Origin of the sequence: Phyllobacterium sp. 21LDTY02-6 (genome assembly GCF_023554255.2) — a bacterium.
Classification (GTDB): domain Bacteria; phylum Pseudomonadota; class Alphaproteobacteria; order Rhizobiales; family Rhizobiaceae; genus Phyllobacterium.
The window spans coordinates 1190632-1248302 of the sequence record NZ_JAMJWD020000001.1; the positions used below are offsets into that span (position 1 = coordinate 1190632).

The 57671-nt window shown below is 61.1% G+C and carries 56 protein-coding genes (1 of these 56 running past the window's edge); 17 read left to right on the plus strand and 39 right to left on the minus strand.

Translation table 11 applies throughout. The features are described 5' to 3' along the window. Nucleotides 1–414: 414 nt before the first annotated feature. The 8 genes from M8997_RS05765 to M8997_RS05800 all read right to left on the minus strand — a co-directional run bounded on the left by M8997_RS05765 (nt 415) and on the right by M8997_RS05800 (nt 6271). Entirely contained in the window at nt 415–594 is a 180-nt protein-coding gene (locus M8997_RS05765; RefSeq protein WP_250018677.1) for a flagellar FlbD family protein, read from the minus strand. 143 nt (nt 595–737) lie between these two features. Then, the gene (locus M8997_RS05770) at nt 738–1919 is read right to left on the minus strand and encodes an NAD(P)/FAD-dependent oxidoreductase (RefSeq protein WP_250018676.1); all 1182 of its coding nucleotides are present in this window, start codon (nt 1917–1919) and stop codon (nt 738–740) included. Beyond that, nucleotides 1916–2710: a YdcF family protein gene (locus M8997_RS05775; RefSeq protein WP_250018675.1), complete on the minus strand. Its 795-nt coding sequence runs from the start codon at nt 2708–2710 to the stop codon at nt 1916–1918. Before M8997_RS05775 ends, M8997_RS05770 begins: the two co-directional genes overlap by 4 nt. Nucleotide 2711: 1 nt before the next feature. Further along, nucleotides 2712–3185, minus strand: a complete 474-nt coding sequence (locus tag M8997_RS05780) for a GNAT family N-acetyltransferase (RefSeq protein WP_250018674.1) — start codon at nt 3183–3185, stop codon at nt 2712–2714. Then, nucleotides 3182–4663, minus strand: a complete 1482-nt coding sequence (gene gatA, locus M8997_RS05785; protein WP_250018673.1) for an Asp-tRNA(Asn)/Glu-tRNA(Gln) amidotransferase subunit GatA — start codon at nt 4661–4663, stop codon at nt 3182–3184. The genes M8997_RS05780 and gatA overlap by 4 nt, the downstream gene beginning before the upstream one ends. Nucleotides 4664–4672: 9 nt before the next feature. After that, nucleotides 4673–5155, minus strand: coding sequence for a GNAT family N-acetyltransferase (locus M8997_RS05790; protein WP_250018672.1), 483 nt, complete (start codon nt 5153–5155; stop codon nt 4673–4675). Nucleotides 5156–5158: 3 nt separating this feature from the next. Then, the gene (gene gatC / locus M8997_RS05795; RefSeq protein ID WP_250018671.1) at nt 5159–5446 is read right to left on the minus strand and encodes an Asp-tRNA(Asn)/Glu-tRNA(Gln) amidotransferase subunit GatC; all 288 of its coding nucleotides are present in this window, start codon (nt 5444–5446) and stop codon (nt 5159–5161) included. A gap of 120 nt (nt 5447–5566) precedes the next feature. Then, a complete protein-coding gene (locus M8997_RS05800; protein WP_250018670.1) occupies nt 5567–6271 on the minus strand; it encodes a metal-dependent hydrolase in 705 nt (234 codons plus the stop codon). Between the two features lie 112 nt (nt 6272–6383). Here M8997_RS05800 and ruvX point away from each other — a divergent pair, with 112 nt between their 5' ends. Then, entirely contained in the window at nt 6384–6881 is a 498-nt protein-coding gene (ruvX, locus tag M8997_RS05805; protein ID WP_250018669.1) for a Holliday junction resolvase RuvX, read from the plus strand. Here ruvX and M8997_RS05810 read toward each other — a convergent pair. Both M8997_RS05810 and M8997_RS05815 read right to left on the minus strand, forming a co-directional pair. Beyond that, complete coding sequence (locus M8997_RS05810; RefSeq protein WP_250018668.1) at nt 6848–7168, minus strand: DUF6105 family protein; 321 nt, start codon at nt 7166–7168, stop codon at nt 6848–6850. The genes ruvX and M8997_RS05810 overlap by 34 nt on opposite strands. A gap of 268 nt (nt 7169–7436) precedes the next feature. Then, nucleotides 7437–9065: an acyl-CoA dehydrogenase family protein gene (locus M8997_RS05815; protein WP_250018667.1), complete on the minus strand. Its 1629-nt coding sequence runs from the start codon at nt 9063–9065 to the stop codon at nt 7437–7439. Between the two features lie 245 nt (nt 9066–9310). Here M8997_RS05815 and M8997_RS05820 point away from each other — a divergent pair, with 245 nt between their 5' ends. The 7 genes from M8997_RS05820 (at nt 9311) to dprA (ending at nt 15978) form a co-directional block, all read left to right on the plus strand. Next, nucleotides 9311–10258, plus strand: coding sequence for an ABC transporter substrate-binding protein (locus tag M8997_RS05820; protein ID WP_250018666.1), 948 nt, complete (start codon nt 9311–9313; stop codon nt 10256–10258). 53 nt (nt 10259–10311) lie between these two features. Next, the gene (locus M8997_RS05825) at nt 10312–11088 is read left to right on the plus strand and encodes an ABC transporter permease (RefSeq protein WP_250018665.1); all 777 of its coding nucleotides are present in this window, start codon (nt 10312–10314) and stop codon (nt 11086–11088) included. Beyond that, a complete protein-coding gene (locus M8997_RS05830) occupies nt 11085–11870 on the plus strand; it encodes an ABC transporter ATP-binding protein (protein ID WP_250018664.1) in 786 nt (261 codons plus the stop codon). The genes M8997_RS05825 and M8997_RS05830 overlap by 4 nt, the downstream gene beginning before the upstream one ends. A gap of 88 nt (nt 11871–11958) precedes the next feature. Beyond that, nucleotides 11959–12924, plus strand: coding sequence for an aspartate carbamoyltransferase catalytic subunit (locus M8997_RS05835; protein ID WP_250018663.1), 966 nt, complete (start codon nt 11959–11961; stop codon nt 12922–12924). Continuing rightward, the gene (locus M8997_RS05840; protein ID WP_250018662.1) at nt 12921–14207 is read left to right on the plus strand and encodes a dihydroorotase; all 1287 of its coding nucleotides are present in this window, start codon (nt 12921–12923) and stop codon (nt 14205–14207) included. The genes M8997_RS05835 and M8997_RS05840 overlap by 4 nt, the downstream gene beginning before the upstream one ends. A 26-nt stretch (nt 14208–14233) precedes the next feature. Beyond that, nucleotides 14234–14848, plus strand: coding sequence for a glycerol-3-phosphate 1-O-acyltransferase PlsY (plsY, locus tag M8997_RS05845; RefSeq protein WP_250018661.1), 615 nt, complete (start codon nt 14234–14236; stop codon nt 14846–14848). Beyond that, nucleotides 14845–15978: a DNA-processing protein DprA gene (gene dprA, locus M8997_RS05850; RefSeq protein ID WP_250018660.1), complete on the plus strand. Its 1134-nt coding sequence runs from the start codon at nt 14845–14847 to the stop codon at nt 15976–15978. Before plsY ends, dprA begins: the two co-directional genes overlap by 4 nt. On the opposite strand, the gene M8997_RS05855 is transcribed toward dprA, so the two are convergent. Continuing rightward, on the minus strand, nt 15955–16158 hold the full coding sequence (locus M8997_RS05855) for a hypothetical protein (protein ID WP_250018659.1): 204 nt from the start codon (nt 16156–16158) through the stop codon (nt 15955–15957). The two genes, dprA and M8997_RS05855, sit on opposite strands and share 24 nt — an antisense overlap. Nucleotides 16159–16490: 332 nt before the next feature. Here M8997_RS05855 and topA point away from each other — a divergent pair, with 332 nt between their 5' ends. The 6 genes from topA (at nt 16491) to rpmG (ending at nt 24083) form a co-directional block, all read left to right on the plus strand. After that, nucleotides 16491–19103 carry a type I DNA topoisomerase gene (gene topA / locus M8997_RS05860; RefSeq protein WP_250018658.1) on the plus strand — a complete coding sequence of 871 codons (2613 nt, stop codon included), beginning with the start codon at nt 16491–16493 and terminating at the stop codon, nt 19101–19103. Between the two features lie 9 nt (nt 19104–19112). Next, nucleotides 19113–21431, plus strand: coding sequence for a ribonuclease R (gene rnr / locus M8997_RS05865; RefSeq protein ID WP_371929496.1), 2319 nt, complete (start codon nt 19113–19115; stop codon nt 21429–21431). Further along, the gene (locus tag M8997_RS05870; protein WP_250018656.1) at nt 21428–21856 is read left to right on the plus strand and encodes a DUF983 domain-containing protein; all 429 of its coding nucleotides are present in this window, start codon (nt 21428–21430) and stop codon (nt 21854–21856) included. Before rnr ends, M8997_RS05870 begins: the two co-directional genes overlap by 4 nt. A 2-nt stretch (nt 21857–21858) precedes the next feature. After that, entirely contained in the window at nt 21859–22602 is a 744-nt protein-coding gene (locus M8997_RS05875) for an NUDIX hydrolase (protein WP_250018655.1), read from the plus strand. Between the two features lie 3 nt (nt 22603–22605). Then, complete coding sequence (locus tag M8997_RS05880) at nt 22606–23784, plus strand: MFS transporter (RefSeq protein ID WP_250018654.1); 1179 nt, start codon at nt 22606–22608, stop codon at nt 23782–23784. A 131-nt stretch (nt 23785–23915) separates the two neighbouring features. Next, entirely contained in the window at nt 23916–24083 is a 168-nt protein-coding gene (gene rpmG, locus M8997_RS05885) for a 50S ribosomal protein L33 (protein ID WP_250018653.1), read from the plus strand. Nucleotides 24084–24155: 72 nt separating this feature from the next. Here the strand turns inward: rpmG and M8997_RS05890 are convergent, their stop codons facing one another. After that, nucleotides 24156–25529: a PleD family two-component system response regulator gene (locus M8997_RS05890; RefSeq protein WP_250018652.1), complete on the minus strand. Its 1374-nt coding sequence runs from the start codon at nt 25527–25529 to the stop codon at nt 24156–24158. A gap of 21 nt (nt 25530–25550) precedes the next feature. Further along, nucleotides 25551–25922, minus strand: a complete 372-nt coding sequence (locus M8997_RS05895) for a response regulator (RefSeq protein WP_250018651.1) — start codon at nt 25920–25922, stop codon at nt 25551–25553. Nucleotides 25923–26222: 300 nt separating this feature from the next. Between M8997_RS05895 and M8997_RS05900 the strand changes: the two genes are divergently transcribed. Together M8997_RS05900 and M8997_RS05905 are read left to right on the plus strand one after the other, a co-directional pair. Continuing rightward, on the plus strand, nt 26223–26504 hold the full coding sequence (locus M8997_RS05900; RefSeq protein ID WP_250018650.1) for a DUF3572 domain-containing protein: 282 nt from the start codon (nt 26223–26225) through the stop codon (nt 26502–26504). Nucleotides 26505–26591: 87 nt separating this feature from the next. After that, nucleotides 26592–27908, plus strand: coding sequence for a DNA polymerase IV (locus tag M8997_RS05905; protein WP_250018649.1), 1317 nt, complete (start codon nt 26592–26594; stop codon nt 27906–27908). 11 nt (nt 27909–27919) lie between these two features. Here M8997_RS05905 and dnaE read toward each other — a convergent pair whose 3' ends face one another. The 4 genes from dnaE to proS form a co-directional block, all read right to left on the minus strand. Next, complete coding sequence (dnaE, locus tag M8997_RS05910; protein ID WP_250018767.1) at nt 27920–31390, minus strand: DNA polymerase III subunit alpha; 3471 nt, start codon at nt 31388–31390, stop codon at nt 27920–27922. A gap of 384 nt (nt 31391–31774) precedes the next feature. After that, nucleotides 31775–32458: an ABC transporter ATP-binding protein gene (locus M8997_RS05915; RefSeq protein ID WP_250018648.1), complete on the minus strand. Its 684-nt coding sequence runs from the start codon at nt 32456–32458 to the stop codon at nt 31775–31777. Further along, entirely contained in the window at nt 32459–33745 is a 1287-nt protein-coding gene (locus tag M8997_RS05920; RefSeq protein ID WP_250018647.1) for a lipoprotein-releasing ABC transporter permease subunit, read from the minus strand. Then, nucleotides 33742–35091, minus strand: coding sequence for a proline--tRNA ligase (proS, locus tag M8997_RS05925; RefSeq protein ID WP_250018646.1), 1350 nt, complete (start codon nt 35089–35091; stop codon nt 33742–33744). Before proS ends, M8997_RS05920 begins: the two co-directional genes overlap by 4 nt. Before the next feature lie 659 nt (nt 35092–35750). Here proS and M8997_RS05930 point away from each other — a divergent pair. Continuing rightward, nucleotides 35751–36740, plus strand: coding sequence for a glycosyltransferase family 2 protein (locus M8997_RS05930; protein ID WP_250018645.1), 990 nt, complete (start codon nt 35751–35753; stop codon nt 36738–36740). Between the two features lie 36 nt (nt 36741–36776). Here M8997_RS05930 and M8997_RS05935 read toward each other — a convergent pair whose 3' ends face one another. The 22 genes from M8997_RS05935 to M8997_RS06040 all read right to left on the minus strand — a co-directional run. Beyond that, nucleotides 36777–37046: a DUF1467 family protein gene (locus tag M8997_RS05935; RefSeq protein WP_250018644.1), complete on the minus strand. Its 270-nt coding sequence runs from the start codon at nt 37044–37046 to the stop codon at nt 36777–36779. Beyond that, the gene (gene mce, locus M8997_RS05940) at nt 37046–37450 is read right to left on the minus strand and encodes a methylmalonyl-CoA epimerase (RefSeq protein ID WP_250018643.1); all 405 of its coding nucleotides are present in this window, start codon (nt 37448–37450) and stop codon (nt 37046–37048) included. The genes M8997_RS05935 and mce overlap by 1 nt, the downstream gene beginning before the upstream one ends. 8 nt (nt 37451–37458) lie before the next feature. After that, the gene (locus tag M8997_RS05945; protein WP_250018642.1) at nt 37459–39132 is read right to left on the minus strand and encodes a ribonuclease J; all 1674 of its coding nucleotides are present in this window, start codon (nt 39130–39132) and stop codon (nt 37459–37461) included. A gap of 20 nt (nt 39133–39152) precedes the next feature. After that, nucleotides 39153–39950, minus strand: a complete 798-nt coding sequence (locus M8997_RS05950; protein WP_250018641.1) for a biotin--[acetyl-CoA-carboxylase] ligase — start codon at nt 39948–39950, stop codon at nt 39153–39155. Nucleotides 39951–39958: 8 nt separating this feature from the next. Next, entirely contained in the window at nt 39959–41395 is a 1437-nt protein-coding gene (gene nuoN / locus M8997_RS05955; RefSeq protein ID WP_250018640.1) for an NADH-quinone oxidoreductase subunit NuoN, read from the minus strand. Nucleotides 41396–41413: 18 nt separating this feature from the next. Continuing rightward, nucleotides 41414–42919, minus strand: coding sequence for an NADH-quinone oxidoreductase subunit M (locus M8997_RS05960; RefSeq protein WP_250018639.1), 1506 nt, complete (start codon nt 42917–42919; stop codon nt 41414–41416). Further along, nucleotides 42919–44910 carry an NADH-quinone oxidoreductase subunit L gene (gene nuoL / locus M8997_RS05965; protein WP_250018638.1) on the minus strand — a complete coding sequence of 664 codons (1992 nt, stop codon included), beginning with the start codon at nt 44908–44910 and terminating at the stop codon, nt 42919–42921. The genes M8997_RS05960 and nuoL overlap by 1 nt, the downstream gene beginning before the upstream one ends. A gap of 7 nt (nt 44911–44917) precedes the next feature. Next, complete coding sequence (gene nuoK / locus M8997_RS05970) at nt 44918–45226, minus strand: NADH-quinone oxidoreductase subunit NuoK (protein WP_099999304.1); 309 nt, start codon at nt 45224–45226, stop codon at nt 44918–44920. Between the two features lie 2 nt (nt 45227–45228). After that, nucleotides 45229–45849 carry an NADH-quinone oxidoreductase subunit J gene (locus M8997_RS05975; protein WP_250018637.1) on the minus strand — a complete coding sequence of 207 codons (621 nt, stop codon included), beginning with the start codon at nt 45847–45849 and terminating at the stop codon, nt 45229–45231. Between the two features lie 152 nt (nt 45850–46001). Continuing rightward, nucleotides 46002–46493 (minus strand): NADH-quinone oxidoreductase subunit NuoI, encoded by a 492-nt coding sequence (gene nuoI / locus M8997_RS05980; RefSeq protein ID WP_250018636.1) that lies wholly within the window; start codon nt 46491–46493, stop codon nt 46002–46004. Beyond that, nucleotides 46490–47536 (minus strand): NADH-quinone oxidoreductase subunit NuoH, encoded by a 1047-nt coding sequence (gene nuoH / locus M8997_RS05985; protein ID WP_250018635.1) that lies wholly within the window; start codon nt 47534–47536, stop codon nt 46490–46492. Before nuoH ends, nuoI begins: the two co-directional genes overlap by 4 nt. Nucleotides 47537–47552: 16 nt before the next feature. Next, nucleotides 47553–49646: an NADH-quinone oxidoreductase subunit NuoG gene (nuoG, locus tag M8997_RS05990; protein ID WP_250018634.1), complete on the minus strand. Its 2094-nt coding sequence runs from the start codon at nt 49644–49646 to the stop codon at nt 47553–47555. Beyond that, on the minus strand, nt 49646–49810 hold the full coding sequence (locus M8997_RS05995) for a hypothetical protein (RefSeq protein WP_250018633.1): 165 nt from the start codon (nt 49808–49810) through the stop codon (nt 49646–49648). The genes nuoG and M8997_RS05995 overlap by 1 nt, the downstream gene beginning before the upstream one ends. After that, nucleotides 49810–50376, minus strand: coding sequence for a hypothetical protein (locus M8997_RS06000; RefSeq protein ID WP_250018632.1), 567 nt, complete (start codon nt 50374–50376; stop codon nt 49810–49812). Before M8997_RS06000 ends, M8997_RS05995 begins: the two co-directional genes overlap by 1 nt. Before the next feature lie 11 nt (nt 50377–50387). Then, on the minus strand, nt 50388–51689 hold the full coding sequence (nuoF, locus tag M8997_RS06005; RefSeq protein ID WP_250018631.1) for an NADH-quinone oxidoreductase subunit NuoF: 1302 nt from the start codon (nt 51687–51689) through the stop codon (nt 50388–50390). Nucleotides 51690–51746: 57 nt separating this feature from the next. Then, nucleotides 51747–52919: an NADH-quinone oxidoreductase subunit E gene (locus M8997_RS06010; RefSeq protein ID WP_250018630.1), complete on the minus strand. Its 1173-nt coding sequence runs from the start codon at nt 52917–52919 to the stop codon at nt 51747–51749. Continuing rightward, the gene (locus M8997_RS06015) at nt 52919–54109 is read right to left on the minus strand and encodes an NADH-quinone oxidoreductase subunit D (RefSeq protein ID WP_250018629.1); all 1191 of its coding nucleotides are present in this window, start codon (nt 54107–54109) and stop codon (nt 52919–52921) included. Before M8997_RS06015 ends, M8997_RS06010 begins: the two co-directional genes overlap by 1 nt. Nucleotides 54110–54195: 86 nt before the next feature. Beyond that, entirely contained in the window at nt 54196–54801 is a 606-nt protein-coding gene (locus M8997_RS06020) for an NADH-quinone oxidoreductase subunit C (protein WP_250018628.1), read from the minus strand. 10 nt (nt 54802–54811) lie between these two features. Continuing rightward, the gene (locus M8997_RS06025) at nt 54812–55393 is read right to left on the minus strand and encodes an NADH-quinone oxidoreductase subunit B family protein (RefSeq protein WP_250018627.1); all 582 of its coding nucleotides are present in this window, start codon (nt 55391–55393) and stop codon (nt 54812–54814) included. Beyond that, nucleotides 55384–55749: an NADH-quinone oxidoreductase subunit A gene (locus M8997_RS06030; protein ID WP_250018626.1), complete on the minus strand. Its 366-nt coding sequence runs from the start codon at nt 55747–55749 to the stop codon at nt 55384–55386. Before M8997_RS06030 ends, M8997_RS06025 begins: the two co-directional genes overlap by 10 nt. Before the next feature lie 437 nt (nt 55750–56186). Next, entirely contained in the window at nt 56187–57416 is a 1230-nt protein-coding gene (locus tag M8997_RS06035; protein ID WP_250018625.1) for an MFS transporter, read from the minus strand. A 135-nt stretch (nt 57417–57551) separates the two neighbouring features. After that, nucleotides 57552–57671, minus strand: partial view of a hypothetical protein gene (locus M8997_RS06040; protein ID WP_250018624.1) — the final stretch only. Its footprint extends 237 nt past the window's final position; 120 of the gene's 357 nt are visible here — the last part of the coding sequence; the start codon falls outside the window, past its right edge; the stop codon is at nt 57552–57554.

Consider the following 57671-nt stretch of genomic DNA (forward strand, 5'->3'; position numbering starts at 1 on the left):
TGCAACCATTCTTTTTTAGCCTCCAAAAAATCTACTCACCGGTTAGGGAGTATTTTTTGACCAATGGAACTTATACTTGTTTAACCGTTCATTTACAGAAGCTAAACCGATTAAACAAATCACTATTTGTATCCATTTTTGACTTCTATTTGATCCAGCGAAGCCTCAGGGCGGAATTCGCCCTCTGTTCTGAATACGCCCTCAATATAGTGGGACAATGATGAACGCTCGCTGAACGCTTTCAAGCGCGGCCATTTCAAGCCAGGGCGTTATCAGGAACGATCGGAAGACAGCAGGAATCGGAGCGCTGAACGATCGCATCCGGCCGCCTGCAGCAGCGAAGCACCGGCCACCGATGAGCCAAACTGCCACGTGGATTGAATGCCGGTTCGACTGGCTCGACGAGCGCTGGCCTCAGGTGCTTTTGACGCCGACCTTGCTCTGGATCTCTTCCGACGTCTCCTTGACGAAGAAGGTCAGGCCGGCGGTGATGGTAACGATATGGGTGCCGGTGCCGTAGGGATTGAACGACACCACATGGTCGAAGTTCAATGTGATGTGATCGCCATTAACGTCCGTCAGCTTGATCCACATAGCCACACCTCCCAGTTTGACAAAGCGCAATTGCGTCCTGTCAAGGGAAGCAGCATTCGCCCGGGAAAGCAATCGATTACGGGCGGTTGGCGAAACATTCTCATGAACGCCCCGCATGGTAGTCCGAGCCGGATATGCCTGTATCAGGCCGCCTGCCCCGCCGCCCATCCTGACGACCAGGCCCACTGGAAATTATAGCCGCCGAGCCAGCCCGTGACATCGACCACCTCGCCGATGAAATAGAGGCCCTTGCGGCTCCTCACCTCCATCGTCTTCTGGTCCAGCTGGTCGGTGTTCACACCGCCAAGCGTGACCTCTGCGGTGCGGTAGCCTTCCGATCCGGCCGGCTTCACCTGCCAGCGGTGAACGGCGCTGGCTACAAGCATGAGTTGCTTGTCCGGCAGATCGGCCAGCGCCTTGTCCGGGACGCTCGTCTCGGCGATGTGTTGTGCCAATCGTTTCGGGAGATGATCGCCAAGCACTGTCTGGACGGCCTGCTTGCCATTGCGGCCGCGCGCGGTCTTCAGGATCGTGAAAACGTCCCTTCCGGGCAGCAGATCGACCGAAACGACGTCGCCCTCGCGCCAGTAGGACGAGATTTGCAGGATTGCCGGCCCGCTCAATCCGCGATGCGTGAAGAGCATCGCCTCCGAGAAGGTCGTGCTGCCATGTGTCACCGTCGCATCGACCCCGATCCCGGATAGTGGTTTAAGGGCCGCCAAGGTCTGGTCATTGAACGTCAGCGGCACCAGTGCCGGCCGGGTTTCGGTGACCTTCAGCCCGAATTGCCCGGCGATCTCATAGCCGAACCCAGTGGCGCCCATCTTGGGGATCGACTTGCCGCCACAGGCGATCACCAATGAACGGCATCTTACGCTCTGGCTTTCGAGTTCGACGCGGTAGCCTTCGCCGTCCTGGTGGATGGCGCGAACCGCGATCCCGAGCCGCATCTCGACACCAGCGCCGCGCATCTCATCGACCAGCATGTTGATGATCTGCCTGGCCGATCCATCGCAGAAGAGCTGGCCCAAGGTCTTTTCGTGCCAGGCTATGCCGTGACGATCGACGAGCGCGATAAAGTCGCGCTGGGTGTAGCGTCGGAGCGCGGATATGCAGAAATGCGGATTGCTTCCGAGGTAATTTGCGGGAGCCGCGTGCAGATTGGTGAAATTGCAGCGTCCACCGCCGGATATGCGAATTTTCTCGCCGGGCGCCGACGCATGATCGATGATGAAAACCGATCGGCCGCGTCTGCCCGCCTCGATGGCACACATCATGCCAGCGGCCCCGGCGCCGATTATGAGGACGTCGACATTGTTCCTCATGGCGATGGCAGGATGCTGTCGATCCGCCCCGTCAGCCGATAGGCGAGAAGGCCGGCCCACTCCCGCCCCGCGAGGGTAAGATTCTGCAGCGAGTCGTAGACATTGTCCTGCGCCAGCCCCAGTGTTTCGGCGCCGGAGGTTCGATAATCCGCCGGCCAGGCGGTGACCTCGAATCCTGCCTTGCGAAAAAGCCCCATCGAGCGCGGCATGTGAAACGCCGAGGTAACCAGCAGCCATACCTCGCCCGGTTTCACCGCCATCATTTCCTTGGTGAACAGCGCGTTCTCATAGGTATTGCGCGACTTGTTCTCCATGATGAGCCGGTCCGATGCTACGCCGAGTGCATTGAGCAGCCTTGGCGCGGTATCGCCGTCGGCTTCGCCGTCCAGCACCAGATTGCCGCTTCCGCCGGTCACCACCACCTTGGCCGACGGATAGCGCGCGGCAAGTATCGCTGCCTCCACGAAGCGGTCGCCGCTCGCATTCAGTTCATAGCCGCCGCGTACGAGGTTGATGCCGCCCTCGAAGCCGCCGCCGAGAATGATGATCCCATCGACCTTCGCCGGCGCATCGATCGGCCGCGGAAACCGCGCTTCCAGGGGATGCAGCAAGAGAGCGCCGACGGTCGTCCAGCCGCCCGTGCCGAGGACCAGAAAGGCCAAGGCGACGCTGATAAAAGCCAGCCGGCGCCGCGCGAAACCAAGTAACAACAAGCCTGCGGCCATCAGGATAAGGGCGAGATTCAGTGGCTGGGCGAGGAACCAGAAGATCTTTGAGAGAAAAAAGAACATCCTAGACCGGTTCCGCGATCATGCTGACCTTTTCGATCTCGCGCTCGAGGCTTGTCGACCATTCCAGCTTCTGCTCGACGATCACAAAGCCCTCCCGCTGGTAAAGCGCGATGCCTCGCCGGTTCCGGGCATGCGTGCTGATACGGGCCTGACGATGGCCTGCTGCGCGAATTTCCGCCTTGAGCGCGCGCAGGAGCAGCGTTCCCGTACCAAGCCCATGCAGGGCGGGTTCGACCCAAAGGTCGGAAATATACTCATTCCGCGTTTCGCGCGCACCCCAGCCCGCCAGTCCCTGCTCCGTCTCGGCAACGAGCACCGTCTCGTAATATTCTCGGGCGAAACCGGCGAATGCCTTCTCCACATGCGTGCGCATTCCTGGCCGCTCCTCCTCAAACGAGAAAATGCTCGATGCCCAGGCACGCGATCCAATAGCGGCGATCTGCGCTATGTCCGCTTCGGCCGCTTTTCTGATCACCACCATTTCGTCGGAGTGAACCTGCCGGCAGCCTGTTCGATGATGTGGGCCGTCTGGAACAATGTTTCCTCGTCGAAAGGCCGGCCGATCAGCTGGAGGCCAAGCGGCAGGCCCTTGGCATCGAGACCGGCCGGAACGGCTATGCCCGGCAATCCCGCCATGTTCACCGTCACGGTGAAAATATCGTTCAGGTACATCTTCACCGGATCGGAAGCGAGTTCCTGATCGGCGATGCCAAAGGCGGCGGAAGGTGTCGCAGGGGTCAGGATCGCATCGACGCTGGCGTGGAACACGTCCTCGAAATCCTTCTTTATCAGCGTGCGCACCTTCTGGGCCTGAAGGTAATAGGCATCGTAATAACCGGCGGAGAGGACGTAGGTGCCGATCATGATGCGGCGCTTTACCTCGTCGCCGAAGCCTGCGGCACGGGTCTTTTCGTACATGTCGACAATGTCGCGCCCCTGCACGCGCAGGCCGTAGCGCACGCCGTCATAGCGGGCCAGGTTCGACGAAGCTTCCGCCGGAGCAACGATATAATAGGCGGGCAAGGCATATTTGGTGTGCGGCAGCGAGATATCGACGATCGAGGCGCCTGCGTCCCTCAGCCATTCGATGCCCTGCTGCCAGAGTTTTTCGATCTCTTCCGGCATGCCTTCGACGCGGTATTCCCTCGGAATGCCGATCTTAATTCCGGAAAGCGGCCTGCCGATGGCGGCTTCATAGTCCGGTACGGCGATATCGACCGACGTCGTGTCCTTGCCATCGACCGACGCCATCGATTTCAGCAGAATAGCGGCGTCGCGCACATCGCGGGCGATGGGACCAGCCTGATCGAGCGACGATGCGAAGGCAACGATGCCCCAGCGCGAGCAGCGGCCATAGGTAGGCTTGATGCCGACAGTGCCGGTAAAGGCGGCTGGCTGGCGAATGGAGCCCCCCGTATCCGTCGCGGTGGCGCCGGCGCAAAGGCGGGCGGCGACGGCCGCGGCCGATCCGCCGGACGATCCGCCCGGCACGAGATCGGCATTGGAGCCGCGGGCACGCCAGGGGTTCTTCACTGGACCGTAGTACGAGGACTCGTTGGAGGAGCCCATTGCGAACTCGTCCATGTTGAGCTTGCCGAGCATGACTGCGCCATCGGCCCAGAGATTGGCAGTCACCGTCGACTCGTAATGTGGTTCGAAGCCGTCGAGAATATGCGAACAGGCCTGGGTATGCACGCCTTCGGTACCGAAAAGGTCCTTGATGCCGAGGGGAATGCCTTCCAGCGCGCCGCCCTTGCCCTCTGTCAACCGGGCATCGGATGCCTTGGCCATTTCCAGAGCCTTCTCCGGCGTCGTCACGACATAGGCATTCAGCGCCGCGTTCGCTTCATCGATCACCTTGATATAGGCTTCGGTCAGCTCAACGGCGGTGATCGCCTTGGCTTTCAGCTGCTCGCGCGCCTCGGCTATGGTGAGAGCGGTCAGATCGGTCATATCAAGTCCTTACTGTGCCGGCGCCAGGGCCAGCCATCTTTCAAAAAATGCACTATGTTCAGAATCCGGGTAATCCAGCACGACGCCGCAGCGGGTGAAACCCGAATTCTCATAAAGGCGATGCGCCGGAGCGAAGCCCGGTCCGGTTCCCGTCTCGAGCAACAGGCGGTCTATCTTCTGCTTCTTCGCTGCTTCGACGATGGCGAGCAGCAGGGCGGAACCCACCCGTTGACCGCGGACCTGCGGGAGGGTGAACATCCGTTTTACTTCGCCGATGCCGCCGCCATGCGTCTTCAAAGCGCCGCAGCCGACGGCCGCGCCCGTGTCGTCACGGGCGACGAAAACGGTCGTTTCGGCGTTCGCCATCTCCTCGACGGTCATCTTGAACTGAAACTCGACGGGCGAAAGCGGCAGAAGGTGATCGTTCAGCGCATCGACCAGGGCGCGCACGTCTGCCTGTAGCGGAGTTTCGACAGCGATCGTTATTGCCATCGCCTATTCCACCACCTTTGGGACGATGAAGAAGTTTTCCTCCGACATGGGCGCATTGGCGATGATGTCGTCGACCTTGCCGCCGTCATTCACGACGTCGCTGCGCTTCTTCATGACGATCGGCGTGACCGACGTCATGGGCTCAACCCCGTCGACATCGACTTCGCGCAACTGCTCCACAAAACCAAGGATGGCATTGAGCTGGCCGGTCATGCGCTCGGCCTCGTCTTCCTTGACTTCGATACGCGCAAGCCGCGCCACGCGTTTGACGGTTGAAATATCGACTGACATGCGAGTTCCTGAATTCCTGATGGATTACCAGTGCTATAGTGTCCGCCGAGCGCGAGCGCAACGGACAAGAGGCGATGCACTTCAATATCGAGCCGATGCGGCAGCTTCAAGCGGCCATGTCTAGGCCGTGAACGCCTCGCCGGTCTTCGCTACGACGACTTCGCTCGTTCCGCCCTCCATTCCCGCGACGAACTTCTCCGCGGTCTGGTCGATGATCGGAAAGGAGCCGTAATGGCAGGGCACGACTTTCGAGAACTTGAAATAGCGCCGCGACGCCAGTGCTGCGACAGCGCCTCCCATGGTGAACCGGTCGCCGATCGGCACGATGCCGATGTCGGGCTGATGCAATTCCTGGATCAGCGCCATGTCCGAGAAAATGTCGGTATCGCCCATGTGGTAGAGCGTGGGTTCGTCATCGAAGTGCAGCACGATGCCATTTGCCGAACCGAGCGAATGGGAAACGCCGTCTTCCGTCAGCTGGGCCGAAGAATGAAGCGCGTTGACATAGGTGACGCTGAAACCATCATAGGAAACGGTGCCGCCGGTGTTCGTCGAATCGGTCCGCTGCACTCCCTTGGAACCCAGCCAGGCGGCAAGATCGGCATTTGCCGTTACCAGGGCGCCCGTATCCTTCGACAATTGCACCGTATCGCCGACATGATCCCCATGTCCGTGCGTGAGAACGATATGGTTCACGCCCTTCGCGGCTTCCTGCAGATCGACGCCCTTGGCGCCCGGATTGCCGGTGAAGAACGGGTCGATGAGGATGATGTTTCGGGCGGTTTCGATGCGGAATCCGGAATGACCGAGCCAGGTGATCTTCATGGTTTGGCTTGCCTCCATTCATGAGTTGGCGCTCGCATTTGGCGTGCAATAGGGGTATCAGCCAATTAGAAACATCTATCAAGACCGATGCAATGGCAGGACTGGCCTTACCTTGACTATTTTGACGATCGAGCAATTGGAAAGCACTCTCGCGCCGGGCAGGACGCTGGCGGGACTGGACCTCGGCACGAAGACCATCGGCATCGCGATTTCCGACCGCGGCCTCTCCTTCGCCAATCCGCGCCCGGTGCTGCGGCGGCGAAAATTCACGCTCGATGCCCAGGATCTGCTGAAGCTGCTGGCGGCCGAGAATGCCGGCGCGATCATCATAGGCCTGCCTGTCAACATGGATGGCAGCGCGGGTCCGCGCGTGCAGGCGACGCGGGCATTCGTGCGCAATATGGAACCGCTGACCGACCTCCCATTCGTCTATTGGGACGAGCGCCTGTCGACTGTCGCTGCGGAACGCGCCCTCATCGGCATGGACGTATCAAGACAGAAGCGTGCGGAGCGAATAGATTCGGCTGCCGCGGCCTTCATTCTTCAAGGCGCGCTCGACCGCCTGAACATGCTGCGTCAAGCGGCGGAAGCGGATGACAATTTCTTGTAGGCAGCGCGTTCGGCACGCCATGCCTTGTAGCGATTGAAGATCTGGCGCCTGCGCCGGATGGCGATCAGACCCAACACCAGAGCGGTATCGACAACGCAGGCGCGCGCCACCAAGGGCGGGATCGTCTCCGGCTGGATGCCCAGTATTCCCCCATAGATAGCGAACACCTTTTCGTGCATCTCGCGGCTGAAGAAATACGTGCCCATGCTGAGATCGTAATAGGAAAGGAAGTACCATCCCCAGAGGAATCCGATGGGTCCGGCCCAGAAGATCAGAAAACCGCGCATTCCCCACTCCTCGATACTGCAACTTCCGCCGCCCGTAACCCACGGATTTTTATGGTGTCTTTCGAGCCACAGTGATATCGCTTAAGATGCTAACCGCAACGTAAACCATTTATTAAGGTTAATTTAAGAAAATTTAATTCAAATTGAACGGATTAGCGAGTGGCTGTCTGGCCCCGGCGCGGAATAATTTGTGCCGATCCACGCCTTTCCTGACAAAGATGGCTTCCAGGCGCGCAAAAATGGCGACTGAACCCGATACGCGGCGGCGTCAGTTGCCGGGATAGAGGGAGTTCACGATGCTCTGGGCGTTGTGGCGGGCATCCAGCATGCCGTAGGTGGTGCGCCACTGCCCTCCGAGCCGGGTTTCTATGAATGCGTCGGCAATATCTTCGGAGTGAAGATAGCGCAATTCGGCGCCCGCGGCGGCGAGTGCCAATTGCTCCGTCAGTATACGGGCCGCACCCTCGTCATTGTCGGCAACACGCATGGCAGCGCGCAGGACCTCGACGGTGCCCTGCCCGCCTCGTCCAAGATTGGTGCCGATCCAGTTGAGCACATCATCGAACAATTGCGGCCCGCGCTTGAGAACGCGCAATACGTCAAGCGCCATGACATTGCCGGACCCTTCCCAGATCGCATTCACCGGCGCCTCACGATAATAGCGGGCGAGATTGCCCTCTTCGATGTAGCCATTGCCGCCGAGACACTCCATCGCCTCGTACAGCATGGCCGGAGCAATCTTCGCCACCCAATATTTGACGACGGGGGTCATGACCCGCGCGAAGGCCGCTTCGCCGCGATCGCGGGCGGCATTGTCGAAAGCCCGGGCGAGGCGCAGCGACAGCGCGGTCGCAGCCGCCACATCAAGCGCCATGTCCGCGAGAACGCGCAGCATCAGCGGCTTGTCGATCAGCGGCCCGCCAAAGGCCGAACGGTGGCGGGCATGGTGAACCGCCTCGGCCAGCCCGGCTCGCATCAATCCAGCGGAAGCGACCGAGCAATCGAGCCGCGTCAATGTGACCATGTCGATGATCGTCTTGACGCCTTCGCCGGGATTGCCGACCAATTGCGCCAGCGCATTGTCGAATTCCACCTCGGAGGACGCGTTGGAGCGGTTGCCGAGCTTGTCCTTGAGCCGCTGGAAGCGAAAGCCGTTGGAGCTGCCATCGGGCAGAATGCGCGGCATCAGGAAACAGGACAGCCCTTCCCGAGCCTGCGCCAATACAAGGAACGCATCGGACATGGGTGCCGACATGAACCATTTATGGCCGGTCAAGCGATGGAAACCGCTTCCCGCCGGCTCCGCCCGCGTCGTATTGGCGTGGACGTCGGTGCCGCCCTGCTTTTCCGTCATCCCCATTCCGAGCGTCAGGCCCTGCTTCTTCGCCGGCGGCTTGTTGCTGGAATCATATTTCCTCGGCAGAATCAGCGGCGACCATTCCCGGTAAAGATTGGGAGCAGCCATCAGCGGGGCAAGCGAGGCGCTCGTCATCGTCAATGGGCACAAATGGCCGCATTCGAGCTGCGCCGTCAGGTAGAAGCGCGCCGCCCGGGCCTGGTGCCGGAGCCCTGCTTCGTCCTTTGTCTCCTCCCATGCCGACGAGTGGAGGCCGAGCGAAACCGAACGGCGCATCAGCGCGTGATAGGCGGGGTGATAATCCACCACGTCCAGCCGGTTTCCCTGCCGATCATGGGTTCTGAGCTTCGGTGTTTCCGTATTGGCGAGCCGGGCAAGATCGGCGGCATCGCCGGAAAGCACAAACCTGCCGCACTGCTCCAGCTCTTTGCGCGTCGCCTGCGGAAAGCGCTTAGTGATCTCCATCAAGAGCGGATCGATCAGATAGGCATTGAGCCCGGCCATCGAAGGCGTCTGGTTGAGTACGTCGTGCGTTTTCAAATGTGCATCCTGACTGATTTACCGGATCTCAGTGCCGATAATTGCCCGGCGGCGTCCGACGCCGGAACGTTCTCTCAAGGTTATAAAGGAAACTTCTGACAAGGGGTTAATCCATTCCTCCTAACATAGGCTTTATGCCCGGTTCGATGCAATTGCGCGGTCAGCGCCTGAATTGTCTAGACAAAACAAAGTGCCACTGCCTATCATGCCAGCAATCAAATCCACCAAAATAAACGGGGTTCAGCATGATCAGAAAATGGCACATTGCTTCGGCATTCGCGGCGCTCGTCGCCTTTACCACACCATCCGCGGCTGAGACGAAAGTCGCCGTCGGATTGTCCGGCTGGACCGGCTTCGGGCCGCTGACGCTCGCCAAGCAGGCCGGCATCTTCGAGAAGAATGGCCTCGACGTCACGCTCAACAAGATACCGCAGGCCAGCCGGCATCTGGCGCTGGCATCCGGCGACGTGCAATGCGCGGCGACAACGGTGGAGACCTGGATCGCCTGGAATGCCAATGGCGTTGCCACCAAGCAGATATTCCAGATGGACAAATCCTTCGGCGCCGATGGCATGGTGGTAAGGCCCGACATCGAGAAAGTCGCCGATCTGAAGGGCAAGACCGTCGCAGCATCGGCGCCGGGCACCTCGCCCTATTTCGCCCTCGCCTGGATCCTGAAGAAGAACGGCCTGACGTTGAAGGATGTCAAAGTCGTCAATCTTGAGCCTGGCCCGGCTGCGCAGGCTTTTGTCGCAGGGCAGAACGATGCCGCCATGACCTATGAGCCCTATCTCTCGACGGTGCGTTCCGCGCCCGACAAGGGCAAGATCATCGCCACGACCATCGACTACCCCATGGTAATGGACACGTTCGGCTGCACCAATGAATTCCTGGAGAAGAACCCGGAAGCCGCCAAGGCGCTTGCCGCGAGCTATTTCGAGGCGCTTGAATTGATCGCCGCCGATGAGAAGAAGGCCTATGAGACCATGGGCGCGGATGTGAAACAATCAGCCGAGAAGTTCGGCGAATCGGCCAAGCATCTGAAGTGGCAGGACAAGGCCGCCAACCAGAAATTCTTCGAAGGCGAGTTTACCAGCTTCTCCAATGAAGCTGCCGATCTGCTTCTCGAAATCGGCATCATCAAGCAGAAGCCCGACATTTCCGCGATCGTCGATACGAGCTTCATCAAGTAAGACCTCACGGGGGGCCGCCTTGCGGTGGTCTCCCGTTCAAATCCGGACATAATATGCCCCATCCTCTCCAACCGATCGGTTCGCGCGCCCGCACCCTGCTCGGTATATTGTTCTTCGTCCTGTTCGTCGGCGCCTGGTCGCTTGCAACTTTTGGCGGTTTCGTGTCGAGCACATTTCTCGCCGATCCGCTGACCATGCTGCGCGACGGCTGGTTTCTCCTGTTCGAGCAGAACTTCCTCTACGATATCGGCATGACGATCTGGCGTGTCGTCGGCGGCTTTCTCATCGCCGCAATCGTTGCGGTGCCGCTTGGAATAGCCATGGGCGCCTACAAGCCCATCGAAGCGCTGCTCGAACCATTCGTGTCATTTGCCCGCTACCTGCCCGCATCGGCCTTCGTGCCGCTGCTCATACTCTGGGCCGGCATCGGCGAAATGCAGAAGCTGCTGGTGATCTTCATCGGCGCGGTCTTCCAGATCGTCCTGATGGTCGCCGTCGCCGTCGGCAATACACGCCGCGATCTGGTCGAGGCCGCCTATACGCTCGGGGCCAATGATCGCGGCATCGTCAACCGCGTGCTGATACCCGCCAATGCACCTGACATAGCCGAGACGCTGCGGCTGGTTCTCGGCTGGGCCTGGACCTATGTGATCGTCGCCGAAATGATCGGCGCGTCCTCCGGCATCGGCTATATGATCATCAACAGCCAGGCACTGCTCGCCACCGGCCAGATCATTTTCGGCATCATCATCATCGGCATCATCGGGCTGATCTCCGACTTCCTGTTCAAATCGGTCAATCGCTGGCTCTTTGCCTGGAGGCTCGCATGAGCAGGCTCATCATAAAGGGCGTCAGCCGCGTCTTTCCGGGAAGCCATGGCGGGCAGCCGACGCAGGCGCTGCAACCGACGGACCTGACCGTCGAACACAATGATTTCGTCTCCATACTCGGTCCATCCGGCTGCGGAAAGTCGACGCTCCTGCGGATCATCGCCGGCCTCGACACCCCGACGACCGGCACCGTCACGCTGGACGGCACTGCGGTGCGTGGGCCAGGCGCGGATCGCGGCGTGGTCTTCCAGTCCTATACGCTGTTCCCATGGCTCACGGTGGAGCAGAATATCGGCTTCGGCCTGCGGGAGCGCGGCGTGCGCGACAGGGATCGGCGGGAAATCGTCGCCTCCTATATCGAAAAGGTTGGCCTCAAGGGTTTCGAGCATCACTGGCCCAAGCAATTGTCGGGCGGCATGCAGCAAAGAACCGCAATCGCCCGGGCATTGGCCAACGACCCGAAGATCCTGCTGCTGGACGAGCCGTTCGGCGCGCTCGACAACCAGACACGCGGATTGATGCAGGAATTGCTGCTGGGCATATGGGAACGCGAACAGAAGACCGTGATCTTCGTCACCCACGACATCGAGGAAGCGATCTTCATGGCATCCCATGTGGTCACCATGTCGGCACGGCCGGGGCGAGTGAAGTCGATAACGCCGGTGCCGCTGGCGCATCCGCGCCACTATACGATCAAGGCCAGCCCCGAATTTTCGCGGCTGCGCCTCGACCTCACCGAGGAAATCCGCACCGAAGCCATACTTGCGGCCGAGGTGCACTGACGGCAGGATGACGATCGGCGGATTTAGGTGGACATTGGCAGCACGCGCTTGCAGCATGGGGCCATGACGCTTATAGGGGAGACTTGATATGACATCAGAACCCGCCTCTCCCCTGTTTCCCCACCGCCATCTGCTTGGCATCAAGGGTCTTTCCGCGCAAGATATCGTTCAATTGCTTGATCTGGCAGACGGCGAAATTGCCGTTTCGCGCCAGTCCGAGAAGAAGAAGACGGTGCTGCGGGGGCGGACCCAGATCAATCTGTTCTTCGAAGCCTCGACCCGGACGCAATCATCCTTCGAGCTCGCCGGCAAACGGCTCGGAGCCGACGTCATGAACATGTCCGTCGGCAATTCATCCGTGAAGAAGGGCGAAACGCTGATCGATACGGCGATGACGCTCAATGCCATGCGGCCGGACGTGCTGGTGATCCGCCATTCTTCCGCCGGCGCGGCGGCATTGCTGGCGCAGAAGGTCGGATGTTCGGTGATCAATGCCGGCGATGGCGCCCATGAACACCCGACACAGGCGTTGCTCGACGCACTGACCATTCGGCGCGCCAAGGGCAAGGTCGAGCGGCTGATCGTCGCCATTTGCGGCGACGTCCTTCATTCGCGCGTGGCGAGGTCGAACATCATTCTTCTCAACGCTCTCGGCGCGCGGGTTCGCGTCGTGGCGCCGTCCACGCTGCTGCCATCGGGCATCGCGCAAATGGGCGCCGAGGTGCATCACGACATGCAGGAGGGGTTGAAGGACGCCGACGTCGTCATGATGCTGCGCCTGCAGCGCGAGCGCATGGCGGGATCCTTCGTTCCCTCGGTGCGCGAATATTTCCGTTATCACGGTCTCGACAGCGAAAAGCTGCGCTATGCCAAGCCGGATGCTCTTGTCATGCACCCGGGACCGATGAATCGCGGCGTCGAGATCTCGTCCGAGGTCGCCGACGGTTCGCAGAGCGCTATTCAGGAACAGGTCGAAATGGGCGTTGCCGTGCGCATGGCCGTGATGGAGGCGTTGCTCGATCTTCGCCGCAACCCTGCGGGAGTGGCCGGATGAGCGTCAAGGTTTTCACCAATGCCCGCATCGTCGATCCTTCCCGGGACATCGACGAGACCGGCACCATCATCATCGACGGCGGCCAGATCGTCGCCAGCGGCGCGGATGCGCGGAACCAGGGCACGCCGGAGGGGGCCGAAATCGTCGACTGCTCCGGCAAGACCATTCTTCCAGGCTTGGTAGACGCCCGCGTATTCATCGGCGAACCCGGTGCGGAACACCGCGAAACCATCGCCTCCGCAAGCCATGCCGCGGCGGCGGGCGGCGTGACCTCCGTCATCATGATGCCCGACACCGATCCCGTCATCGACAATGTGGCGCTGGTCGAATTCGTCAAGCGCACGGCGCGCGATACGGCCGTCATCAACGTCTATCCCGCTGCCGCCGCCACCCGTGGCCTGAAGGGCGAGGAAATGACCGAGATCGGCCTGCTGAAGGAGGCCGGCGCCGTCGCGATCTCCGAGGGCAAGCATTCGATCAACAATACGCAGCTCCTGCGGCGCGCCCTTACCTACGCCCGTGATTATGGCGTCGTGCTCTGCCAGGAGCCGCGCGATCCTCATCTCGGTGCCGATGGCGTGATGAACGAGGGGCTGTTCGCAAGCTGGCTCGGACTTTCCGGCACGCCGCGCGAGGCCGAGGTCATTCCGCTGGAACGCGACATGCGGCTCGCTGCGCTGACCAAGGGCGCCTACCACGCGGCCCAGATATCGACGTCCATGTCGGCCGACGTCATACGCCGAGGCAAGGAGCTCGGCTTGAACGTTACTTCAGCAAGCTCCATCAACCATTTGTCTTTGAACGAAAATGATGTCGGCGAGTTCCGGACGTTCTTCCGGCTGCAGCCGCCATTGCGGCTCGAGGAGGATCGGCTGGCAATGGTCGAAGCCCTGCGCGACGGTACGATCGACATCATCGTTTCCGCTCATGATCCGCAGGATGTCGATACGAAGCGGCTGCCCTTTGCCGATGCGGCGGCCGGTGCCATCGGGCTGGAGACCATGCTCGCGGCGGCGTTGCGCCTCTATCATAATGGCGACGTGCCCTTGCTGCGCATCATCGACGCCATGTCCACCGCCCCGGCGCGGATATTCGGCATAGAGGGTGGTTCGCTGCGCCCCGGCGCCAAGGCGGATATGACCATAGTCGATCTTGACGAACCATGGATTGTGACGGAAGAAGGATTGCGGTCGCGTTCCAAGAACACCTGCTTTGAAGGTGCGCGGTTCCAGGGCCGGGTTCTACAGACATTCGTTGCCGGGCAATCCGTGTTCAGCATCTAGCACTTTTGGCCATCGGGGGAATTTCCATGTTGGGATTGTTCAGCGACGAGAGCAACCGCATGCTTTTGCTGCTCGCGCTCCTGTTCGGCTATCTGCTCGGCTCGATCCCGTTCGGTCTCATCCTCACCCGCATCGCCGGCCTCGGCGATGTTCGCAGCATCGGTTCCGGCAATATCGGAGCCACCAACGTCCTGCGCACCGGCAACAAGAAGCTCGCCGCCGCGACATTGCTGCTGGACATGTTCAAGGGCACGGCGGCTGTGCTGATCGCCGGCCATTGGGGCGGTGACTACGCCCTTCTTGCCGGCCTTGGCGCCTTTCTCGGCCATATCTTTCCGATATGGCTGAAATTCAAGGGCGGAAAGGGCGTCGCCACCTATCTCGGCGTGTTGCTGGGCCTCTACTGGCCTGTCGCCTTGATCTTCGCGGCAGCGTGGCTGCTCGTCGCCTTCGTGACGCGCTACTCGTCGCTTGCCGCCCTCGTCGCGTCGGTCGTTGTTCCGGTCGCGCTCTATCTGATCGACCAAAAATCCATTTCACTATTGTTTTTCATCCTTACGATTATCGTTTTCATGAAGCATCGCGCCAATATTCGACGTCTTGTTTCCGGTACGGAAGGCAAGATCGGGGCGAAGGGATGAATGAAGCCAGGAAGGGCATCCGCCTTTCTGACATGCAACGACTGAACTGGCTGCGCCTCATCCGCAGCGAGAATGTCGGACCAGCCACATTTCGCGACCTGATCGCCCATTGCGGCACGGCCGCCGACGCCATCTCCATGTTGCCCGAACTGGTGCGGCGCGGCGGCGGCAAGCGGCAGATACGGGTCGCCAGCGTAGAACAAGTGGAGCGCGAACTCGCGCTCGCCGCTCGAATGGGCGCCTGTTTCACCTGCATCGGCGAGCCGGACTATCCGCTCTACCTCCGCCAGGCCGACAATCCGCCGCCCGTGGTGGCGATCAAGGGCGATCCGGCGGTTTTCCGGGCGCCTGCCGTGGCCATTGTCGGGGCCCGCAATGCCTCCATGGTGGGAATCAAGATCGCGCGCACTTTTGCCAGGGAGCTCGGCGAAGCCGGTTTCGCGGTCATATCCGGCCTCGCCCGCGGCATCGATACGGCCGCCCATCATGCAAGCATCGAGCATGGAACCGTGGCGGTCATGGCCGGCGGGCTCGACCATCCCTATCCGCCGGAGAATATCGAACTGTTTAACGCCATTCCTGCGCGCAACGGCGCGGTGATCAGCGAGATGCCGTTCGGCTGGGAACCGCGCGCCAGGGATTTCCCGCGGCGCAACCGCATCATCGCGGCACTTGCCCTCGGGCTGGTCGTGGTCGAGGCGGCTGAACGGTCCGGTTCATTGATCAGCGCCCGCCTCGCCTCGGAAATGGGCCGGCTGGTCTTCGCCGTGCCCGGCTCGCCTCTCGATCCGAGGGCGAAGGGGGCGAACCAGCTTTTGAAGAATGGAGCGATCGTGGCTACGGAGACCGCCGATATCATCGAAGCGGTCACGCCGCTCAGCGAGCGACCGCTGGTGGATCAAGCCGAGCTGCTGGCGCCGGCAGCGGATTTTGCGGTGGTGCCGCCGCCCGATGAAACCGACAGGGACAGGCTCATCACCCTCCTCGGCCCGGTCGCTGTGGATCTGGACGATCTGGTCCGCACGAGCGGGTTGCATCCTTCCGCCGTAATGTTGATTCTTCTGGAACTCGACCTCGCCGGACGCCTTGTACGGCACTCGGGAGGGCTAGTTTCTCTTTCTTATGGTTGAGTTGCGGTCTTCAAGATCCTTGCGCAACTCGTCACAACTTTCGATGTAGGCAATCTCGATAAGATAGGCCAACATCTCCTTTTGGCTGGCCCGTGCAATGGCGCGCAGCTCACCAAGTAATTGTTGAATATACCGGACATTGTCGATGGAATTTTTCTGGTTGACCGGGTCATTTCCCATAAATTGATCTCCAAATTAACTTGAATTAGAAAATTGTTCTTATATAAAGGCCATGCCGTGAAATTGGCATTTATCAAATCGTTTGTTTAAGCCGCTGTTTTTCAATGATATAAGGCAGCGTTTCCAGTTCGGGTCCAACCTCCCCCTTGATCTTGACTCGCAATTAAATACCATCAATTGCATATTACCTGCGAGCAACTGTAGGTTGTATTTAACGATTTTTCGCTTACAGACCTTGACGTGATGCCGTGGCCTGTTCATTTCACAGGGCTGTTTCGTAATGGAAGAAGTGCTTTTGCGCTGTGGCAAAGGCAGGAAAGTATAATCTCGTAATGAATGTCGTCGTCGTCGAATCGCCCGCCAAGGCCAAAACAATCAACAAATATCTGGGTTCCGGTTACAAGGTCCTGGCGTCGTTTGGGCATGTTCGGGATCTGCCGGCAAAGGATGGCTCGGTTCGTCCCGATGATGATTTTTCGATGTCCTGGGAGGTGGATTCCGCCTCGTCCAAGCGCCTTGGCGACATTGTAAAGGCGCTCAAGGACAGCGACGGCCTCATCCTCGCAACCGATCCGGATCGCGAGGGAGAAGCCATTTCCTGGCATGTTCTCGAGGTATTGCAGCAGAAGAAGGCGATCGGCAAGAAGCCGGTGCAGCGCGTCGTATTCAACGCCATCACCAAGGGCGCTGTGCTCGAGGCGATGTCGAATCCGCGCGATATCGATATGCCGCTGGTCGATGCCTATCTGGCGCGGCGGGCGCTCGACTATCTGTTCGGCTTCACGCTCTCGCCCGTTCTCTGGCGCAAGCTCCCCGGCGCACGTTCGGCCGGACGGGTGCAATCGGTGGCGCTGAGGCTCGTTTCCGACCGCGAGGCCGAGATCGAGCGGTTTGTCCGCGAGGAATATTGGACCGTCGCGGCCCTGCTCAAGACCTTGCGCAATGACAGTTTCACCGCCCGCCTCGTATCGGTGGACGGCAAGAAGCTGGCGAAGCTCGACATCAAGAACGCCGAACAGGCCGGCCAGATCAAGGCCATGCTTGACGGCGCTGCGTTCAAGGCGGCGAGCGTCGAGGCCAAGCCGACGAAGCGCAATCCCGGGCCGCCCTTCACCACCTCGACCTTGCAGCAGGCCGCATCCGGCCAGCTCGGTTTTTCGGCCTCGCGCACGATGCAGGTCGCGCAGCGGCTCTACGAGGGCATGGATCTTGGCGGCGAGACGGCAGGTCTCATCACCTATATGCGTACCGACGGCGTGCAGATGGCGCCTGAGGCGGTGCAGGCAGCCCGCCAGACGATAGGCAAGGTCTTCGGCGAGAAATACGTCCCGGAAAAGCCGCGCTACTACGCGACGAAGGCAAAGAACGCCCAGGAGGCGCACGAAGCCATTCGCCCGACGGACTTCAACCGTCATCCCAAGGATGTGCGCAAATTCCTCGATGCCGACCAGGCTCGACTTTATGAACTGATCTGGAAAAGGGCGATCGCCAGCCAGATGCAGGCCGCCGATATCGAGCGGACGACGGTCGAGATCGACGCTGTGAACGGCTCGCAGTCGGCGCAGCTTCGTGCAACGGGCTCGGTGGTGCGCTTTGACGGATTCCTCGGCGCCTATACGGACCATCGCGAAGAGGAAGACACGGACGAGGACGGCGCAAGGCTGCCGGAAATCCGCGCCGGCGAGAACCTTGCGCGCGAGAAGATCGATACGGAGCAGCATTCGACGGAGCCGCCTCCCCGCTATTCCGAAGCGACGCTGATCAAGAAGATGGAAGAGCTCGGCATCGGTCGCCCGTCGACCTATGCGGCGACGCTGGCGACGCTGCGCGACCGCGAATATGTCAGCATCGAAAAGCGCAAGCTCATTCCGGCGGCCAAGGGTCGCCTGGTCACGGCGTTTCTCGAAAACTTCTTCCCGCGCTATGTCGAATATGATTTCACGGCCGGACTGGAGGAAAAGCTCGACGAGATTTCCGACGGCAAGCTGAAATGGAAGGACGTCCTGCGCGATTTCTGGACGGATTTCTTCGGATCGGTCGATGGCATCAAGGAGCTGCGCGTCACGAATGTGCTGGACGCGCTCAATGAAAGTCTCGGGCCACTCGTATTTCCGCCGCGCGAAGATGGCGGCGATCCCCGCATATGCCAGGTCTGCGGCACCGGTACCCTGTCGCTGAAACTCGGCAAATACGGCGCCTTCGTCGGCTGCTCGAATTATCCGGACTGCAAGTTCACCCGCCAGCTCGGCGGTAGCGAGACGGCCAGTGAAAATGGCGGCAATGGCGACGAGCCGAAGGTTCTCGGCAAGGATCCCTATACCGACGAGGAGATCAGCGTCCGCAACGGCCGATTTGGTCCCTATGTCCAGCGCGGCGACGGCAAGGAAGCCAAGCGCGCCAGCCTGCCGAAAGGTTGGACCGTCGACGGCATGGATCATGAAAAGGCGCTGGCATTGCTTTCACTGCCGCGCGATGTGGGCCAGCATCCCGAAACCGGCAAGATGATCGCCGCTGGAATAGGTCGCTATGGCCCTTATATTACCCATGACGGGGCCTATGCGAATGTCGACAGCATCGAGGATGTGTTCTCGATCGGCATCAATCGCGCCGTCACCGTTCTGGCCGACAAGCTCTCCAAGGGCCCGCGCCGCGGCGGCGGCACGCCGGCAGCGCTGAAGCAGCTTGGCGATCACCCGGACGGTGGCGCGATCACGGTGCGGGATGGCCGGTACGGTCCCTATGTCAATTGGGGCAAGGTCAACGCGACATTACCCAAGGGCAAGGATCCGGCTGCCGTTACCGTCGAGGAGGCGCTGGCGCTCATCTCGGAGAAGGCCGGCAGCAAGAGCGCCAGGAAACCTGCCGCGAAGAAGACTGCAACTGCCAAGAAGCCGGCCGCCAAGAAAGCGGCTCCAAAAAAGGCAGCGGCAAAGAAAGCAAGTTAGGGTACGAAATTGGCACGCCGTATATCTCCACCGAAAAGCGGAAAGAAGCGGCCAGACAATTCTGCCCCGGCCCGCGAAATCCGCATGCCGAGCCGCGAAGAGATCATGGAATTCATCCGGGAGAACCCGGACCTGTCGAGCAAGCGCGACATAGCCAAGGCGTTCAACCTTAAAGGCGATGCGCGCATCGGCCTCAAGGCCGTGCTGCGCGATCTTGCGGATGACGGCCTTATCGAAAAGCGCTCCAAACGCCTTGCCATGCCGGGCAGCCTGCCGAGCGTCGCCGTCCTCGACGTGACGGGACGCGACAGCGATGGCGGGTTGATCGCCCGGCCGGCCGAATGGCCGTCCCATGACGACACGCCTGCACCCGTCGTTTTCATCCGTGCATCACGCAGTTCCAGGGCAGTGACGGCGGGCGTCGGCGACCGGGTCCTGGCGCGCATCTTCCGCGGCGCCGATCCCTCGGGACCGGAATATACCGCCCGCATCATCAAGCGGATCGAACATCGCCGTGACAATATTCTCGGCGTGCTGCGCCGTCTCGAAACGGGCGAATGGCGGCTTGAGCCGGTGGAACGCCGTCAGGCGGAGATCGTCATCGACCCGAGCCAGCTGAACAATGCCAAGCCGAACGACCTCGTGGAGGTCGAAATCAGCAAGCCCAGCCGGCATGGATTGGCGCTCGGCCGCATCAGCCAGGTCGTGGGTTCCGTATCCAGCGAAAAAGCGCTGTCGATGATCGCGATCCACGAACATGAGATTCCGCATGTCTTTCCCGAGGCAGTGCTGGCGGAGGCCGAGGCGGCGAAGCCGGCGGCGATGGCGAAGAGGGAAGATTGGCGGGACCTGCCGCTTGTCACCATCGATCCTGCCGACGCCAAGGATCATGACGACGCCGTCTATGCGGAGCCCGACAGTGACGAAGGCAATCCCGGCGGCGTGGTTGCGACCGTGGCGATCGCGGATGTGGCGGCCTATGTCACGCCCGGCTCCCACCTCGACCGCGAGGCGCTCGAACGCGGCAATTCGGTCTATTTCCCGGACCGGGTCGTACCCATGCTGCCGGAGCGCATCTCGAACGACCTCTGCTCCCTGAAGGAACTGGTGGATCGCCCTGCCCTGGCGGTGCGCATGCGGTTCAATGCCGAAGGCAGGAAAATCTCGCACAGTTTCCATCGCATCATGATGCGCTCGCATGCGCGGCTTTCCTATGGCCAGGCCCAGGCGGCGATAGACGGCGCACCGGACGAGAAGACGAGCGCCATCCTTGCGACGATCCTCCGGCCGCTCTGGGACGCCTATGCGGTCCTGAAGCGGGGCCGCGATGCCCGCGAGCCGCTCGAACTCGACCTGCCGGAGAAGAAGATCCTGCTCGACGCCGACGGCAAGGTGGACAAGGTCTACATCCCGCCCCGGCTCGATGCGCACAAGCTGATCGAAGAGTTCATGATCCAGGCGAATGTTTCGGCAGCCGAGACGCTGGAGCGAAAGAAGCAGCCGCTGATCTACCGGATTCACGATGCGCCGTCGCTTGCGAAGCAGGAGATATTGCGCGAATTCCTGCGCACGCTCGATATTTCGCTTGCTCGCGGCGCGCAGCTGCGGCCCGACCAGTTCAACCACATCCTGAAGCGGGTCGAAGGCAGCGAACAGCAGGAACTGGTAAACCAGGTCGTGCTTCGCTCCCAGTCGCAGGCCGAATACAATCCGGCCAATATCGGCCATTTCGGCCTCAATCTTCATCATTACGCGCATTTTACCTCGCCGATCCGGCGCTATGCGGATCTGATCGTCCACCGCGCGCTGATCGCGGCGCTCGGGCTCGGCTCCGATGGCATCACCCCGCGCGAGGAGGAGGTCCTGGCTGAAACAGCCGCGCTCATTTCCGCCGCTGAAAGACGGGCGATGGCGGCGGAGCGCGACACGATCGACAGGCTCATCGCCCATCACCTCGCCGAACGCGTCGGCAGCACGTTCGAAGGGCGCATACAGGGCGTGACGAAGGCCGGGCTTTTCGTCTCGCTTGCGACATATGGCGCCGATGGCTTCATTCCCATTTCAACCTTGGGCGATGAATACTATTTCTATGACGAGGCCAACCACACCATTTCCGGCGAGCGAAGCGGCAAGGGCTTCCGTCTGGGTGATGTGGTGGAGGTCCGTCTGGTGGAAGCTCTGCCCGTGGCGGGTGCGTTGCGCTTCGAGATGCTGTCCGAGCCGCATGCGGTACCGGCAGGCGTTCGATCGCACCACAAGGCCAGGCGGGCCGGCGGTCAGAAACGATTCTCCGGCGCCGGTCGCAACGGAAGAAAAGGTAGAAGATGACGAATCAGTTTTCCGGAATGGGCGTGGCCCCGGCCCGACCCAGCCGCCCGGTCGGCCGCTCGATGTGGCGCGGCTTCCTCGGCCGCTGCCCCCATTGCGGCGAGGGCCGGCTTTTCCGTTCGTTCGTCAAATCGGTGGATCATTGTTCCGTCTGCGGTGAAGATTATACGCATCAGCAGGCCGATGATTTCCCGGCCTATATAACGATCACGATCGTCGGCCACATCGTTCTCGCCGGCTTTCTGGCCGCCGAGACGCTGTTCGTCATGTCCAACTGGGCGCATCTTGCCATCTGGGTGCCGCTGACGATCATCATGTCGATCGGACTGCTCCAGCCGGTCAAGGGTGCTGTCATCGGCCTGCAATGGGCCAATTATATGCATGGTTTCGGCGAGAGCACTGATCCTCACGCTTCGAAACATTGATCATGAGCCTGAACAAGCTGAGCAATTTCACGACATCGGGGGTAACTGCCAAGACGGTTCGCGTGCGTCCGCGCGATGCGGCGTCGCTCCTCATCGTCGATCGCTCCGGCAAGGATTGGCGGGTCCTCATGGGCAAACGGCACATGCGGCACGTATTCATGCCCGGAAAGTTCGTATTCCCGGGCGGAAGGGTCGAGCCCAGCGATGGAAAAGTGCCCGCTTTCGCCGAATTGAGCGATCATGACCAGCGCAAGCTTCTCGGTGGAATGGGCGCACGCGGCACGCTCGCACGTTGCCGCGCCGTGGCACTGGCCGCAATCCGGGAGACCTATGAGGAAGCCGGATTGATCATGGGCCGCCGCAGCGACGCCGGCCGCTGGCCGGCATTCGACGATTGGACCGCCTTCGCCGAGCGTGGCATCGCACCGGATCTGTCGGCACTGCGCTATTTCGCCCGCGCCACGACACCGCCCGGAGGATCGCGGCGCTTCGATACGCGGTTCTTCCTGGCATTTGCCGAATCCATCGCCGACAGGCTTCCCGCCATCACGGGTCCGGCGCAGGAACTCGAGGAACTCGCCTGGCCGACATTCGACGAGGCCACAGCCCTCGACATTCCGAATATCACCCGCATGATCATCGGCGAAGCGCGAGCGCTGCTCCAGGACAATCCTGAGCTGGCGCCCGGCAATGCGCTGGTGCAATACGGCATGAAACATGGGCGCTTCGTGCGAGAGGTCATTTAGATCATGGATGCCTCGCGATCCCAGCCGGACCAGACACGGGTTCGCACTCACTGGCGCGCACTCGTCGCAGCCATCGCCACGATCAGCGCCGTCGGCGTCGCGATCGGCCTCGGCATTCCTCTCCTCAGCGTCATTCTCGAAAGCCGCGGCCACTCGGCCACCATGATCGGGCTGAACGCCGCCGTGGCCGGCGTGGCATCGATCATCGCCGCGCCTTTCGCGGCGCCGATCGCCGCGCGGCTGGGCGTCGTCCCCACCTTGCTGATCATGCTGCTGATCGGCGGGCTTTCCTTCTTCGGCTTCCACTTCTTCACCCAGTTCTGGGTCTGGGTCATCCTGCGCATATTCCTGCATTTCGCGCTGACCATGCTCTTCATCCTGTCCGAATACTGGATCAATGCCGCTGCGCCACCCGAACGGCGCGGTCTCGTCCTCGGCATTTACGGCACGGTGCTCTCCATGGGCTTCGCCCTTGGCCCCTGGCTCTTCGCGCATATCGGCAGCAGTGGAATCATGCCGTTTGCCGTCGGTTTCGCCATTATCATCCTCGCCATGGTGCCGGTCATGTTCGCCTGGAACGACAGTCCGGATTTCCATGAGGAGGAGCATGTGCCCTTCGCGCCCTTCATCTGGGCGGTGCCGACGGCCACGGCGGCGGTCTTCGTCTTCGGCGCCGTGGAAACGGGCGGCTTTGCCCTCTTCCCGGTCTTTGGCGCCCGCATCGGCTATACGGAGGCCAATGCCGCGCTGCTGCTGACGACGATCGGGCTTGGCAATGTGCTGATGCAGATCCCGATCGGCCTCCTGAGCGATCATGTGAAGGACCGGCGCAAATTGCTGCTTGCCTGCAGCGTCATCGGTCTTGCCGGCATGTGCCTCCTGCCCTTCATCTATCTCAACTGGTATCTGGTGGCGGCACTGCTCTTCGTATGGGGCGGCGCCGTGGCCGGCCTCTACACGGTCGGGCTGGCGCATCTCGGCTCCCAGCTCACCGGGCGCGAGCTTGCCTCGGCCAATGCCGCCTTCGTCTTCTGCTATGCCATCGGCATGCTTGTCGGACCCCAGGCAATCGGCATCGGAATGGACCTGATGGGCCCCGGCGGCTTTGCCATCAGTCTTGCGGTCTTCTTTGCCGCCTATGCCCTGCTCGTCGGCGGCAGATTGCTCAGGCGGCACGGCTGATGCCGCCTTTGTGTCGAGCCGAGGCTTGACTTTTCACCGGGTTGGTTTATGTGTCCGACCGAATTCCCGCTTATAGCCACACTGCTGGACTTGAATAGCGGTCCTCAATAATCAGAACAGGTAACCTGAAAATGGCTAAGGCTGCGAATATCAAAATCAAGCTTCTGTCTACTGCTGACACCGGTTTCTTCTATGTCACAAGCAAGAACAGCCGTACGAAGACGGAAAAGCTGTCTTTCCGCAAGTACGATCCGGTCGCGCGCAAGCACGTAGAATTCAAGGAAACCAAGATCAAGTAATCTGGTTTCCACCGCTTAAAACTGCCGCCTCCGGGCGGCATTTTTATTTGTGCCGGGCTTTTTATATTCGCGTCAGGCTGCGGCCGAGACCACCCGGTTTCGCCCGGCCGCCTTGGCTTCGTACAGCGCCACGTCCGCGCGCTTCAGCAGCGCCTGGACGCTGTCGGCGCCGGTGTGGATGCTGGCAATGCCGATGCTGATGGTGACGGGCACGCCGATACCATCCTGGTCGATGGTGAACGGCGTCGACGCCGTCTCCCGCCTGATTCGCTCGGCGACGATCGATGCCATCGCCGCATCGGTATCCGGCATGACGATGAAGAACTCCTCCCCGCCATAGCGGCTGGCGAGATCGCTGCCGCGAACATTCCTGCGCAGCCGGCGCGCGAATTCGCGCAGGACTTCATCGCCGCAATCATGCCCGAACGTGTCGTTGATCATCTTGAAGCGGTCTATATCGATCATGAGCACCGACAAGGGCCGCTTGCGCTCGGCGGCACGCTTGAACAGGCTGGAAAGGTGGGTTTCGAGATAGAGCCTGTTATGCAGCCCCGTAAGGCTGTCCGTGACGGCCATCTCGTAGCTCTTGACGACGCTGGCCCGCAGGCCGTCATGATAGGCCTTGCGGCGCAGCTGCGTGCGCAGGCGGGCAATCAGCTCGTCGGAGCGGAATGGCTGCACGAGATAATCGCTTATGCCGAGATCCAGCGCACGGCGGATGAGAGGCTCCTCGCCGAGTTCGGCCATCAGGACGATCGGCAGCGAACGGGTATTGTCCAGGGAACGCAATTGCGCGCATATGCGCAGCGGATCGTGGTTTGAAAGGCTCGATGCGATGAAGAGGCAATCAAAATTGCCCTGTGCCGCATCGAAGAACCCGGTCTGCGGATCGCCCTGCACTTCCACCCGCGCTTCCGGCGCCAGCACTTCCTGCAATCGGGCGATGATTTCGGGCCGCTCGTCGATCAGCAGAATGCGCGCCTCGCGGCCGGAAATCTCGGCCGGCGTATTGAGAAGCGATTCGAGCCCCGCATCGCGGGTCGTCGCGACGCGCAGGCGCAGCTCGTCGGTCAGGTTCTTCAGCCGCACCAGGCTTTTCACCCGCGCCAGCAGCTGCAGATCGTTGACGGGCTTGCTGAGGAAATCTTCCGCGCCGAAGTTGAGGCCGGTGATCCTGTCGGCCTCCTGATCGAGCGCCGTGACGAGAATGACGGGAATATGGGCCGTGGCCGGCCGCGATTTCAGCCTGCGGCAAACCTCGAAACCGTCGAGCCCGGGCATCATGACATCGAGAAGGATCACGTCGATATTGCCGTTTTCACAGATCTCGAGCGCCTCATAGCCATTGGTGGCCGACACGACATCATAAAATTCGGCGCTCAGTCGCGCTTCGAGAAGCCTGACATTTGCAGGAACATCGTCAACGACAAGTATGCGGGCCGTCATGGCAGGTTTCTCCGGAGCGGATCATGCATCGCCGAGATAGGATTTGATGGTTTCGATGAATTTCGGAACGGAGATGGGTTTCGAAATATAGGCTTCGCACCCTCCCTGGCGAATACGCTCCTCGTCCCCCTTCATGGCGAAGGCGGTCACGGCGATGATCGGTATCGTGTGCAGATCATCATCGGCTTTCAGCCATTTCGTTACCTCGAGTCCCGATACTTCCGGCAATTGAATATCCATCAATATCAGGTCGGGGCGATGTTCCCTGGCAAGATCGAGCGCCTCCAGCCCGTTGCGCGTGCGAATGGTTTCATAGCCGCTGGCCTCGATGAGATCGCGAAAGAGCTTCATGTTCAGCTCATTGTCTTCGACGATCATGACTTTCTTCACCATAGGCAATTTCCCATTTCACTCATTTGCGCAGAAGCGGCGATCGACCCTGTCCGGGCAGTGCTGGCAATCCTGGTTGCCTCTGGAATAACGGCTGATGATTGATGAAAAGAAAACTCTTGGCCCAACCCGCCAAATGCTGTCGATCATGTTTAACCAAGCATTATTCAACATCTTCTTTTCAACATGTTCAACACCATACCGTGGGCCGCCTGTTCCAATCGGCTCACAATCGCAGACTTATTGTCTCCAATCCGCCGAGAATCGCTGTACGACTGGCCGGGATCAATATTGGCGTGGACGATGAAAACTATAACGCTCGACGAAGCACAGACGCTTGCAATCGACGCCCTGGTATATCTTGCCGGCGACCAGGAACTGATGCCGCGATTTCTCGCATTGACGGGCATTACCGCCGACCAGATCCGCGTGGCAGCGGGCGAGCCCGGGTTTCTCGCCGGCGTGCTGCAGTTCTATCTTGCGCATGAGCCGACACTGGTGCGCTATTGCGAGGACACGAACACCGATCCGCGCCACTTCCGTGAAGCGCTTTTCCTGCTCCCTGGCGGCGCAGTGCCCGATTGAACGGTGCACAGCGACGCGACGCGCATTGCAAGCGTGTTTCCGCTTCGGTAGTGTGCATCACGTTCATCCTATGTTCCGTTGCGCACCATGGTCAATCTGAATGCCCCGAACTTCGGTTTCTGCCGGGACTGCCTGACGCTACAGACGACGGCGTCGCGCCGCTGCCACAAATGCGGCAGTCCGCGGCTGCTGCGCCATGACGAACTTTACAGCCTCAACATTGCGCATGTGGATTGCGACGCGTTCTATGCTTCGGTCGAGAAGCGTGACAACCCGGAACTGCGCGACAGGCCGGTGATTATCGGCGGCGGGAAACGTGGCGTTGTTTCAACAGCTTGCTACATTGCGCGCATCCATGGTGTCAAGTCTGCAATGCCGATGTTCAAGGCTCTCGAAGCCTGTCCGGACGCCGTGGTCATAAAACCGGACATGGAGAAATATGTGCGCGTCGGGCGCCAGATCCGGCAGTTGATGCGCGACCTCACGCCATTGGTCGAGCCGTTGTCGATCGACGAGGCCTTCCTCGATCTTTCGGGCACGGAGCGGCTGCATCATGATCCGCCGGCACGGGTGATGGCGCAGTTTGCCGACCGGATCGAACGGGAAGTCGGGGTGACGGTGTCGATCGGCCTGTCCTACTGCAAGTTCCTCGCCAAGATCGCTTCGGACCTCAACAAGCCGCGCGGGTTCTCGATCATCGGCCGCGACGAAGCCGTCGCCTTCCTCCACGACAAGCCGGTGACGATGATCTGGGGCGTCGGCAAGGCCTTCGCCGCATCGCTGGAACGTGATGGCATCCGCACCATCGGCCAGCTGCAAACCATGGAACAAGGGCCTTTGATGCGCGCCTATGGCACCATGGGCCAGCGCCTCTACCGGCTTTCAAGGGGTCTCGACGAACGAAAGGTCGAGCCCGACGGCGAGAGCAAGAGCGTGTCCGCCGAGACGACGTTCAACGAGGATATCGCTACGCTCGAGGAACTGACGCCGATCCTGCGCTCGCTCTCGGAAAAGGTGGCGCGCCGGCTGAAGGCAGCCGACATTGCCGGGCGGACGGTCGTCCTGAAGCTCAAATCGAAGGATTTCAAGCTGCGGACGCGCAATCGCCAACTGGCCGATCCGACGCAACTGGCGGACCGCATTTTCCGCACCGGCTATTCGCTGCTGGTGAAGGAGATCGACGGCACGCGCTTCCGGCTGATCGGCATCGGGGTCAGCGACCTTGCCGATGACGGCCGCGCCGACCCGCTCGATCTCGTCGATATACAGGGGACGAAACGCGCCGTGGCCGAAACGGCCATGGACAAGCTGCGATTGAAATTCGGCAATGATGCCGTGGAGACCGGCTATACTTTCGGCAAGATGAAGCGGCGGCGCCCGGATATTCCCGACGAGATCGACTGACGCGCCGGCCGTCAGGCCATTTCGACTTCAATTATGCCGGGAATGGCCTTCATTGCACTCGCCACCTGCGGACCGACGCGGTAGCGGTTGGGCAACTCTATCTCCACTTCATTGGCGCCATTCTCCTTGATCAGGATAAGGCTGACGACCTGGCCGTCATTCTGCGGCGCCAGATAGGGGCTGAGGGCACTGAGCGGCGTGCTGTTGCGCATATAGAGGCGCAACGACTTCTGCATGCGCGTTGCCTCGTCCTCGAGCGATTGCGCCGTCTGGATGCGCAGGCTTATGCCCTCGGGACGATCTTCGGCGCCGACGGTAACGACCACGGAACGGCCGGGCTCCAGCAGGTCGCGGAATTGATTGAGCGCCTCGGAGAAAAGCACCGCTTCGAACTGGCCGGATGCGTCGGAGAACTGGATGATCCCCATCTTGTTGCCGGTCTTGGTCTTGCGCTCCTGCTTGGCCGTGATGGTGCCGGCGAGACGCCCGGCATTGGCGCCGCGCTTGACCGCCGCGGAAAAGTCGGCCCAGTTCTGGACCCGCATCTTCTCCAGGATCGGCCGATATTCATCGAGCGGGTGCGCCGACAGGTAGAAGCCCGCTGCCTCGAATTCGCGGCGGAGCTTCTCCGAGGAAAGCCATGGCGCGGCGGCGGGGAGCTGTATCGCCTGCGAACCCGCACCGGCCATTGCGCCGAAAATATCCGCCTGCCCGCTGATGCTGTCTTCCTGCGTCCTCTGCGCATGGCCGATGATGCGGTCAAGGCCGGCAATGAGCGCGGGGCGGTCGCGACCGAAGCAATCGAACGCACCGACATTGATGAGGCTTTCGAAGACCCGCCGGTTGACGACACGCGGGTCTATCCGCTCGCAGAAATCCTCCAGGCTGGCATAGGGCGTGGCGCCGCGCTTCTCGACGATGTGATCAACGGCCGCCTCGCCGACGCCCTTGATGGCCGCAAGAGAATAGAAGATCCGGTTCTCGCCCACCTCGAACAGCCGATAGGACGTATTGACCGACGGCGGCACGACCTCGATGCCGAGGCGAACCGCCTCGCGCCGGAAATCGTTGAGCTTGTCCGTATTGGACATATCGTAAGTCATCGACGCGGCGAGGAACTCGACCGGGAAATGCGCCTTCATATAGGCGGTCTGGAACGAGACGATGGCATAGGCCGCGGCATGCGACTTGTTGAAGCCGTAATCGGCGAATTTGGCCAGCAGATCGAAGATGAAATTGGCCTGCGGCTTGGTCACGCCACGCTCGACCGCGCCATCGACGAAACGCACGCGCTGCAGGTCCATCTCGGAGCGGATCTTCTTGCCCATGGCGCGGCGCAGAAGATCGGCTTCGCCCAGCGTATAGCCGGACATTTCCTGCGCGATCTGCATCACCTGTTCCTGGTAGATGATGACGCCCTGCGTTTCCTTGACCAGATGGTCGATCTTGGGATGGATCGACGCCATCTCCTCCTCGCCATTCTTGCGGGCATTATAGGTCGGGATATTCTCCATCGGGCCCGGGCGATAAAGCGCGACGAGCGCGATGATGTCCTCGATCCGATCGGGCTTCATGCCGATCAGGGCCTTGCGCATGCCCGTGCTTTCAACCTGGAACACGCCGACCGTCTCGCCGCGCGACAGCATTTCATAGGTCAGCCTGTCGTCCAGCGGCAGGTTCGACAGATCGACCGAAATGCCGCGCCGCTTCACAAGATTGACCGCCGTCTGCAGCACGGTCAGCGTCTTCAGGCCAAGGAAGTCGAACTTGACCAGCCCCGCCTCCTCGACCATCTTCATGTTGAACTGCGTGACAGGCATGTCCGACCGCGGATCGCGATACATCGGCACCAGCTCGGACAGGGGGCGGTCGCCGATGACGATGCCGGCGGCATGGGTCGAGGCGTGCCTGTAAAGCCCTTCGAGCTTCAGGGCGATATCCAGCAGCCGTTCGACGACCGGTTCCTTGTCCCGCTCCTCGCGCAGCCGCGGTTCGTCCTCGATGGCCTTGGAAAGCGTCACTGGATTGGCCGGGTTGGCCGGCACCATCTTGGTCAGGCGATCGACCTGGCCATAGGGCATTTCGAGAACGCGCCCGACATCGCGCAGGACTGCGCGGGCCTGCAGCGTTCCAAAGGTGATGATCTGGGCGACCTGGTCCCTGCCATACTTGCCCTGCACATAGCGGATGACCTCATCGCGCCGGTCCTGGCAGAAGTCGATGTCGAAATCCGGCATCGAGACGCGGTCGGGGTTGAGAAAGCGCTCGAACAGCAGCGAGAAACGCAGCGGATCGACGTCGGTAATCGTCAGGGCATAGGCGACAAGCGAACCGGCGCCGGAACCACGGCCCGGGCCGACCGGGATGTCATGGGCCTTCGCCCATTTGATGAAGTCCGAGACGATAAGGAAATAGCCCGGATATTTCATGCGGGTTATCACCGAGATTTCATATTCCAGGCGCTGCGCGTAACCTTCCGGCGTGTGGCCCTCGGCGAGCCCCAGCGTCTCCAGCCGATGCGCCAGCCCCTCGCGAGCCTGCCGCGCCAACTCCTCCGCCTCCGCCTCGAGTGCAGCGTCCGGATCGGCGCTTTCGCCGGTGAAGCGCGGCAGAATGGGCGCGCGATTCTTCGGGTAGTATGAACAGCGCAGCGCGATCTCGACGGTATTGTCGATGGCCTCGGGCAGATCGGCGAAAAGCTCGACCATCTCCGCCTCGCTCTTCAGGTAGTGATCGGGCGTCAGCCGCCTGCGATCGTCGATCGAAAGCAGCGAGCCGGATGCGATGGCGAGCAAGGCATCATGCGCATCGTAATCGGCGCTCATGGAGAAGAACACGTCATTCGTCGCAACCAGCGGCAGTTCCAGCGCATAGGCAAGCTCGACCTGGGCCGCCTCCAGCGCGCGGTCATAACCCCGGTGCCGCTGCAGTTCGACATAAAGCCGGTCGCCGAACAGCGATTTCAGGCTGACGAGCCGCTGGCGCGCTCTGTCGGTGCGATCATCCCTGATCGCCTTGGCGATGGGACCTTCCGGCCCGCCGGTCAGTGCTATCAGGCCTTCGGTCGCGCCAACCAGCCAGTCGCAGCGGATATGCACCGGATCGCCGCTGACGGTCTCCAGATAGGCGCGGCTGACCAGCCGCACGAGATTGGCATAGCCCGTCTCCGTCGCCGCCAGCAGAACGATCGGGGCCAGCCCCAATGCCTCGCGCCTGTTGACGCTGCGGCTCTCCTCGCTCTGATCGTGAAAGGCGATGTCCAGCTGGCAGCCAATGATGGGCTGCAACCCGGCCTTGGAACCCTTCTGCGCGAATTCGAGTGCGCCGAAGAGATTGTTCGTATCGGTGATTGCAATCGCCGGAGCAGCATTCTTGACCGCGAGGTCTATGACCTTCGGAACCTGCAACGCGCCTTCAAGCAGCGAATAGGCCGAGTGAACCCTGAGGTGCACAAAGCGCAATGCGCTCTTCGACACGTCCATACCAATCTGTCCGTCAGCCACGATCAATCTCCGAGAATTGAACGGAGAACTCGATTCTACCGCCCGGCCCTATAGTTCCGCATGGCTAAACCGGTGTCCACAGCTTTCCGGCCGGTACGCCGCATCTCCGGTGGAGAACGATGACGGAAGACGGCCGGCACCGTTATTGGCTTTCATCAAATGACGCTCACCCACATGGCGAATGTCGCTATGAACAGGCTGACAGTAACGAATGACATAACGTCCTGGAAAAGTTCGTTCATGGTATAAACCCTTCTTCGTTGTCGTTGTGTCTCTGTTTTGTTCTATTTTTGTTCTCTCGTCAAGCCTGTTTATCCGCCACCGCGCCCTAATGGTTTTCAAAAGGTAAACGCGCCGGTCTGTTCAGAGATTTATTATCTTGCCGTTCTTCAACGTCACGCGGCGATCCATGCGGCGCGCGAGCTCGTGATTATGCGTCGCTATCATCGCCGACAGGCCGGATTGACGCACGAGCGCTTCGAGAGCCTCGAACACATAGGACGATGTCACCGGGTCGAGATTGCCCGTCGGCTCGTCGGCCAGCAGCACCAGCGGCGCATTGGCGACGGCGCGCGCGATGGCGACGCGTTGCTGCTCGCCGCCGGAAAGTTCGCTCGGCCGATGCGACGCCCGGGCGCCGACCTTCATGTAGTCCAAAAGCTGCTGCGCCCGCTCGGAGGCGATGGAAGGCGACATGCCGCGAATCATCTGCGGCATCATCACGTTCTCCAGCGCCGTGAACTCCGGCAAGAGATGGTGGAACTGGTAGACGAAGCCGACATCATTGCGGCGAATGGCCGTGCGCTCGTCATCGGACAGCGCGCCGCATGAACGGCCGTCGAGCAGGACGTCGCCGCTGTCGGGGCGCTCAAGCAGGCCGGCCGTGTGCAGCAGGGTGGATTTGCCGGCGCCCGAAGGGGCGACAAGCGCAACCATCTCGCCGCGACCCAGTGAAAAATTCGCCTCGTCGAGGATGATCAGCTCGCGGCCGATCTCGTCATAGCGGCGGCCGACGCCCGTCAGCTGCAGGATGGGTGCAGCACTCATCTATTCATACCTCAGCGCTTCGACGGGATCGAGCTTGGCCGCCCGCCATGCCGGAAAAAGAGTGGCCAGAAACGACAGCACAAGCGCCATCAGGATGACGCTGAACGTCTCGTTGAAATCCATCTTGGCCGGCAATGTGCTGAGGAAGTAAAGCTCTGGGTTGAACAATGTCGTACCGGACAACCATGAGAAGAACTGCCTTATCCGCTCCACGTTCAGGCAGACGACGACGCCGAGAATGACGCCGGCGATGGTTCCGGTGACGCCGATGGCGGCGCCCGTCATCAGGAATATGCGCAGGATCGAGTTTCGCGTCGCCCCCATCGTCCGCAGGATCGCGATGTCGTGCCCCTTGTCCTTGACCAGCATGATCAGCCCCGAAATGATATTGAGCGCGGCGACGAGCACGATGAGCGTCAGGATCATGAACATGACGTTGCGCTCCACCTGAAGCGCCGAGAAGAAGGTCTGGTTGCGCTGACGCCAGTCGGTCAACATAACCGAGCGCTGGGCGGCATCCTCGATCGGCTTCTTGATCGAATCGACCGCATCGGGATTGTCGACGAAGATCTCGAGGGATTGGACCTTGCCCTCCTGGTTGAAATAGGTCTGCGCCTCTTCAAGCGGCATCAGGACGATAGACGAATCATATTCCGACATGCCGACTTCGAAGATCGCGGTCACGGGATAGGACTTCATCCTGGGGCCGACGCCGAGCGGCGTGACGTCGCCATCCGGCGAGATCAGCGTAAGCGAGTCGCCCAGCCCGAGACCCATGTTTTCCGCCATGCGCGTGCCGATGGCGACGCCTCCGGCGCTGTTGAAGCCCTGGAAAGTGCCCTGGCGCACATTCTTGGCGACAAGTTGCAGCTTGGCGATATCTTCCTCGCGCAGGCCACGAACGAGCGCGCCCGACCCTGCCCCGGCATTGCCGGTGGCCAGAACCTGGCCCTCGACGACCGGAATGGCGAAGGAAACGCCCTGCACTCCGTCGATCCGCTTGATCGCCGCGTCGAAATCGTCGAGCGGCCTGTCCATCGGCTGCATGATCACATGGCCGTTTATGCCGAGTATCCGCGTCAGCAGCTCGCTGCGAAAGCCGTTCATCACCGCCATGACGATGATGAGCGTCGCAACGCCCAGCATGATCCCGGTGAAGGAAAAGCCGGCGATGACCGAGATGAACGTCTCTTTCCGACGGGCGCGCAAATATCGCCACGCGATCATTCGTTCATAGGCCGAAAAGGCCCTCGAGCCGGTCGGAGCGGCCTCGTCTTTTGCGGTCATAGAGTTCCTGCCTGAAAATCTGCCGGCCCGGCCAGCTTGTTGATGGCGGCTTCTATCGTCAGCGTCTCGCGGTTGCCCGTGGCACGGTCCTTGATCTCTATCTCGCCGGCAGCAACGCCGCGCGGCCCGATGATGACCTGCGTCGGCAGGCCGATAAGATCCATCGTCGCGAATTTCGAACCCGGGCGCTCGTCCGTATCGTCGAGAAGCGGGTCCAGGCCGGCTTTCGTCAGGGCGTCGTAGACTTTCTGCGAAACGGCATCGCAGGCTTCGTCGCCGGGCTTCATGTTGATGATGCCGGCACCGAAAGGCGCCACGGCCTGCGGCCAGATGATGCCATTCTCGTCATGCGAAGCCTCGATGATCGCGGCTATGACGCGCGAGGGGCCGATGCCATAGGAGCCCATCGACACCGGATATTCCTTGCCGTCCGGCCCGGTGACCTTCGCGCCCATCGGTTCCGAATATTTGGTGCCGAAATGGAAGATGTGGCCGACTTCAATGCCGCGGGCGGCAAGCTGCTCGCCGGCGTCGACCTTGGCCCAGGCCACTTCGTCGTGCATTTCGTCGGTGGCGGCATAGGGTGCGGTCCAGCGGGCGACGATGCTGGCGATCCCGGCATCGTCGTCGAAATCCGTATCGGGGCCCGGAACCGCCATTTCCAGATAGGCGCGATCGCAGAAGACCTGGCTTTCGCCGGTCTCGGCGAGAATGATGAACTCATGGCTGAGATCGCCGCCGATGGGCCCGGTATCGGCACGCATCGGAATGACCTTGATCCCCAGTCTGGAGAAGGTGCGCAGATAGGCCACGAACATCCTGTTATAGGCGGCCTTCGCGCCCTCGAAATCCAGATCGAACGAATAGGCGTCCTTCATCAGGAATTCGCGCGAGCGCATGACACCGAAACGCGGCCGGCGCTCGTCGCGGAACTTCCATTGAATATGATAAAGATTCAGCGGCAAGTCCTTGTAAGACTTGACATAAGAGCGGAATATCTCGGTGATCATCTCTTCATTGGTCGGCCCGTAGAGCATGTCGCGCTCGCCGCGATCCTTGATGCGGAGCATCTCGTCGCCATAGGCGTCGTAGCGGCCGCTTTCGCGCCAGAGATCGGCCGATTGTATGGTCGGCATCAGCAGCTCGATCGCGCCCGAACGATTCTGCTCCTCGCGGATGATCGCGCTGACCTTGTTGAGGATGCGCAGCCCCGCCGGCAGCCACGCATAGATGCCCGCCGACTCCTGGCGGATGAGGCCGGCGCGGAGCATCAGCCGGTGCGAGACAATTTCTGCCTCCTTGGGGTTTTCTTTGAGGATGGGCAGAAAGTAACGGGAAAGCCGCATTGAGAATCACCAGAATTGTGTGAAGCCTGAATTGCTTGAAGAATCAGGCAAAACCAAGTGCAAAGTCGGTATTTATTACTGGCTTACGGGTGGATTGGAAACCCGCAACCATCGATCTTTGCCAGTTGGGCGAAGCCAGTGAATCGCCGTTGCTAAAATCCTAATCAAAAAATGACGTTTCCGAATATTTTTCGTGACATTTCGGAGGCACTCCGCTATTTTTTTAATCATAAGGAGAAAGTGAGAATATTTCCGCTTTCCTACGCGGTCAAAGTCTTGGGAGGATGTGACCCTGGCGCGGTTTTCCGCAGCCGCCACGCAAGTGGACTGGGTCAGACGCGATCTTTAAATGCAAGGCGAAAGCCTTGCATTTTTTTTGTCTTCCGCTTAGCTGTCTGCATTCTGCAAGTTTTTCGCATTTTTGCCTGCCTATTTCATCTGAACTGATTTTTATCTTTTATTTCAACGAGTTAATTTTAAATGTCCCTTTTCAATCTGAAGTGCCGGGATAGTGATCCCGCGCAATGGCTCTGCGCCACATCCCTCCTGCGCCTGATCTACCTGCGCCAAGGCTGCTCCTTGCGACGGTCGGCCGAGCGTCGATCCTGTGCCCGGATCGATGCCTGTTTCCGCCCCGCGCGGCAGAGGGCGCGTGCGTGATGACGAATCAAATCGCCACCGCCCCGCGCTGCGTCTGCATTGCAACCGTAACGCGCGATCGACCGGTCATGCTCGAATGCCTGCTGAAGTCCTATTCAGCACTCGCCGTTCCGCCCGGTATCGAACTGCGCTTCGCCATCGTGGAGAACAATCCTCGGGCGAACCTGCATGATATCGTCGAAAGATTTCGCCTATCGGTGCCGGAACGCGCCGTTCATTACGAGATCGAGCCTCGCCTTGGTATCGCTTTCGCCCGCAATCGGGCGCTGGATGCTGCGCTTCATGCTGATTGCCACATCCTGCTCTTCGCCGATGATGACGAAGTGGTCGATACGCACTGGCTCGAGCATCTGCTGGCGGCGCGCGATCGGGACGATCTGGATATTGTCGGCGGACCCGTGCGGCTATTGCCGCTCGAACCGGCTGCCGGAATCTGGCATAGACTGGTCTGGAACGGCATCGACCGGCGAAATCGCGCCAAGGAACACGGCGCCTCCCGGCTGTGGAAGCAGGGACGGGCCGCGAGGATCGTCCTCGCCACCGGCAGTTGGCTCGGCAATCTCGAGTTTTTCCGTGGCACCGCCCTCCGCTTCGATGAAACGCTGGGCTTTGCCGGCGGCGAAGATTCGCAGCTCTGGAGAGAGGCGGTCAGACGTGGTGCGAGGACGGGTTGGGCGCCGGCGGCCATCGCCGCCGAGACAATGCCCTTGGCCAGGCTGACGCTTCGCTATCAATTCTGCCGCAGCCGCGATACCTGTGCCGTTGCCCTGCGCAAGAAACTTGCCCTGCGGCCGTGGAAGACGGCGCTGCGTCTGCCCGGCTCCATGATCGCCCGCCTTTTCAAGTTTCTGGCCTGCCTGCTGCTGCTGCCGTTTCGCGGCGGGGCGCAGCTGGTGGCGGCTTCCATATGCCTGGGGAGCCTCGCCGGCCTGCTGCATGGCCTGACCGGGCGCGATATCGCGCATTATCGCACCACGACCGGCGCGTGAGCTCCGGGTCCGGCAATGCCGGGCCATGGGGTTCAATCAGTCAAGCGTCGGGAAGAAGATCGGCAGGTCGCCGACGCCATAGCCGAGCTTTTCGTTGACTATGTAGAAGATCGCGAAAACAATTGTCGTAACGATCGTCGTCAGCAGGAATATCCTGCCCATGCGGTGCTTGTGCGGTGCGCTCGGGGTGGTGCCGAGAACGACATCATCCTCGTCCGCCTGCGTGCGCAGGCCGATCGGCAGCATGGTGAAAAGCACGAGCCACCAGAAGATGAAATAGACGGCCATCGCCGTTGCAACTGGCATTATTCCTGCTCCAGCTCGATAAGGGTGCCGTTGAAATCCTTCGGGTGAAGGAAAAGAACGGGTTTGCCATGCGCGCCGATCCTCAGGTCGCCATTTCCGAGAACCCGCGCTCCCTTCTGTTTTAGCTGATCGCGGGCGGCCGCGATATCGGGCACTTCGTAGCAGACATGGTGCATGCCGCCGGAAGGGTTCTTCGCCAGGAAGGCGGCGATGGGCGAGTCGGCGCCCAGGGGCTCCAGCAGTTCGATCTTCGTATTGCCGACATCGATGAAAACGACCGTGACGCCATGCTCCGGCAGAGCGGCCGGTTCCGAGAGTTCGGCGCCCAGCATGTCGCGATAGGTCGCGCAGGCCGCCGCCAGATCGGGAACGGCAATCGCGACGTGATTCAACCTGCCGAGCATGACGCCTCTCAAACCTGCGTGACGAAGACGGTAACGACGGGCTTCTTGCCCCAGACCTCGTTGGCAGCCGAACGTACGGCCCGGCGGATCGCTTCGCGCACCATCGCCAGATCGCGCCGCTTCTCGCGCGGTATGCTCTGCACCGCCTCGACGGTCACGTCGTAGAAGAGGTCCTCGAAGAGTTCGCCCTCGGCATCGGTCTCCGGCACGCCATAGGGCACGACCTCCGGATCTTCCAATATGTTGTACTTGGCATCGAGCAGCATGCACACCGCCACATGCCCGACATAGGAGAGCTTGCGGCGTTCGCTGATCCCGGTTTCTTCCTCGTCGCCGATCAGCTTGCCATCCTTGAACAGCCGGCCGAAGGGAGCCTGGTCAATGACTTCAGGCCGGCCTGGCGCCAGCCGCAGGACATCGCCATTGCGCACCTGCGGAACCTCGGGAATGCCGGCCATGGCGGCAAGGGAGCCCTGCCCGACCAGATGGGCCGCCTCGCCATGAACCGGCACCAGGATGCGCGGCCGCACCCATTCATACATCCGCTTCAATTCGTTGCGGCGCGGATGGCCGGACACATGCACCAGTTCATCCCCATCGGAGATGATGTGGATGCCCTGCTCGATCAGCATGTTCTTGGTGTCGATGATGGCTTTCTCGTTGCCGGGAATGGCGCGCGACGAATAAATCACCGTATCGCCCGGCGACAGCGCCACGCTGCGCATCTCGTCGCGGGCAAGCTTGGCCAGCGCCGCACGGGACTCGCCCTGGCTGCCGGTCAGCACGACGACGATATTCTCGCGCGGTATATAGCCGTAATCATCCTCGCTGAGGAATTCCGGCACGCCGTCCAGATAGCCGAGTTCGCTGGCGACCTGGATCATCCGCTTCATCGAGCGGCCGAGCACGAGGGTCTGGCGCCCGGCATCGCGCGCAGCCAGCGCTATGGAGCGAATGCGCCCGACATTGGACGAAAAGGTCGTGATCGCCACACGCCCGCGCGCCCGCTCGATGATCTCGCGCAGGCTCTCGCCGACTTCACGTTCCGAGGGAGATTCGCCATCGCGCAAGGCATTGGTCGAATCGCACATCAGCGCCAGCACGCCCTCATCGCCAAGCGCGCGGAAGCGCCGCTCATCGATAAGCGGTCCAAGCGCCGGCTCGGGGTCCATCTTCCAGTCGCCCGTATGGATCACGGTGCCGAGCGGTGTCTTGATCGCCAGCGAGACCGGTTCGGGAATGGAGTGGGTGACGGCAATCGCCTCGAATTCGAACGGGCCGACCTGGAAGGTCTCGCCGGCCCTGTAGACCGTAACGGGAATGTTCGGAGCACCCGGTTCGGACTGGCGCTTGGCCTCCAGCAGGCCGGCGGTGAACGGCGTGCCATAGACCGGGACGTTCAGCAGCGGCCAGAGGTCGAGCAAGGCGCCATAATGGTCTTCATGGGCATGGGTGATGACGATGCCGCGCAGATTGTTCCGCTCGGCCTGCAGGAAGCGGATATCCGGCAGAATGAGGTCGGCGCCGGGCAGGTCCGGCCCGGCGAAGCTCACGCCCATGTCGACCACGACCCATTCCCGCTTATGGGCGGGACCGTAGCCATACATTGCAAGGTTCATGCCGATCTCGCCAACACCACCCAAGGGCAGAAATACAAGCTCCGCTTGATCGGAATGTGCCATCTAAACTCCTAGAACATAATTCAATCGGCATGTGCCGAAGCGATAGCGCCAAAATGGACATCGCCTGCTGCAATCTTCAAACGACGGCCATCACTCTCGCGAATGACAAACTGGCAATCGTCGTCAATAGTTTCGAATACACCATGTACCACCCCGCCGTCCATTCGAACGGCGACTTCGCCGCCGATACCCGCCGCCCGTTCGAGCCAGCGCCGGCGTATGGCGGCAAGCCCCTGCCCGCCATTCCATCGCGCGAAGTTTTCCTGCCAGCTGTCGGACATTGCCAGGAACAGCGTCTCGGCATCGCAGTCGATGCCGAGGCCGCGCAGCGAGGCGGCCGGATATGGCAGGCCCTCCGGAAAGGCGACGACATTGACGCCGATGCCGATGACGAGCGCGAGGCGGCCATTGGGCAACTGCGTCGATTCAAGCAGGATGCCGGCGAGCTTCGCGCCATTCGCAAGCAGATCATTCGGCCATTTCAGCCTGAAATCCACTGTCGCGGTCACGGCCGGCGGCGCTACCGCGTCCAGTGCTTCGATGAGGCAGAGCCCGGCGACGAAGCCGAGCGTTGCGGCGTTGCGCAGTTCGAGGCCATCGGTCAGCAGCAGCGATGCGGCGAGATTGCCCGTGGGCGAAGACCATGCCCGCCCCCGCCTGCCGCGGCCGCTGGCCTGGTTCTTCGATACGATCCATAATTTGCCGGGCTCCCCGGCCTGCCCGCGCTCCAGGCCCGCGGCATTGGTCGAGCTTATCGCATCGAATGCCTCAAGCCTGAAACCGTTCTGCTGCGCCAGCGGCGATAGCGTGAAGCCCATCCCCGGACCTAGAAGAACGAGCGGGACGCTGCTTCCGCGTAGGTGCTGACGGGACCGCCAACCAATACGTAGAACAGGACCAGCAGGCCGGATGCGCCGAGCACGAGGCGCAACTCGCCGGCCACGGGTACGAAGCCGCCTGCCGGTTCGTCAAACCACATGATCTTGATGATACGCAGGTAGTAGAACGCGCCGACGACCGAAGCGACGATGCCGATGATGGCCAGCGCATAGAGATTGGCCTGCATCGCGGCAAGGAACACGTACCACTTGCCCCAGAAGCCCGCGAGCGGCGGAATGCCGGCCAGCGAGAACATCAGGATGGTCAGGATGGTGGCCATGATCGGATTGGTGCGGGAAAGACCGGAAAGATCGCTGATCTGCTCGACATTGCCGTCCTTGCGGCGCATCGCCAGGATGAAGGCGAAAGTGCCGAGCGTGGTGACGAGATAGATCAGCATGTAGATGGCGACGCCGCGCACGCCGACAGCGGTGCCGGCGGCAAGGCCGACGAGCGCATAGCCCATGTGGCTGATCGAGGAATAGGCCATCAGCCGCTTGATATTGCGCTGGCCGATGGCGGCAAAGGCGCCGAGGACCATCGAGGCAATGGCGATGAAGACGATGATCTGGCGCCAGTCGGCGGTGATCGGCTGGAACGTCTCCGCCGCGACGCGCGTCAGCAGCGCCATGGCAGCCATCTTCGGAGCGCTGGCGAAGAAGGCGGTGACCGGGGTCGGCGCGCCCTCATAGACGTCCGGCGTCCACATGTGGAACGGCACGGCCGAAATCTTGAATGCCAGTCCGGCAAAGATGAAGACCAGCCCGAACACCACGCCGAGCGGCCGTTCGCCGCCGGCCAGCGACTGCGCGATGCCCTCGAAGCCCGTATGGCCGGTGAAGCCGTAGACGAGCGAAATACCGTAGAGCAGCATGCCCGAGGACAGCGCGCCGAGGACGAAATATTTCAGGCCGGCTTCCGTCGAACGGACACTGTCGCGATTGATCGCGGCGACGACATAGAGCGCAAGCGACTGAAGCTCGAGGCCGAGATAGAGCGAAAGCGTGTCATTGGCGGAAATCATGAGCAGCATGCCCACATTCGCCAGCAGGACGAGGATCGGGAACTCGAACTTGTCGAACTTCTCCGATTTCGCGAAGCCCGACGACATGATCAGCGTCACCACCGATCCGACGAGGGTCAATACTTTCATGAAGCGCGCGAACGAATCCGAGATGAAGGCACGGCCGAAGACGTGCCCGTCTTGCGGGAACACGACAACCAGGGCGAGCGCCAGCAACAGGACGGCAATGCTGAGGCCATTGACGAGGCTATAGGATTTCTCGCCGGCGAAGGCTCCAACCATCAGGAGAGCGAGGGCCCCGATTGCGAGCAGCAATTCGGGCGCCATCAGCGAAAGGTTTGCAATCATATCGGTCTGCATCGGCCTTGGCCTCTCCTGCTATTTCAGCGCCAGCGTGGCAGCCGTGGATAGCGCGTTATTGTATTGATTGATCAGTGCGTGGACGGAACTCGCCGTGGCATCGAAGACGGGCATCGGATAGACGCCATAGAAGATCGTCAGGATCACCAGCGGGTAGATCACGGCCTTTTCGCGCGGCGTCATGTCGAGAAGCGCCTTCAGGCTCTCCTTGTCGAGACTTCCGAACACCACGCGCCGGTAAAGCCAGAGCGCATAGGCCGCGGAGAAGATCACGCCCGTCGTGGCAAACAGCGCCACCCAGCTATTGACGCGGAACACGCCCATCAGCGCCAGGAATTCGCCGATGAAGCCCGAGGTGCCGGGCAGTCCGACATTGGCCATCGTGAAGATCAGGAAGACCACGGCATATTTCGGCATGTTGTTCACGAGGCCGCCATAGGCCGCGATATCACGCGTATGGGTGCGGTCGTAGACGATGCCGACGCACAGGAACAGCGCGCTCGAAACGAGGCCATGCGACAGCATCTGGAACAGCGCACCCTGGATGCCCTGCTCGTTCGCCGCGAATATGCCCATCGTCACATATCCCATATGGGCGACGGACGAATAGGCGATCAGCTTCTTGATGTCTTCCTGCATCAGCGCGACGAGCGACGTATAGACGATCGCGACGACGGAAAGCGTATAGATCAGCGGCGCGAAGTCGGCCGAAGCGATCGGGAACATCGGCAGCGAGAAGCGCAGGAAGCCGTAGCCGCCGAGCTTCAACAGGATGCCGGCGAGGATGGCCGAGGCGGCCGTCGGCGCTTCGACGTGCGCATCCGGCAGCCAGGTGTGGACGGGCCACATCGGCATTTTCACGGCGAAGGAAGCAAAGAAGGCGAGCCACAGCCAGGTCTGCATCGAGACCGGGAAGGAATAGGCGAGCAGCGTCGGGATGTCCGTGGTGCCGGCCTGCCAGTACATCGCCATGATGGCGAGCAGCATCAGCACCGAACCGAGCAGCGTATAGAGGAAGAACTTGAAGCTCGCATAGACGCGCCGCTTGCCGCCCCAGACGCCGATGATGATGAACATCGGAACCAGTACCGCCTCGAAGAAGACGTAGAAGAGCACGATGTCGAGCGCGCAGAACACGCCGATCATCAGCGTCTCGAGAATGAGAAACGCTATCATGTACTCTTTCACGCGGTTCTGGATGGCCTCCCAGCTGGCAAGGATGCACAGCGGCATGAGGAAGGTCGTCAGAATGACGAACAGCACCGAAATGCCGTCGACGCCCATGTGATAGGAGATGCCGGAGTCCAGCCAGTCGAACTTCTCGACGAACTGGAAGCCTGCCTCGCTATTGTCGAAATAGTACCAGATCGGCAGCGACAGCAGGAACGTGATGATCGTCGTCCACAGCGTGACATTGCGGATGTTCCGGCGCGCGACATCGCTGTCGTCGCGGATCATGAGGACGAGGAAGGCGCCGACCAGAGGCAGGAATGTTACGGTAGAAAGAATTGGCCAGTCGGTCATCAGAAGTTGCTCCCGAGCATCATCCACGTGACGAGTGCGGCGACCCCGATGAGCATCGCGAACGCATAGTGATAAAGGTAGCCGGTCTGCAGGCGCACGACCCGGTTGGTGACATCGACGACGCGGGCGGAAATCCCGTCGGGACCATGCCCGTCGATCAGCCAGCCATCGCCGCGCTTCCACAGGAACTTGCCGAGAGCCATGGCCGGACGGACGAAGATGAAATTATAGAGTTCGTCGAAGTACCATTTGTTGAGCAGGAACTGATAGAGCCCGTGATGCTGCTCGGCCAGGCGCTTCGGGGTTTCCGGCGAGCGGATATAGAAGTACCAGGACACGAGGAAGCCCGCGACCATCGCCAGGAACGGCGACGCGGCCACGATGAAGGGCACGTGGTGGAACTCGCTCAGGATCTCGTTTTCCGGGCCGGTATAGATCGCGCCCTTCCAGAACTCGGCATATTCGTGGCCGAAGAAATACTCGCGGAAGACGACACCGGCGAACAGCGCGCCAATGGCGAGAATGAACAGCGGAACCAGCATGACATAGGGAGATTCGTGCACGTGGTGCATGACGTCATGGCTGGCGCGCGGCTGGCCGTGGAACGTCATGAAAATCAGGCGCCATGAATAGAAGCTGGTGAAGATCGCCGCCACCACGAGGAGGATGAAGGCATAGCCGGCGACCGGGCTGTGCGACGCGAAGGCCGATTCGATGATCATGTCCTTCGAGAAGAAGCCTGCCGTGCCGATGATGGTGCCCGGAATGCCGAGGCCCGTCAGCGCGACCGTGCCGATGATCATCATCCAATAGGTCTTGGGGATGTATTTGCGCAGGCCGCCCATGTGACGCATGTCCTGCTCGTCCGAAACCGCATGGATGACGGAACCGGCGCACAGGAACAGCAGCGCCTTGAAGAAGGCGTGCGTGAACAGATGGAAGATGCCGGCGCCATAGGCACCGAGCCCGAGCGCAACGAACATGTAGCCGAGCTGCGAGCAGGTCGAATAGGCGATGACGCGCTTGATGTCGTTCTGGACCAGGCCCACCGTCGCGGCGAAGAACGCCGTGGTTGCGCCGACGACCGTCACGACGATCAGCGCCGTATGCGACAGTTCGAAGATCGGCGAAAGCCGCGCCACCATGAAGACGCCGGCCGTGACCATCGTCGCGGCATGGATCAGCGCCGAGACGGGCGTCGGGCCTTCCATGGCGTCCGGAAGCCAGGTGTGCAGCAGGAACTGCGCCGACTTGCCCATGGCGCCCATGAACAGCAGCAAGGCCGCAACCGTGATCGCACCCTGCTTGTCGAGGCTGTAGCCGAGGAAATTCAGCACGACGGCATCGCCGCCGGCAGCGCCTTCAGCCGGCAGGTATTGTGCCGCCGCCGAGAACAGCGTGTCGAACTGCACCGTGTCGAAAAGCACGAACAGCGTGAAGATGCCGAGGAGGAAGCCGAAATCGCCGACGCGGTTGACGATGAAGGCCTTCATCGCCGCGGCATTGGCCGATGGCTTCTTGAACCAGAAGCCGATCAGCAGGTAGGAGGCAAGGCCGACGCCTTCCCAGCCGAAGAACATCTGCGCGAGGTTGTCGGCAGTGACCAGCATCAGCATGGCGAAGGTGAAGAGCGACAGGTAGGCGAAGAAACGCGGGCGATGCGGATCATGGTGCATGTAGCCGATGGAATAGGCATGCACCAGCGCGGACACCGTGTTCACCACGACAAGCATGACCACCGTCAGCGTGTCGATGCGCAAGGCCCAGTCGAAGCTCAGCGAGCCAGATTCGACCCAGTGAAGCACCGGTACCTTGAAAGCCTCGGTATGGCCGAGGCCGACCGTCACGAAAGCGACCCACGACAGGATCGCCACGACGATCAGCAGGCCCGTCGTCACATATTCACTCGCCTTGGCGCCGATCGACGCGCCGAACAGGCCCGCTATCAGGAAACCGGCAAGCGGAAGGAAGACAATCGCCAGGTACAGCATGTCCCCGTCAACCTTTCATCATGTTGACGTCTTCCACGGCAATCGACCCCCGATTGCGGTAGAACACGACTAGAATTGCAAGACCGATCGCCGCCTCGGCGGCAGCCACGGTCAGGACAAACAATGCGAAGATCTGCCCGACGAGATCGCCGAGAGCAGCCGAAAAAGCTACGAAATTCAGGTTCACGGCCAAAAGGATGAGCTCGACCGACATCAGGATGACGATGACATTCTTGCGGTTCAGGAAGATACCGAAGATGCCGAGCGTGAAGAGCAGCGCCGAAACCGTGAGATAATGTGCGATACCGATTTCCATAATCAAATACCCTTGCCTGTTTCGACCTGCTTGACCTCGATCGCCGTTTCCGGCGTGCGGCGGACCTGCTGCGTTATGTTCTGGCGCTTGACGCCTTCCTTGTGGCGCAAGGTCAGCACGATGGCGCCGATCATCGCGACCAGCAGGACAAGCCCGGCGATCTGGAAGAAGTACACGTAATCCGTGTAGAGAATATCGCCGAGCGCCGCCGTATTGCTGCGTGTCGCGGCATCCGGCGATGGCTGCACGGCGACCGAAGCGACATTGGGCGCGAAGACCGATCCGGCCAGGACGACGATGAGCTCGGCAGCGAGAATGATGCCGACGAGCGCGCCGATGGGCGCATATTGCAGCGCTCCCCTTTTCAGTTCCGCGAAATCCACGTCGAGCATCATGACGACGAAGAGGAAGAGAACCGCAACGGCGCCGACATAGACGACCAGCAGGATCATTGCCAGGAATTCAGCGCCAGTCAGCAGGAACAGGCCCGCCGCATTGAAGAATGCCAGGATCAAGAACAGTACGGAATGTACGGGGTTGCGGGCCGCGATCACCATGAAAGCACTGGCGATCGTTATAAAGGCGAAGAGGTAGAAAAACGCCGCCGCTATACCTGTCAGCATGGGTTTCCTCGATTTCCAATCCGGCAGCATGAACTGCCATTCTCACAGCCGCTCCGCCACGGGCGGACCGACCTTCCAAATTTTCACGCCTCTTAGCGCAAGTTTCCCCTCGGTAGAAGCTACCTTGGAAGGACACAAGCGCGCACGCACACTCAGCGGTAAGGCGCATCCAATGCTATGTTGCGCGCCAGTTCGCGTTCCCAACGATCGCCATTCGCCAGAAGCCTCTCCTTGTCATAGTAGAGTTCTTCGCGGGTCTCGGTGGCGAATTCGAAATTCGGCCCCTCGACGATGGCATCCACCGGGCAAGCCTCCTGGCAGAAACCGCAATAGATGCACTTCACCATGTCGATGTCATAACGGACGGTGCGGCGCGTTCCGTCATTGCGGCGCGGGCCGGCCTCGATGGTGATCGCCTGTGCCGGGCAGATCGCCTCGCACAATTTGCAGGCGATGCAGCGTTCCTCGCCATTGGGATAGCGGCGCAACGCATGCTCGCCGCGGAAGCGCGGGCTGAGCGGCCCCTTTTCGAACGGGTAGTTCAGCGTCGCCTTCGGCGCGAAGAACTGCCGCATCGACAAGAAGAATGCGCCGACAAATTCCAGAAGCAGGAGTGATTTTGCAGCTTGTGCAAGCGAACTCATGGCGTAAGACCCGTTATTTTAAGGAAGGCCGCGGTGGCGACGACCATGAAGAGCGAGATTGGCAGGAACACCTTCCAGCCGAGGCGCATCAACTGGTCGTAGCGATAGCGCGGAACAAATGCTTTCACCATGGCGAACATGAAGAAGCAGAAGAACAGCTTGAGCAGGAACCAGACGACGCCCGGCACCCAGTTGAGGAACCATACATCGACCGGAGGCAGCCATCCGCCGAGGAACATGATGGTGGTCAGGGCGCACATCAGCACGATGGCGACATATTCACCAAGGAAGAACAGCAGGAATGCCGTCGACGAATATTCGATCATGTGGCCGGCGACGAGCTCCGACTCGGCTTCCACCAGGTCGAATGGCGGACGGTTGGTCTCGGCAAGGGCGGAGACGAAGAAGATGATGAACATCGGGAACAGGCCGAGCCAATGCCAGTCGAGGAAGCTGTTCGGCAGGCCGACCATCGTGCCCAGTCCGTCCTTCTGCGACAGGACAATATCGGTCAGGTTGAGCGAACCGACGCAGAGGAGAACGGTGACGATGACGAAGCCGATCGACACCTCGTAGGACACCATCTGCGCCGCCGAGCGAAGCGCGCCGAGGAACGGATATTTCGAGTTCGAGGCCCAGCCGGCCATGATGACGCCATAGACCTCCAGCGAGGAGATCGCCAGGACGTAGAGAATGCCGACATTGATATTGGCTACCGCCCAGCCCTCATTCACCGGAACGACGGCCCAGGCCGCCATGGCGAGAACCGACGACACCAGCGGCGCGAGCAGGAAGATGCCCTTGTTGGCGCCCGACGGGATGATCGGCTCCTTGACGACGAATTTCAGAAGGTCGGCGAAGGATTGCAGCAGGCCGAAGGGCCCGACCACATTCGGGCCGCGACGAAGCTGTACCGCCGCCCAGATCTTGCGATCCGCATAAAGCAGATAGGCGATGATGAGCAGCATCACGACCAGCAGCAGGAGCGACTTCCCGAGGATGATCAGAAACGGCAGGATGTAGGTTGCGAATATATCTTCCATATCAGTCTCTTCCCGCCTATTCGGCTGCCTGCTTGAAGCCGCCCTTGGCGAGCGCGGAACATTCGGCCATGACAGCCGAGGCACGTGCGATCGGGTTGGTCAGGTAGAAATCGGCGACGGGCGAAACGAAACCGGTCTTGTCGACAGGCCCGGTCACGCTCGCCAGCTTCCTTATATCGTCAGGGTTCCCAGCCTCAATCGTATCAATTGCCGCAAGGTGTGGATATTCGCCGTAAAGACGGGCACGCAGCGCCGCGAGCGAGTCGAAGGGCAGCTTCTGGCCAAGTACATCCGACAGGGCGCGCAGGATCGCCCAATCCTCCTTGGCGTCGCCGGGCGCGAAGCCGGCGCGGGCCGCCATCTGCACCCGTCCTTCCGTATTCACATAGGTTCCGGACTTCTCCGTATAGGCGGCGCCCGGCAGGATCACGTCGGCATTGTGCGCGCCCTGATCGCCATGCGTGCCGATATAGACCGTGAAGGCCCTATTGCCCTCGGCGGACCGGTCGCCCCAGTTCAATTCATCCGCGCCGAGCAGGAACACGACGTCCATCGCATCCTTCATCTCGGCGACCGTCTTGCCGCCTTCGCCGGGCACGAAGCCGATGTCGAGCGCGCCGACGCGGCTGGCAGCCGTGTGGATCACGCCGAAACCGTTCCAGTCCGCGCCGATCGCAGCGGTATCGGCGGCGAGCTTCGCTGCCAGTCCAAGCACCGCAGCGCTGTCCGGGCGGTTCAGCGCGCCCTGCCCGATCAGGATCATCGGGTTCTTGGCCTTCTGCAGCACGGAAAGGAACTTGAGCGAACCGGCCGCGAGATCGGCGAGCGTTTCCGCCCCGGCGCCGAGATATTCGTAGTTGAAGCGCATGTCGGCCTTCTCGCCGATGACGGCGATCGGAATGCCCGCCGCACGCCAGCGCTTGCGGATGCGCGCATTGAGCAGCGACGCTTCAAAGCGCGGATTGGAGCCGATGATCAGGATGGCGTCGGCCTGTTCGATACCGTCGATCGTCGGATTGAAGACATAGCTCGCGCGGCCATTGGCGTTGGTGAGGACCGAACCGTCCTGCCGGGCGTCGATATTGGCCGAGCCGAGCGACTGCATCAGCTGCTTCAGCGCATACATTTCCTCGACGGTCGCAAGATCGCCGGCAATTGCGCCGATCCTGTCGCCGCTCGTCGCCGAAACCGCTGCCTTGATCGCGGCGAAGGCCTCCGGCCAGGTGGCTGCGACAAGCCTGCCATTCGTGCGCACATAGGGGCGGTCGAGGCGCTGCGTGCGCAGTCCGTCCCAGATGAAGCGGGTCTTGTCGGAAATCCACTCTTCATTGACCTGTTCGTTGACGCGCGGCAGGATACGCATGACTTCGCGGCCACGCGTATCGACGCGGATAGCGGAACCGACGGCGTCCATGACGTCGATCGATTCGGTCTTGCTCAGCTCCCACGGACGCGCCTGGAAGGCGTAGGGCTTGGACGTCAGCGCACCAACCGGGCAGAGGTCGATGACATTGCCCTGCAGTTCGGAGGTCATCGCCTGCTCGAGATAGGTGGTGATCTCGGCATCTTCGCCGCGGCCGATCAGCCCCAGTTCCGAAATGCCGGCAACTTCCGTGGTGAAGCGGACGCAGCGCGTGCAATGGATGCAGCGGGTCATGATCGTCTTGACCAGCGGCCCGATATATTTGTCCTCGACGGCGCGCTTGTTCTCCTTGTAGCGCGAAGAATCGACGCCAAAGGCCATCGCCTGGTCCTGCAGGTCGCACTCGCCGCCCTGGTCGCAGATCGGGCAATCCAGCGGGTGGTTGATCAGCAGGAACTCCATCACGCCTTCGCGGGCCTTCTTGACCATGGGCGTATTGGTGAAGATTTCCGGCGTCTCGCCGTTCGGACCCGGGCGCAGATCGCGCACGCCCATGGCGCAGGATGCGGCAGGCTTGGGCGGCCCGCCCTTCACCTCGATGAGGCACATGCGGCAATTGCCGGCGATCGACAGGCGCTCATGGAAGCAGAAGCGCGGCACCTCGGCGCCTGCCGCTTCCGCTGCCTGCAGCAGCGTGTAGTGATCCGGTACCTCAAGCTCGTTACCGTCGACTTTGATCTTCGCCATTATTCTTCTCCGGCACCTGTTGCCGCTTCAAAAGCTGCATGCACATCCGCAAAACCGGTACCGGCATCAAGCGGCACCAAGGCGCGGATATCAGTCCCCGACCTGCCCCGGCAAAGCCCTGCCGGCTGGTCGTCGAACAATCTTCCAATTTCTCCGGACAGCATCAGCGCGCTCCATCCGATATGACGAGCGCCGCCGCCTGGCCGGTCCAGTCGTCGCGCCGGATACGGCCGCCAAGCCGCAACCGCGCATCGATCTCGGCTATTTCTTCCGAGGTCCAGGCCGCCACCTGTTCATAGGTGAAGATGCCCATCCCATTCAGCACCTGCTCGGCCTTGGGACCAAGGCCGGAAATCCGCTTCAGATCGTCCTTGACGGCAATGGCGGACGATACTTCTTTCTTTTCCAATGCTTGCACCGGAGTCTTCACCTGATCCGTGATATCCGGCCGGGCGCGGATCATCTGTTTCAGCCGGTCGAGTTCGTCAGCGCGTTCGCCCCGCGAGGGCTGGGCCGGAACATGGGCCTCCCCCGTCCGCGCAGCGTCGAGGCCGCCGGCGAGCGCACCTGCCCAGAACCCCCAGAACTGGCTGGCAACACCGAGACCGACGACCGAGGCCGCAGCCGCGGCGCCCATGACGGGGCCGAACAGATTGGCAGCCGGAGCGAACTGTCGTGGCAGCAGCGCCATGACATCGACTTCGCTCGTCCTGTTCCGGGATTTGCTCATCGGCGTCCGCCTCACTCTGCCGCGACGAGAACGGGGCTGGCCGAGGCATTGCGCGAGAACTCGTCGATACGCCGCTCGATTTCCGGGCGGAAGTGACGGATGAGTCCCTGCACCGGCCAGGCGGCCGCGTCGCCGAGCGCACAGATGGTATGGCCCTCAATCTGCTTGGTCACGTCGAGCAGCATGTCGATTTCGCGCTTCTGGGCATTGCCGGTGACCATGCGTTCCATGACCCGCCACATCCAGCCGGTGCCTTCGCGGCATGGCGTGCACTGGCCGCAGCTCTCATGCTTGAAGAAGTAGGACAGCCGCGCAATCGCCCGCACGATGTCGGTGGACTTGTCCATGACGATGACGGCAGCCGTGCCGAAGGAGGATTTCACCCCGCGCAGGCCATCGAAATCCATCGGGCAATCGATGATGTCCGCCGCGGGGACGACCGGGCAGGATGCGCCGCCGGGGATGACCGCCAGCAGGTTGTCCCAGCCGCCGCGAATGCCGCCAGCATGCTTCTCGATCAGTTCGCGGAACGGGATGCCCATTGCCTCTTCGACCGTGCAGGGACGGTTGACGTGGCCCGAGACCATGAACAGCTTGGTGCCGACATTGTTCGGGCGGCCGATGCTGGAGAACCAGGAAGCGCCGCGGCGCAGGATCGTCGGCGCAACGGCAATGGATTCGACGTTGTTGACCGTCGTCGGGCAGCCGTAGAGACCCATATTGGCCGGGAATGGCGGCTTCAGCCGTGGCTGGCCCTTCTTGCCTTCAAGGCTTTCGAGCAGCGCGGTCTCCTCGCCGCAGATATAGGCGCCGGCGCCATGATGGACGAAGATGTCGTAATCCCAGCCGTTCTTGTTGTTCTTGCCGAGCAGGCCCGCATCGTAGCACTCGTCGATCGCCCGCTGCAGCGCCTCGCGCTCGCGAATGTATTCGCCGCGGACATAGATGTAGCAGGTGTGCGCGCCCATGGCGAAACCGGCGATGAGGCAGCCTTCGATCAGCGTGTGCGGATCGTGCCGCATAATATCGCGGTCCTTGCAGGTGCCGGGCTCGGATTCGTCGGCATTGATGACGAGATAATGCGGACGGCCATCGCTTTCCTTCGGCATGAAGGACCATTTAAGCCCGGTCGGGAAGCCGGCACCGCCGCGCCCGCGCAGGCCGGAAGCCTTCATTTCCTCGATGATCCAGTCCCTGCCCTTGGCGATGATGCCGGCAGTGCCGTCCCAATGGCCACGAGACATTGCGCCCTTCAACGATTTGTCGTGAAGGCCATAAATATTGGTGAAGATGCGGTCTTTATCAGCAAGCATTTCACACCGTCCTATTCTCTTCGTGCACCTGTCGAACGCCGGAAGCGTCCGAATTCATCATCGCGGCGTCTTGCCGAATACCCTGATGTATTCCGCTTCGCCGCCCTTGGCCAATGCCTTGGCCTGTTTCACCCATTCCTCGCGCTCGATGCGGCCGTGGAACTTCAGATAGCCGTCGACCCATTCGCGCTCGGCCTTCTTCCACGACGCGATCTGCGCATAGGTGAATATGCCCAGTTCATGCAAAGTCTGCTCGATCTTCGGCCCGACGCCGGAAATCAGCTTCAAATCGTCGACCTGCGCCGGACGCTCGACGGCAGCCGGCCGGTTCCTGTCGGTCAGAGACAGGGCCTTCGGGTCCGCCTCGATCGACTGTACCGTTGGTTTCTCGCCAGGCGAACCCTCTGCCAGCGGCGGGTTCTTGATGGTCCGCCGCGTGGTCGATTGTTTCGGCGCAGGCGTGGACGTGGCGGCTTCCGCGCCTTTCGGCGCCTTCACCGTGGATGGCGACTTGATCGCGGGATCGGTCGCCTCCGCATGGGTCACGGGCTTGGCGGCGTTGGAAGGGGGCACCGCCGCCGCTCCCGCATCGCCGGACGATGCCTTGTTGGCGTTGGCCGCCCTTTCGGTCAGCGAGGTCAATCCGCCTTCGGGCGCGGAGAAATGCCGTTCGATCTGCGGCCCTACCGGCAGTTCGGCGCCCTTGCCCGCCTCATAGGCATCGATGATCTCTTCGAGGCGCTCCGGCGTCAGATCTTCGTAGGTATCCTTGAAAACCATGACCATCGGGGCGTTGACGCAGGCACCGAGGCATTCCACCTCTTCCCATGACAGCGTGCCGCTCTCGTTGAGATGGAACTGTTCATGATGGATCTTGCTCTGGCAGACCTTCTTCAGGTCCTCCGAGCCGCGCAGCATGCAGGGCGTCGTGCCGCAGACCTGGATATGCGCGCGCGTCCCGACCGGCTTCAGCTGGAACTGCGTATAGAATGTCGCGACTTCCAGCACGCGGATCATCGGCATGTCGAGCATTTCGGCGACATGCTCGATGGCGGCCTTCGTCACCCAGCCTTCCTGCTCCTGCGCCCGCATCAGCAGCGGTATCACAGCGGATTGTTCGCGGCCCTTGGGATATTTCTTGATTGCAAGCTTCGCCCAGGCGCTGTTTTCGCGGTTGAACGCGAATGTCCCCGGCTGGAAATTATCTTCTGCGAGACGACGGACTGACATTAACGATCAACCTCACCAAATACGATATCGAGCGAGCCGAGCACGGCGGAAACGTCGGCCAGCATATGACCACGGCACAGGAAATCCATGGCTTGAAGATGGGCGAAACCGGGCGCGCGCAGCTTGACGCGATAGGGCTTGTTGGAACCATCGGCGACGACGAACACGCCGAATTCGCCCTTCGGGGCTTCCACGGCGGCGTAAACTTCGCCGGCGGGAACGTGATAGCCTTCCGTATAGAGCTTGAAGTGATGGATGAGCGCTTCCATCGAACGCTTCATCTCGCCGCGCTTCGGCGGCACGATCTTGGCGGAGGTGTTGGACACCGGCCCGACCTTCTCGGCACCGAGCAGCCGGTCGACGCACTGGCGCATGATGCGAACCGACTGGCGCATCTCTTCCATGCGGATCAGATAGCGGTCGTAGCAATCGCCATTCTTGCCGATCGGTACATCGAACTCCATCTCGGAATAGCACTCATAGGGCTGCGATTTGCGCAGGTCCCACGCGGCGCCGGAACCACGGACCATGACGCCGGAGAATCCCCAGGCCCAGGCCTCTTCCAGCGAAACGACGCCGATATCGACGTTGCGCTGCTTGAAGATGCGGTTCGGCGTGATCAGATCGTCGAGGTTCTTGACGGTCTCAAGGAACGGATCGCACCATTTGCCGATATCTTCGATCAGCTGGTCCGGCACGTCCTGATGGACGCCGCCCGGACGGAAATAGGCCGCGTGCATGCGGGCGCCGCTCGCGCGCTCGTAGAAGACCATCAGCTTCTCGCGTTCTTCGAAGCCCCACAGCGGCGGCGTCAGCGCGCCGACGTCCATGGCCTGCGTGGTGACGTTGAGAAGATGCGAGAGAATACGGCCGATCTCGGAGAAAAGCACACGGATCAGCTGGCCGCGCATCGGCACTTCGAGGCCGAGCAGACGCTCCACCGCGAGCGCGAAGGCATGTTCCTGGTTCATCGGCGCCACGTAATCGAGGCGGTCGAGATAGGGCACGGCCTGAAGATAGGTCTTGGCTTCCATCAGCTTTTCGGTGCCGCGGTGCAGAAGACCGATATGCGGGTCCACGCGCGCGACCACCTCGCCATCCAGCTCAAGCACAAGGCGCAGAACGCCGTGCGCCGCAGGATGTTGCGGCCCGAAATTGATGTTGAAGTTGCGAACGTTGTGTTCAGTCATCGCTAGGCCATTTCTTGAAACTGACGATCCAAAGCAGGATTCAGGCAAACAGGCGGGATTTTGGAGAACGAACCCACTGTCTCCCCCTATTGCTTCGCTTTTTCGTCGCCCGGAAGCACATAATCCGTGCCTTCCCATGGTGACTCGAAATCGAACTTACGGAATTCCTGACGCAATTCGACGGGCTCGTAGACGACCCGCTTCATCTCGTCATCGTAGCGAACTTCGACGAAACCGGTAAGCGGGAAATCCTTGCGCAGCGGATGTCCCTCGAAACCGTAATCGGTGAGAATCCGGCGCAGATCCGGATGGCCGGAGAACAGCACGCCGTAAAGGTCGTAGGTCTCGCGCTCATACCAGTCGGCGCCCGGATAGACCGGCGTCGCCGACGGTATCGGCGTATCCTCGTCCGTCGCGACCTTGACGCGGACGCGCAAGTTCTGCCGTGGCGACAGAAGGTGGTAGACCACGTCGAACCGGTGCACCCGCGACGGATAGTCGACGCCGCAAATGTCGATGAGGCATACGAACTGGCACTGCACATCGTCGCGCAGGAAGGTCAGAAGGTCGAGCAGGCCGTCCCTCTCCACCTCGAGATTGAGTTCGCCATAGGCGACCTCGACCGATTTGAGCGACAGCGCAGGCTTTTCGCTCAGATAGGCTGAAAGCTCGGTCAGCGCTTCTTCGAACATCGTCACCATCCTATCGCTCGATCGTCCCGGTGCGGCGGATCTTCTTCTGCAGCATCAGGACGCCGTAGAGCAGCGCTTCCGCCGTGGGCGGGCAGCCCGGCACGTAGATATCGACCGGCACCACGCGGTCGCAGCCACGCACCACCGAATAGGAATAGTGATAATAGCCGCCGCCATTGGCGCAGGAGCCCATGGAGATGACATAGCGCGGCTCCGGCATCTGGTCGTAGACCTTGCGAAGCGCAGGCGCCATCTTGTTCGTCAGCGTGCCGGCGACGATCATCACGTCGGACTGGCGCGGTGAGGCGCGCGGCGCGAAGCCGAAACGCTCGCCGTCATAGCGCGGCATGGAGGTGTGCATCATTTCCACGGCGCAGCAGGCGAGACCGAAGGTCATCCACATCAGCGAACCGGTGCGCGCCCAGGTGACGAGCGCATCGGCCGAAGTCAGGATGAAACCCTTGTCGGCCAGCTCATTGTTTATCTCGCCGAAGAAAGCATCGTCGGAGCCGATCGGCTTGCCCGAATTCGGGTCGATTATACCTTTTGGCTGCGGCGCAACCAGGGTGGTATTGCTGTTGGTCAATCCCATTCCAGCGCTCCCTTCTTCCATTCATAAATGAAGCCGATCGTCAGCACGGCCAGGAAAACCATCATCGACCAGAAGCCGAACCATCCGACGGCGCCGAACGATATCGCCCAGGGGAAGAGAAAGGCCACTTCGAGATCGAAGATGATGAACAGGATCGAGACGAGGTAGAAGCGAACGTCGAACTTCATGCGGGCGTCGTCGAAAGCATTGAAGCCGCATTCATAGGCCGAGAGCTTCTCGGCGTCCGGCGCGCTATATGCCACCAGGAATGGGGCGACAAGAAGCGCCACACCAATCAGCAGCGCCACACCGATAAAGATTACGATGGGCAGATAGGAACTTAAGAGCTCGTTCATGATCCGTCTTTTTCCGCCTATTGAACTCAGGCTGACAAGAATGCCATGTCATAAAAACAGTCGCCGCAAACACGCGACAGGCCACGCCAACCTTCCGGCTGGACGTTGGGCGAGGGTTAGCGCGTTAGCGCCAAGCACGCAAGTGCAACAATCACGTTCTGAACCGCCCCTACCCGCTGCAGAATATGCGCCCAGCCTGCAAAAACACCAGCAAAAATCACGATTCTTCTCACTTTCTGATCGAAAATCACCCTAAAAACGCTCTTTAGAATGATATTAATGTGACCCGGTTCCTTCGCCGCACCGACCTCTAAAATCCTAACTGCGACATTCGGTCCTACGAACGATCCGGGCCGGTCCTGCGAACGATCCATGCACGGTCAGGAGGCGGCAATAAACCGGGTAGCGGACATCGGGCCAGGCATCGGAATTGCCGGCTAGCCCTGGACGCCCGCAAGCGGCTCGAGCGCCATCTCCTGGTCGAGCACCTCGCCGATCTCCGCCGGGGTATTCGCGCGCCGCCCGCGGCTGTCCAGCCATGCCGACCAGGCCGCAAAGCCGAGGCCGACAACGGCAAGCGCAGCGCCGACGAAGGGAAGCTGCTGATAGGAGACGCCGAGCGTCAGCGCGGCGCCGCCGATCCAGGCGCCGGCGGCATTGCCGAAATTGAAGGCGCCCTGATTGAGCGTGGCCGCAAGGTTTGGCGCTTCGTCGGCCGATTCCACCACCCGCATCTGCAGCGGCGGAACGATGACGAAGGTCAGGACGCCCCAGAAGAACACCAGCACGATCGTCGCCGTGGCAAAGCCCGCGACCTCGGCCAGGACGACATGCGTCACGGCAAGGGCGACCAGCGTCGCCAACACCGTCGGCATCAGCTTCCAGTCGGCCAGCCTGCCGCCGACCACATTGCCGACGGTCATGCCCGCGCCGAAGAGCAGCAGTACCCAGGTGACGCTGCCGGTCGAAATGCCGGAAACATCGGTCAGGATCGGCTTGATATAGGTGAAGACCGCAAACAGGCTGCCTGACGCCAGCGCCGATATCAGCATGGCGAGCCAGACCTGCAGCTTGGCCAGAACCTTGACCTCATTGAGTATGCCCGCCCCCTTCTGCCCCTCGCCCGCCGACGGCACCAGGACATGGATCGCGATGACCGCGGCAATGCCTATGACGACGACGGCAAAGAAGGTCGAGCGCCAGCCATAGACTTCGCCGAGCGCCGTGCCGGCCGGCACGCCGAGAATATTGGCAAGGGTCAGGCCGGCAAACATCAGGGCGATCGCGCTGGCCCGCTTGTGGCGTGGCACGAGGCTGGCCGCGACAACGGAACCGATGCCGAAGAACGCTCCATGTCCAAAGGCGGTCACGACGCGCGCCAGCATCAGCAGCCAGTAGTTCGGCGCGATGGCGCAGAAGAGATTGCCGATGACGAACAGCATGGCCAGCCCGACCAGTACCGGCTTGCGCGGCATCGATGCGGTGGCGATGGCGATGATCGGCGCGCCGAGAACGACGCCGAGCGCATAGCCGGTGACCAGCAGGCCGGCGCTCGGGATCGAAACCGACAGGTCGGCGGCGACTTCGGGCAGAAGTCCCATGATCACGAATTCGGTGGTTCCGATACAGAAGGAGGCTATCGCTAGGGCGAGAATCGGCAAGGGCATGGCTGGGGACCGCAGAAGGTTGAAAAATGCGATGCTGCATTGGGGCCGGTGCGCGCACAAATGATATTAATGCAACGCAGCGTTGCATTAACGGACAGGCTGCTTGCAGCTACCGGTTTTCAGGCTGTTGGCGGGCTATTGGCCTTCCACCGTCTGGCCCTCGATATCCTTGAGGTCCTGCGCCTGCTGCTCGCGCAATTGCCTTATCTCCGCCTGTTTGCGCGCCGCGGCTGCCGGGTCTGCCGACGGGCCAGC

Coding starts and splice junctions, on each gene's coding strand:
- M8997_RS05765 (WP_250018677.1), bottom strand. CDS start 594: ATGTGGATCAAGCTGACGGACGTTAATGGCGATCACATCACATTGAAC.
- M8997_RS05770 (WP_250018676.1), bottom strand. CDS start 1,919: ATGAGGAACAATGTCGACGTCCTCATAATCGGCGCCGGGGCCGCTGGC.
- M8997_RS05775 (WP_250018675.1), bottom strand. CDS start 2,710: ATGTTCTTTTTTCTCTCAAAGATCTTCTGGTTCCTCGCCCAGCCACTG.
- gatA (WP_250018673.1), bottom strand. CDS start 4,663: ATGACCGATCTGACCGCTCTCACCATAGCCGAGGCGCGCGAGCAGCTG.
- M8997_RS05790 (WP_250018672.1), bottom strand. CDS start 5,155: ATGGCAATAACGATCGCTGTCGAAACTCCGCTACAGGCAGACGTGCGC.
- gatC (WP_250018671.1), bottom strand. CDS start 5,446: ATGTCAGTCGATATTTCAACCGTCAAACGCGTGGCGCGGCTTGCGCGT.
- M8997_RS05800 (WP_250018670.1), bottom strand. CDS start 6,271: ATGAAGATCACCTGGCTCGGTCATTCCGGATTCCGCATCGAAACCGCC.
- M8997_RS05810 (WP_250018668.1), bottom strand. CDS start 7,168: ATGCGCGGTTTTCTGATCTTCTGGGCCGGACCCATCGGATTCCTCTGG.
- M8997_RS05820 (WP_250018666.1), top strand. CDS start 9,311: ATGATCAGAAAATGGCACATTGCTTCGGCATTCGCGGCGCTCGTCGCC.
- M8997_RS05825 (WP_250018665.1), top strand. CDS start 10,312: ATGCCCCATCCTCTCCAACCGATCGGTTCGCGCGCCCGCACCCTGCTC.
- M8997_RS05830 (WP_250018664.1), top strand. CDS start 11,085: ATGAGCAGGCTCATCATAAAGGGCGTCAGCCGCGTCTTTCCGGGAAGC.
- M8997_RS05835 (WP_250018663.1), top strand. CDS start 11,959: ATGACATCAGAACCCGCCTCTCCCCTGTTTCCCCACCGCCATCTGCTT.
- M8997_RS05840 (WP_250018662.1), top strand. CDS start 12,921: ATGAGCGTCAAGGTTTTCACCAATGCCCGCATCGTCGATCCTTCCCGG.
- plsY (WP_250018661.1), top strand. CDS start 14,234: ATGTTGGGATTGTTCAGCGACGAGAGCAACCGCATGCTTTTGCTGCTC.
- dprA (WP_250018660.1), top strand. CDS start 14,845: ATGAATGAAGCCAGGAAGGGCATCCGCCTTTCTGACATGCAACGACTG.
- M8997_RS05855 (WP_250018659.1), bottom strand. CDS start 16,158: ATGGGAAATGACCCGGTCAACCAGAAAAATTCCATCGACAATGTCCGG.
- topA (WP_250018658.1), top strand. CDS start 16,491: ATGAATGTCGTCGTCGTCGAATCGCCCGCCAAGGCCAAAACAATCAAC.
- M8997_RS05870 (WP_250018656.1), top strand. CDS start 21,428: ATGACGAATCAGTTTTCCGGAATGGGCGTGGCCCCGGCCCGACCCAGC.
- M8997_RS05875 (WP_250018655.1), top strand. CDS start 21,859: ATGAGCCTGAACAAGCTGAGCAATTTCACGACATCGGGGGTAACTGCC.
- M8997_RS05880 (WP_250018654.1), top strand. CDS start 22,606: ATGGATGCCTCGCGATCCCAGCCGGACCAGACACGGGTTCGCACTCAC.
- rpmG (WP_250018653.1), top strand. CDS start 23,916: ATGGCTAAGGCTGCGAATATCAAAATCAAGCTTCTGTCTACTGCTGAC.
- M8997_RS05890 (WP_250018652.1), bottom strand. CDS start 25,529: ATGACGGCCCGCATACTTGTCGTTGACGATGTTCCTGCAAATGTCAGG.
- M8997_RS05895 (WP_250018651.1), bottom strand. CDS start 25,922: ATGGTGAAGAAAGTCATGATCGTCGAAGACAATGAGCTGAACATGAAG.
- M8997_RS05900 (WP_250018650.1), top strand. CDS start 26,223: ATGAAAACTATAACGCTCGACGAAGCACAGACGCTTGCAATCGACGCC.
- M8997_RS05905 (WP_250018649.1), top strand. CDS start 26,592: ATGGTCAATCTGAATGCCCCGAACTTCGGTTTCTGCCGGGACTGCCTG.
- dnaE (WP_250018767.1), bottom strand. CDS start 31,390: ATGGACGTGTCGAAGAGCGCATTGCGCTTTGTGCACCTCAGGGTTCAC.
- M8997_RS05915 (WP_250018648.1), bottom strand. CDS start 32,458: ATGAGTGCTGCACCCATCCTGCAGCTGACGGGCGTCGGCCGCCGCTAT.
- M8997_RS05920 (WP_250018647.1), bottom strand. CDS start 33,745: ATGACCGCAAAAGACGAGGCCGCTCCGACCGGCTCGAGGGCCTTTTCG.
- proS (WP_250018646.1), bottom strand. CDS start 35,091: ATGCGGCTTTCCCGTTACTTTCTGCCCATCCTCAAAGAAAACCCCAAG.
- M8997_RS05930 (WP_250018645.1), top strand. CDS start 35,751: ATGACGAATCAAATCGCCACCGCCCCGCGCTGCGTCTGCATTGCAACC.
- M8997_RS05935 (WP_250018644.1), bottom strand. CDS start 37,046: ATGCCAGTTGCAACGGCGATGGCCGTCTATTTCATCTTCTGGTGGCTC.
- mce (WP_250018643.1), bottom strand. CDS start 37,450: ATGCTCGGCAGGTTGAATCACGTCGCGATTGCCGTTCCCGATCTGGCG.
- M8997_RS05945 (WP_250018642.1), bottom strand. CDS start 39,132: ATGGCACATTCCGATCAAGCGGAGCTTGTATTTCTGCCCTTGGGTGGT.
- M8997_RS05950 (WP_250018641.1), bottom strand. CDS start 39,950: ATGGGCTTCACGCTATCGCCGCTGGCGCAGCAGAACGGTTTCAGGCTT.
- nuoN (WP_250018640.1), bottom strand. CDS start 41,395: ATGCAGACCGATATGATTGCAAACCTTTCGCTGATGGCGCCCGAATTG.
- M8997_RS05960 (WP_250018639.1), bottom strand. CDS start 42,919: ATGACCGACTGGCCAATTCTTTCTACCGTAACATTCCTGCCTCTGGTC.
- nuoL (WP_250018638.1), bottom strand. CDS start 44,910: ATGCTGTACCTGGCGATTGTCTTCCTTCCGCTTGCCGGTTTCCTGATA.
- nuoK (WP_099999304.1), bottom strand. CDS start 45,226: ATGGAAATCGGTATCGCACATTATCTCACGGTTTCGGCGCTGCTCTTC.
- M8997_RS05975 (WP_250018637.1), bottom strand. CDS start 45,849: ATGCTGACAGGTATAGCGGCGGCGTTTTTCTACCTCTTCGCCTTTATA.
- nuoI (WP_250018636.1), bottom strand. CDS start 46,493: ATGAGTTCGCTTGCACAAGCTGCAAAATCACTCCTGCTTCTGGAATTT.
- nuoH (WP_250018635.1), bottom strand. CDS start 47,536: ATGGAAGATATATTCGCAACCTACATCCTGCCGTTTCTGATCATCCTC.
- nuoG (WP_250018634.1), bottom strand. CDS start 49,646: ATGGCGAAGATCAAAGTCGACGGTAACGAGCTTGAGGTACCGGATCAC.
- M8997_RS05995 (WP_250018633.1), bottom strand. CDS start 49,810: ATGCTGTCCGGAGAAATTGGAAGATTGTTCGACGACCAGCCGGCAGGG.
- M8997_RS06000 (WP_250018632.1), bottom strand. CDS start 50,376: ATGAGCAAATCCCGGAACAGGACGAGCGAAGTCGATGTCATGGCGCTG.
- nuoF (WP_250018631.1), bottom strand. CDS start 51,689: ATGCTTGCTGATAAAGACCGCATCTTCACCAATATTTATGGCCTTCAC.
- M8997_RS06010 (WP_250018630.1), bottom strand. CDS start 52,919: ATGTCAGTCCGTCGTCTCGCAGAAGATAATTTCCAGCCGGGGACATTC.
- M8997_RS06015 (WP_250018629.1), bottom strand. CDS start 54,109: ATGACTGAACACAACGTTCGCAACTTCAACATCAATTTCGGGCCGCAA.
- M8997_RS06020 (WP_250018628.1), bottom strand. CDS start 54,801: ATGTTCGAAGAAGCGCTGACCGAGCTTTCAGCCTATCTGAGCGAAAAG.
- M8997_RS06025 (WP_250018627.1), bottom strand. CDS start 55,393: ATGGGATTGACCAACAGCAATACCACCCTGGTTGCGCCGCAGCCAAAA.
- M8997_RS06030 (WP_250018626.1), bottom strand. CDS start 55,749: ATGAACGAGCTCTTAAGTTCCTATCTGCCCATCGTAATCTTTATCGGT.
- M8997_RS06035 (WP_250018625.1), bottom strand. CDS start 57,416: ATGCCCTTGCCGATTCTCGCCCTAGCGATAGCCTCCTTCTGTATCGGA.